This window comes from Ascidiimonas meishanensis (genome assembly GCF_037782385.1).
Classification (GTDB): domain Bacteria; phylum Bacteroidota; class Bacteroidia; order Flavobacteriales; family Flavobacteriaceae; genus Ascidiimonas; species Ascidiimonas meishanensis.
Genome location: NZ_JBBEXD010000003.1, coordinates 1 through 57,671 on the forward strand (window position 1 = coordinate 1; position 57,671 = coordinate 57,671).

The window sequence follows — 57,671 nt, forward strand, 5'->3', positions numbered from 1 at the left end:
AATTGAATCCACCTTTTTTGCCCCAAATCTTACCATGAACTTAACCTACTTATGCTATGGTGAGTTAAAAGTACACTATTACAATATATGTTTAATAATAAATCGGATGAAATGCACTTTTAAACGATGAAATACATAAAATTTAATAAGCCCTTTCTTTCTTGCCTTCATAAAAATTCATAAAAGCCCTATTTACTACCCTATTACCACCAGGGGTAGGATAGTCACCAGTAAAGTACCAATCGCCAAGATTCTTAGGACAGGCGATATGAAGATTTTTAACAGGTTGAAATATTACTTTTACAGCGGCTTTTAAATCTTCTGGACTCAATAGTTCAGCAATTTTATCAGAGAGCTGTTGATCTGTAAATGGATTGTATACTTCATTTACAAAATTTATAATTCTACTATCTTCAAGATTGGACTGACTTTTACATTTTTTATAAATTTCATCAATAACATCATAGGTGTTATTGTCTTTATGTAGTGCTAATGCAGCTCTAAATGCGACCAAATCTTCAAGTCTTGCCATATCAATTCCATAACAATCAGGAAAACGAATTTGAGGTGCAGAAGATACTACCACAATGGTTTTAGGATGAAGCCTATCCATCATTTTAAGAATACTCTTTTTTAGTGTGGTACCCCTAACAATACTATCGTCAATAATTACTAAATTATCACTTTCTTTAACAGATCCATAGGTCACATCATAAACATGTGCTACCAGATCATCACGGCTACTGTCTTCGGTAATAAAGGTTCTTAGTTTCGCATCTTTAATAGCTACTTTTTCAATTCTAGGACGAATATCTAAAATTTCATGCAACCTTTCTTTAGTAATATTGCTTCCTTCTCCTAGAATAAGTTCTTCTTTTTTCCGATTAAGGTAGTCTTGGGCCTCCTTTACCATCCCAAAGAAGCAGGTTTCAGCGGTATTAGGAATATATGAGAATACCGTGTTTTGTATGTCTGATGAAATAGCTTTCAGTATTTCAGGAAATAATAATCTCCCCAAATTTTTACGCTCTTTATAAATCTCCACATCACTACCCCTTGAAAAATAGATACGTTCAAATGAACATGCTTTTCTGGGTAAAGGTTTTAATATTTCTTTGAGTTTTAAACTTCCATCTTTTTTTATGATAATTGCTTTTCCAGGATCTAATTCTTTTATGTCGTTAAATTCTACATTAAAAACAGTTTGAATTGCGGGTCTTTCTGATGCAACTACCACTACTTCATCATCCTTATAGAAGTATGCAGGCCTTATGCCCGCGGGATCTCTTAATACAAATGCATCTCCATGACCTATCATTCCAGCCATAGCATATCCGCCATCCCAGTTTTTTGCAGCTTTTCTAAGAATTTTAGCAAGATTTAAACGTGCTGCAATTAATGGAGATGCTTCATGCTTACTATATCCTTCATGTTTAATTTCTTTGTAAAGCTTGGCCACTGCATCGTCCAGAAAATGTCCTATTTTTTCCATCACAGTAATAGTATCTGTTTTATCTTTTGGATGCTGACCCAATTGTATTAAGTTGTCAAATAGTTCATTAACATTGGTCATATTAAAGTTGCCTGCAACAATTAGATTTCTATGCATCCAATTATTTTGCCTTAGAAATGGATGTACACTTTCAATACTATTTTTACCAAAAGTACCATAACGAACATGACCCAAATATACTTCTCCCAAATAAGGAATATCTCTTTTTTGTTCGCTTACATTAGTGTGTAAATTTGAATTCGCTGTTAATTCTGTGTTGATTCGCTCGTTTATTTGAGCAAAGATATCCTGTATGGGTTGTGATTTATTTGATCTTACGCGACTAATATAACGTTCACCTGGCTTCATATTAAGTTTAATACTTGCAAACCCGGCACCGTCTTGCCCACGATTGTGCTGTTTTTCCATCATAAGATACATCTTATTGATGCCATAGAAAGCACTTCCGTACTTTTCTTTGTAATACTCTAATGGCTTTAGAAGCCTAATCATAGCAATACCACATTCGTGTTTAATAGCGTCGCTCATTGTTTTTTAAAATTAAAAATGCCCCGAAAAAACAGGGCATAATTTTTAAATTAATTCTATATCGAATTGTGTTAAATGCTTAAATTGTTGTAAGCGTTTGTTTACCTCTACTTTGGACAAATTTTCAAATCGTTCTGTACCAAATTTTTCTACACAAAATGAAGCGAGATTAGATCCATAAATAATAGCATTTTTCATATTTTCAAATGAAATATTCTTAGTTCCTGCTAAATAACCAGCAAAACCCCCGGCAAAAGTGTCGCCTGCTCCAGTAGGATCAAAGACCTCTTCTAAAGGAAGTGCAGGGGCAAAGAAAATTTCACCATTATGAAATAATAAGGCGCCGTGCTCTCCTTTTTTAATAACTACATAGGAAGGACCCATTTGATGTATTTTTTGTGCCGCTTTCACAAGTGAATATTCGTTGGTTAGCTGCCTAGCTTCTTCATCATTAATAGTAATCACGTCTACTTTCGTAATTACCTCCAATAACATATCCCAAGAATTGTCCATCCAGAAGTTCATAGTATCTAATACAATAAGCTTAGGTTCTTTCTCCATCTGATTGATGACATCTAATTGAATGCCTGGATGCAAATTACCTAACATAACTACATCTGCGTCTTTGTAATTTTCAGGAACAATAGGTTTAAAATCAGCAAGTACATTTAGTTGAGTTTCTAAGGTGTCTCTTGAGTTAAGATCGTTATGGTATTTGCCGCTCCAAAAGAATGTTTTCCCTCCTTTGACCACTTCAATTCCTGAAATATCTATATTCCTGTCCTTAAGTTTGTTTAGATATGCTTCGGGAAAATCTTCACCTACAACGGAAACAATGGCAGAATCTACCTCAAAATACGACGCAGAAAGCCCAATAAAAGTTCCTGCTCCTCCTAAAATTTTATCGGTTTTACCAAATGGAGTTTCTATCGCATCAAATGCAACCGTACCAATTATTAGTAATTTGCCCATTTATTTATTTTTTTTGCAAATATAAGGTTACTTTTCAAGAAGTTCCTTTAAGTCGCAAAAAGAATGAAAAGGAGCTGTTGTTAATATAGAATTCAGTAGCCAAGAAGGTAAAGAACCTTCTGGATCTCCATAAAGTTGTTGTGTAATTTGAACTTTTCTGCCTTTTTGAATAATAGACCAATAACCCTTAAAGTTGGTGACCCTTACAGTGCTATTCTCTTTGGGCACTAGGTCTGAAGCTGCTGGGAGTATCTCAATCCAATAACCATTGGAAATTTTTTGAACTTTCACATGAGATATGTTATCTCTGTTTTTGATTGGCCAAGGCAAATCATTTTTCATCCAAAAGATAAATTCTGTTTCCGATATTTGGCTTACAAGCTTACTTTCTGAAGTTTTGTGATTCCATTTCCAGAGATTGTTACCATCTGTAATTACTTTTAATGCTTTTTCTACCGTAGTATTAGTTAATACTACTGCCTTATATTCATTAATTTTTGTTGAATCAAGTGCTCTTGAATATACCTTGACACTATTTTTATCCTTTTTCAATTCCCATTTTTGGGCATATAATGATGAGTAAGCACTTAAAATAAAACAAACAAGCCAAAATATTCTCATAACTATAAGAGGGCCAAATTTTTTTGCTTGCAAAGCTACAAATTTTAAGATTATCTTTTTTTAATAAGGTTTCTTAAGAATTTTCAAACCCAGTGTCTTCTAGTAAATTTGATTTTTTGTAGGCGGCAACAGCCAATTGATCGCAGCGATCATTTTGTGGATGATTGTTATGACCTTTAATCCAATGCAAGCTTACAGAGTGCTTTCTATATTCTTTTAAAAAGGCCTGCCACAAATCTGCATTTTTCTTGCCGTTAAAATGAGTTCGCTCCCAACGAAAAACCCATCCCTTTTCAACGGCATCCACCACATATTTAGAATCAGTAAAGACTTTTACCTGAACCCCCTGTTTTTTTAATTTTTTTAACGCAACAATAACAGCCATTAATTCCATTCGATTGTTGGTGGTGCGCAAAAATCCTTGAGAAAATTCTTTTTTATATGGTTTTCCAACCCATTCCATCACAATCCCATATCCTCCTGGCCCAGGATTTCCGCTTGAGCCGCCATCTGTGTAAATGTGGACATCAAACTTCTCCATGTAGTATTTTTTCTATTATCTGAGGAAAATAAGTATATTCAAGAGAATGAACTTTTCTAGCAACATCATCTGGTGAATCACTAGGATCTATATTGACAGTCTTTTGAAATATTATGGCACCTTCATCGTAATGTTCATTTACATAGTGAATAGTAATTCCAGTTTCTTGCTCTTTATTTTTTACAATAGCGTTATGAACGTGCATCCCATACATTCCTTTTCCTCCATACTTAGGGAGTAATGCAGGATGTATGTTTATAATTTTATCTGGAAAAACCTTTATGATATGAGCTGGAAACTTCCATAAAAAACCAGCAAGTACAATGAGATCAGGATTTATGCTTTTGAGGATTCCCAAAATACAATCAGAATCTTCTAATGCTTTTTTATTAAAAGCAATTGTAGGGATTTTAAGGCGATTAGCCCTTGCTAAAACCATGGCATCATTTTTATTAGAAAATACAGCTGATACAGTAACATTCTGGTTGTCAGAAAAATAATTTATAATGTTTTCAGCATTGCTGCCATTGCCAGAAGCAAAAATTACGATTCGCATTTATGTGTATACATTTACTGAATTATGGTTACAAAAAAAAGAATAATTATTCACAAAGCAACTGCTAATTGTAAAACCTTGTTTTAAAATTTAGTAAATTAGGAGCACATTTTAAATGTAAATCGTTGTTTTCTATTAAAGTTTTTTATTTTTGCCAACAATTTAAATTTTAAAACTAAAAGATTATGTCAGACATTGCATCACGAGTAAAAGCGATTATCGTAGACAAATTAGGTGTTGATGAGAACGAGGTAGTGCCAGAAGCTAGCTTTACTAACGATTTAGGCGCAGACTCATTAGACACTGTGGAATTGATCATGGAATTCGAAAAAGAATTTGATATCCAGATTCCTGATGATCAAGCTGAAAACATTGCCACTGTTGGCCAAGCAATTCAGTATATAGAAGGAGCAAAATAAATATATATGAAATTAAGGCGAGTTGTTGTCACAGGTTTGGGGGCACTTACACCCATTGGTAACAATATAAATGAGTATTGGGAAGGTTTGAGCACTGGAAAAAGTGGCGCTGCTCCAATTACTCATTTTGATGTTTCCAAATTTAAAACACAATTTGCTTGTGAAGTCAAAAACTTTGAAGTAACTGATTATCTGGATCGTAAAGAAGCTAGAAAGATGGATAAATTCTGTCAGTATGCAATGGTGGCTTCGGCCGAAGCTATTGAGGATGCTGGAATGAATCTGGAAGCACTTGATCCTGATAGAATTGGAGTCATCTGGGGAGCAGGTATTGGAGGGATTCAAACATTTCAAGAAGAAGTAATTAATTTTGCTACAGGAGATGGAACCCCTCGTTTTAATCCTTTCTTTATTCCTAAAATGATTGCAGATATTGCCCCTGGGCTTATCTCTATTAAATATGGATTCAGAGGCCCTAATTTTGCAACTGTTTCAGCTTGCGCTTCTTCTGCAAATGCAATGATTGATGCCCTAAATTATATAAGATTAGGTTATGCAGATATTATTGTTTCTGGAGGATCTGAAGCAGCGGTAACTGCATCCGGGATGGGTGGATTTAACGCAATGCATGCATTATCTACTAGAAATGACAGTGCACAAACGGCTTCCAGACCATTTGATAAAACCCGTGATGGTTTTGTTTTAGGAGAAGGAGCAGGAGCACTTATACTGGAAGAATATGAACATGCGAAAGCAAGAGGCGCCAAAATTTATGCTGAGTTGGCAGGTGGCGGACTATCTGCGGATGCACATCATATGACAGCTCCACATCCAGAAGGATTAGGTGCAAAAAAGGTTATGCTCAACTGTCTTGAAGATGCAGGTCTCAAACCAGAACAGGTAGATGCAATTAATATGCATGGTACCTCAACCCCATTAGGAGACCTTGCAGAATCTAAGGCAATAAAAGAAGTTTTTGGTGAGCATGCTTACGAGCTTAATATTAATTCAACTAAGTCAATGACTGGGCATTTGCTCGGGGCAGCAGGAGCAATTGAAGCTATAGCTTCAATATTGGCAATTAAAAATTCCTTAGTTCCTCCTACCATTAATCATGAAACTCATGATGAAAATATTGACCCAAAATTGAATCTCACCCTAAACAAAGCTCAAAAACGCGAAGTAAGTGTAGCGATGAGTAATACTTTTGGATTTGGCGGACACAATGCATGTGTATTGTTTAAGAAATTAGATGATTAAATATATACATGAGCATTTTTAGCAAAATACTAAATTCCCGTTCCCAAGAGGACGGGAATTTTTTTATCATGCTAACAAGAATACTTGGCTTTAAGCCGCGTAATATTGCCATATACTTAAAAGCATTTACGCATAGATCTGCTAATAAAAAAGACCTAATAGGCAATCCTTTAAATTATGAGCGTCTAGAATTTTTAGGGGATGCGATGCTTGGTGCGGTTATTTCAAAACATCTTTATGACGAAGTACCTTCAGGAGATGAAGGATATCTTACTAAAATGAGATCTAAAGTGGTGAGTAGAGAACATCTTAACGAATTAGGCAGAGATCTTAACCTTATTCAATTTTTAGAAAGCAGAATATCTCGTAATCATTTTGGAGATAATATTCATGGCAATATGTTTGAAGCTTTGGTAGGGGCTATTTACATGGATAGAGGATTCGTATATTGCGAAAAATTTATTAATAAGAGAGTTATAGAACCTTACGTAGATATTGAGAAACTAGAGGGAAAGGTAATAAGCTATAAAAGCCTTTTGATTGAGTGGTGCCAAAAAGAAAAACATATTTTTAAGTTTGAGATTTATGAAGATAATGGGAACGATGCGGTCAAGCATTTTGCTGTCAAATTGTATATAGATAAGAAGATAATTGCGAAGGCAAGAGCCACCTCTAAAAAGAAAGCAGAAGAAAAAGCAGCAAAACGTGCCTATTTTGCATTACAAGAAATAATTAACAACAGTAAATAGCGAAAAATGCACTTTAACGTTTTCGTTTCTTAATTAGTGGGAAACAAGCATTTAAAAGTTGTACAGTCTTTATTAGAATTATATATTTACATTTCCATGTAAATGTATATATGGCTGTCTACAAAATACTAGATGATTTCTATGAACCCACCTTTGCAATTATTGCCATTCATAGTTATTTGGAAGATTATAAGTTAGCATATTTCCTAAACTTGCATCTAAGAAGCAAACTTAAAAGGTTATCCTTTAATATTGATTTTAAGGATACAACCTCATTTTCATTATATGAATGGGAAGATAAATACCAAGATACTGTTTGGAATTTGATTTCAAACAAATCTCATATGGATTATGAAATAAGTGAAGAGGTAATAAGTTTGTTTAATAGTAATTACAGAACGTTGACGCGATTTCTAATACCAGAACGAAGCAAAGTAGATTTTTTTTTAAAAATTGATAATGGATTAGAAGTTAACGGACTTAAAAAAATTGTAGATAAGATAAATCAGATCACCGCTGTAAGTACAGCATACAGCATAAATATAGAAGCACTAAAATCAAGAAATAACTTAATTTTTTAAGGAATGCCAAATAATAAAAAAACTAAAATTGTAGCTACTCTAGGACCTGCTACCAGTAAGAAAGAGATTTTGAAAGAAATGATGGAGGCAGGGGTTAATGTGTTTCGTATCAATTTTTCACATGCAGATTATGAGGATGTAAAGGAAAGAATTGATATGATTCGTTCACTCAACAAAGAGTTTGGATATACTACTGCCATTCTTGGAGACCTTCAAGGGCCTAAGCTACGAGTAGGTGTTATGGCGGAAGAGGTTGTTGTAAATAAAGGAGATGAGATTACATTTGTTACCGGAGATCCTTTTGAAGGAAATGCAGAACGTGTATACATGAACTATAAAGCGTTTCCAAAAGATGTTCAGCCGGGGGAGCGTGTTTTGTTAGATGATGGAAAACTTATTTTTGAGGTAGTTACTACAGATAAAAAGAAGCATGTAAAAGCCAGAGTAGTGCAAGGCGGGCCTCTTAAATCTAAAAAGGGTGTAAACCTTCCAAATACAAAGGTGTCATTACCAGCGCTTACAAAAAAAGATATTAAAGATGCTATTTTTGCAATCAAGCAAGAAGTAGATTGGATTGCGTTGTCTTTTGTTAGAAACAGCCAGGATCTTATAGATCTTCAAAATTTGATCAAAGAACATACAGACGAAAAAATACCCATAGTTGCTAAAATCGAAAAACCTGAAGCAGTAGAGAATATTGATAAGATTGTGGCTTATTGTGACGGACTTATGGTGGCAAGGGGCGACCTTGGCGTAGAAGTACCCGCACAAGAGGTTCCTTTAATTCAGAAGTTATTGGTACAACGTGCAAAAAGAGCGCGTATTCCTGTAATTATTGCAACGCAAATGATGGAAACTATGATCACTAGCCTTACTCCAACCAGAGCAGAGGTAAATGATGTAGCAAATTCTGTAATGGATGGGGCAGATGCAGTAATGCTATCTGGTGAAACTTCCGTAGGGAAATATCCAGTGCAGGTAATAGAAAAAATGGCCAGTATTATAAATACTGTAGAACATTCATCATTAATTAAAGTACCACAAGAACCACCACATATTCGCACCAAAAGATACATCACTAAATCTGTATGTTATCACGCAGCACTCATGGCAAATGAAATAAAAGCAAAAGCTATTTCTACGCTAACAAACAGTGGTTATACTGCTTTTCAAATTTCTGCATGGAGACCACAAGCGCATATTTTAGTATTTACTTCCAACAAGCGTATACTTACTCAATTAAGTTTACTTTGGGGAGTAAAAGCCTTTTACTATGATAAGTTTGTTAGTACAGATGAAACTATTGAAGACGTAAACCGTATTTCTTGTGAAAAAGGATTTCTTGAAGTAGGAGATATGTTGGTAAGTCTTGCAGCAATGCCTATTCAAGAAAAAGGAATGGTAAATACCTTACGAGTTACAGAGATTGATAGTTGTTATATCTAAGATAGATGGTATTGAAATGGAAGCCTGGAATTAAACTTTTTCAGGCTTTTTTTGGTGATAAATCTATTAAAAAGCAAACTTCAATTGCACTGATACTATCTTCTTTGCGGTAGTTTTAACCGAATCTGTATTTAGATTGGCAAGGGAAATTCCTAATAGGCGAACAGAATTTTCTAATTTTTCTTGGTATAAAAGCTCTTTAGCAGTTTGGAGAATGAGGCTTTTATCTGCTACATAATAATCTAGCGTTTTACTTCTGGTTTGCAAGCTAAAATCACTATATTTAATTTTAAGGGTTACTGTTTTTCCGGCAATCTTACTTTTTTTAAGTCGTTTGTCCAGCTCACCAGCAATATGTTCTAACTTTTCAAGCATAAAAATTTCACTGCTTAAGTTCTCATTAAAGGTTCTTTCTGCACCTACAGATTTAGGAATGCGATTGGGTTTCACTTCGCTATGGTGAATTCCACGAACTACATGGTAGTAGAAGCTTCCACTTTTACCAAAATGTTTTTCTAAAAAAGCCAAAGATTTAGTTTTTAAATCCAACCCAGTAAAAATACCCAGTTGATACATTTTTTCTGCGGTTACCTTTCCAACCCCATAAAACTTACGAATTTCTAATCCCTCTAGAAAAAGAATCACTTCTTCTGGATTCACTGTTTTTTGTCCGTTAGGTTTATTAATATCACTGGCAACCTTTGCGATAAATTTATTGATGGAAATACCTGCCGAAGCGGTGAGACCTGTTTCTTCAAATATTCGTTTTCTAATTTCTTGTGCAATTAATGTAGCGGATGGATTGCCTTTTTTGTTTTGCGTGACATCTAAATAAGCTTCATCAAGTGATAAAGGTTCTACTAAGTCTGTATAATCAAGAAAAATAGCCCGAATTTGTTTTGAGATTTCTTTATAGCGGTCAAAACGATGCTTTACAAAAATAAGATCTGGGCAACGTTTCACAGCGATGACACCACTCATCGCACTTCTAACTCCATATTTTCGTGCTTCGTAACTGGCTGCTGCGACCACACCTCTAGAACCTCCACCACCAACAGCAATAGGCCTACCCTTTAACGCTGGATTGTCTAATTGTTCTACCGAAGCATAAAATGCATCCATATCTACATGAATTATTTTCCGTAAGGGCACTTCTGTCTCCATAACGTAAAATTAGTATATTTAATCTACGGAAATTAATTATGGGTAAAACAGCCATTATTTTAGGCGCTACAGGACTTACTGGGGGTATTTTATTAAATAAATTGCTCTTAGATGAACGATATACGAGTATAAAAGTGTTTGGCAGGAGTTCCACAGGTAAAAAACATAAAAAACTAAGCGAATTTATTTGCGATCTTTTAGACCCAGAGACTTATCAAAATGATTTTATGGGAGATGAAGTGTATTGTTGTATTGGTACAACTGCCTCTAAAACGCCCAATAAAGAGCTTTATAGAAAGATAGATTATGGGATACCTGTGAGTGTAGCAAAACTTTGCCATAAAAAAGGAATAGACACTTTGCTAGTTGTTTCTGCTATGGGAGCCAATAAAAACAGTACTGTTTTTTACAACCGTATTAAAGGAGAAATGGAGCAGGATGTTTTAAAGCAAAAAGTGAAAAGAACGTACCTTATTCAACCTGCATTGATTGGAGGTGAACGAGATGAAAAGCGAATTTTAGAATGGATTTTTAAAAAGTTGTTTACCGTCTTAAATTTTATATTAGTAGGCTCTCTAAAAAAGTACCGATCTATAGAGCCCACAGTAATTGCAAATGCAATGATCAAACTAGCCAATAGTGATAAAAAGACCAGAAGAATCCCATCAGATTTATTAGCAGAAATAGGAAAATAATGAATCTGAATCAGGTAACGGTAGCTAGCATAAATGTAGAAAGGTCTGTTGATTTTTACAAAAAATTGGGCTTGTTACTTATTGTAGAAGCGTTACGATATTATGCACGTTTTGAATGCCAGGAAGGCAATAGCACTTTTTCCGTGCACTTGGTAGATAAATTGAAAGAAGGCGAAGGGGTCTATGTATATTTTGAAGCAAAAGACCTAGATGAAAAAGTGAAAGTTTTACAAGAAGCCGGAATCGTATTTGATGAAATGCCTAAAGATCGTAAATGGCTTTGGCGTGAAGCGCGTTTAAAAGATCTGGATGGAAACCAACTCATTTTGTATTTTGCAGGTGATAATCGAAAAAATCCGCCTTGGCGAATTAATTAGTAATGATAGAAACAGAACGTAAATTCTTGGTGAATTCAAGCGATTATAGAAAAGAGGCCACCTCAAAAAAAAGAATCGTACAGGGTTTTTTAAATACAGATCCTAAACGAACTGTGCGGGTGCGAATAAAAGGAAATAAAGGATATCTTACTATTAAAGGAATTTCAAATGCTTCTGGTACAACCCGATTTGAGTGGGAAAAAGAAATCCCGATAAATGAAGCAGAGGCATTAATGAAACTCTGTGAGGGTACAGTAATAGACAAAGTACGTTTTGAAGTTCCAATAGCCAATCATTTATTTGAGATTGATGAGTTTGATGGGGATAATAAAGGATTAGTTATAGCCGAGGTAGAGCTAAGTACAGAGGATGAAGCTTTTGAAAAGCCAATTTGGTTAGGTAAAGAAGTAACTGGGGATAAACGCTATTACAATTCTCAATTAAGTATCAAACCATTTATAAAATGGAAAACAGCATTTTAAAAATGAAGAAATATATTCTAATTATGCTAGCAAGCTTAGGATTGATTTCCTGTAATACAGAACTTTCTGATGAAAAAACAGCTGAGAAAAAAGAAATTCTTCCAAAGAATTCATCAGATACGGATTCTTTGACCATTGATCACGAAACTTTTTCTTATAAAGAAGGTGATACCACCTATGTAATGCAGAAGTATTTTATGGTTTTTCTCAAAAAAGGTGCTATTCGTAATCAAGATTCTATAGCAAGAATTAAACTACAGACGGCTCATCAGGCACATTTGGAAAAATTGCATTTAATGGGTAAAATATGTATTGCAGGACCTTTTGATGATGAAAGCACTGTCTCAGGAGTTGTAATTTATAATACTCCTACCTTTAAAGAAGCAGATAGCCTCGCAAAGAGTGATCCTGCTGTAAAGGCAGGAATGTTAACTGTAGAAACACATCCTTGGTGGGCTGCTAAAGGCAGTGTTTTAAAATAGGTTATTTTACAATGGTTATTTTGTAGTTAAAAGGAATTTCTTCTAAAGATTGATTTACTGCATTGTAGCTTACTTCATCTACCCTAAAAACAGCAAAGAAACAAGGGCTTCCAGTAGTGGTTCTGGTAAGAGCTACTTTTAAAATATCTGTTTCTACAGAACTTAGTATTACTTGTGCTTCTTTATTATCTAAAGCATCAGATAATAATACATTTAATACAGTCCCATCTTCTTGTTCAACAATCCTTGAAACCTTCGTATCGTTAATAATGACTTTTATTTCATCTTTATCATAAGTTCCATTATCAATGAGGTTGATGCCATTGGAGTCTATAAATTCTATAATTAACCCTGGAATTGCATAATCTATAGCAGCACATTGCACTAGCAGATCATCATTATTTGAGCAGGAAAAATTTCCTAAAACTAACAAAAAACAGCAGCAATATTTAAGTATTTTCATGTTTGGATTTATTTTACAACTATAATTTTTTGAATTTGAACTTCATTATCTAGGGTAATATTTTGCTGAAACCCGTTATAGATAGCTTCAGTAACAGTTAGAATGGTAAATCCACAATCTCCGGGTTCCCCTTCAAGAACACTAAGGGTAAGCTTATCAGTTTCAGTAACACTAAGCATCACATCGGCAATAACCTTATCTCCTCCCAATAGCAGTTCTAAAACAATATAGTTGGTTGGAAGCGCGGTATCTGGAACCCCTCCAATTATATTCCCATTAAGTAACACTTGAATATCAGATCTATTGTAAATGTTGTTTTCAATAAGATTATTTCCATCAGCGTCCACTAATTCAATACTAAAAAATTGAGTATTTGGTTCTACGTTTGCACATGGGTCATTGTCATTAGTATTGCAGCTATTTATAAAAAGAAGGATACACATACTAGAACATAGCCATTGAAGTTTATGTGTCATTTGGTAAGGTTTGTTTTAATTGAGATGTCAAAAACTTGTTAAGGTTGCGTTAGCGTATTTCAATTTGGCGTTTAAGCTCGTTTCCCAATTCATCAACTACGGTGATTAGGTGTGTACCTTTTTGAGGTTTTAGCGCAATTTCATGAAAGGTACTGGTTTGTCCAATAAATTCATTATCCAGATACCAAAACACGACTGTTTTAGGTTTGCTGTGAGCCAGTTTTAAAATAAGGGATGTTGTTTCTCCGTTAAAATCAACTGGAAGCGTGACAATTCCATGTTGTTTTGGATAGATAAAATCCATAACAGGTTGATTTGTTACTTTGCAATCTTCTCTAAACTTGGGTAATGGTTGGTAGGTTGTATTAGTGGCTTTAAAGTAATATTCCATAAGAGGGGGTAATACAAACCAGGGAATGGTGACAATTTCTGATACTGATTCACAAGAGGAATTTACTTGGTAGGTCTTAGATTTGTTTAAATGAATTAATGGGTGATAGAAACAGGCAGCAGACTTGGTGCCACTTGTTGGAATCCAAGTTTTACTTGATGGGCAGTAATCCCCAGCAATAAACCCGCTATGTACACAAATAGTTGCTTCTGTTAGTGCATCATATGGTTTTTCAAACCAAGTGGCTTGGGGTAAAATATCAAATGCGTCAAACATAATAGGAGCTGCTGCCGTTAAACCGGTCATATTGGGGCGCCCTTCTCCGTCTGCATTGCCTACCCAAACCCCTACTACATAATTTTTGGTAACTCCAATGGCCCATGCATCTCTATTTCCAAAACTGGTTCCGGTTTTCCAAGCTACTTCTTTAGACGAATCAAAAAATTCCCAGGATTCTTCTCCCTCAGGTCTATTTACCTCTTTCATAGCTTCAAAAGTGAGGTAGATGCTTCCTGCATCAAAAATGGGTTTTTCAAAGCTTAGTGTACCATGTTTTAAAGAATCTTTGGATTTAATTATAGGTTCGCTAAATTCCTTATCAAAGTATCTGGACGAATTTTTTGTATAGTTTTTTAAGGTTGCCGCCATGGATGCGTATGATTTACATAGATCCCAAAGATTGCTTTCTGCTCCTCCAAGAATTAAAGTGAGTCCATAATGATCTGCCGATTTATTGATGTCTTTTAGTTTTAAGTTTTCAATCTGGTCACGAAAGCGTTGTAATCCATATTCCTGTAATAACCTAACTGCTGGAACATTGAGCGAGCGTGAGAGCGCTCTTTTTGCCCGCACTGCACCATCGTATTGTTCATCAAAATTCTCTGGTTGATAGTCTGCAATTTGTGTAGGAATATCGGCTACCAGTTGTTCTGGTAGCAGCTCACCCGCATCTAGCATGGCTGCATATAAAAAAGGCTTTAAAATGCTTCCGGTACTTCTTGGAGCATGAATAAGGTCAACGTCTTTTTGATGTTTTACTTGGGTAGGAGTATTACCTACATAAGCAACTATTTTTCTAGTATCTACGTCCATGATTAACATTGCGGCATTATGAACTCCGTTTTGACGTAGTACCTCATAATGTTGTTTAATAATAGTGTTAGCTTGTCGCTGCACTACAGGATCTATAGTTGTTTGAATTCTGTTTCCTTTTTCTGTGCGTGCTAAAAAGTCAAGTAAATGAGGTGCTTCTCTAGGTAGCGCAAATGGTTTTTTAGGTAATGGTTCTACAATTGCCAATTTATAAGTAAGAGAATCAAGAATGGAAGCATCCCGTAATTTTTTCAACAATCTATTTCGCTTTGCCCTTAATTGCTCTTGATTCTTTCCGGGATAAATAAGAGAAGGCGCATTAGGCAATACAGCAAGAGTAGCACTTTCTGCCCAGCTTAGTTGTTGTGATTTTACTCCAAAATAACGCCAAGAAGCCATATCAATGCCCACTACATTACCTCCAAAAGGTGCATGAGAAGCATACAATTGTAAAATTTTGTCTTTAGAGTATCGCAGTTCAAGTCTGGTGGCAAGTATGAGTTCTATAAGTTTTTCTGAATAGGTACGTTTTTTACCTTTTCTTGATAAGCGTATCACTTGTTGGGTAAGTGTGCTACCCCCTCTAATTGTTTTGCCGGCTTTTATATTTTGTATCAGTGATTTTACAATAGAAATGGGGTTAAAGCCTAGATGTTGATAAAAATATTGATCTTCAAATTGTAATATACACTTCTTAAATTTTAGGGGGACTTCTGTTGTTTCAGGAAAACGCCATTGCCCATCTGTAGCTATTTTAGCTCCAAGTAATTCATGATTCTTGGCCTCGATTACTGTAGACGTAGGATCTGTAAAAATAGGAGTAGGAAGACAAAAATAGTAGGCTACTAAAAGAATTAGAAGTATTCCGTAGCGAATTTTTCGTTGTTGAATATGTTTAAGAAGCCTTTTCAATACCAGCGATTTACTAATGGAAAAGTATCGCTTTTTATTGTAACTGAAAAACTATTCTTAGATGAGAATACCTTCTATGTTCATCACCGGAAGCATAATGGTATTTTCTTCTTTGATGGAGTGTTTTTCAAATACAAACTTCTTTTCGTAAAGTTTGTTGTCTGCAAAAAAGCTAAGATAAAATTCATTATTTAGCACTAGGATTTCTTCCTGTAACAATTCAATTTTTACGAATTCTTTAGCCCCTAGAGTACCCAATCCATGCCTCATTGTGGAGGTTTTTATATCTCCATCATATCCTTTACTAACTACAATAGCCATCTCAATGGCATCAGCACGGTTATTAATTAGGTATGAATTCCAGTCTTGTGAAAGAAACTCTTCATTCCATTCTCTCACAATGGCAACGTGAACATCTTTTACGATAGGTATTTCAATATCTTTTTTCAAAATGATATAGAATTAAAAAGACACTTAGATGCTTGATTTGAATTGTTCTAGAAAGCGTACATCATTTTCACTTAATAAGCGAATGTCTGGTATTTGATAAAGCAGCAAGGCAATACGATCTATACCCATTCCAAATGCGAATCCGGAATATTCTTTTGAATCAATTCCACAGTTTTCTAAGACATTTGGATCTACCATTCCGCATCCCATAATTTCTAACCATCCGGTTCCTTTGGTCATTTTGTAATCGGTTTCCGTTTCCAGACCCCAGTAGACATCTACCTCTGCACTAGGCTCGGTAAATGGAAAGTACGAAGGGCGTAATCTTATTTTGGATTTTCCAAACAGCTCTGTGGTAAAGTATTGAAGTGTTTGTTTCAGGTCTGCAAAAGAAACTCCTTTATCTATATATAAACCTTCTACCTGATGAAAAAAACAATGTGATCTTGCTGAAATAGCTTCGTTTCTATACACCCTACCCGGAGAAATGGTACGAATAGGAGGTTTGTTATTTTCCATATACCTTACTTGTACAGATGAGGTATGTGTGCGTAAAAGAATATCAGGATTGGTTTGCACGAAGAAGGTATCTTGCATATCTCTTGCAGGATGATACTCTGGTAAATTTAATGCAGAGAAGTTATGCCAATCGTCTTCAATTTCAGGACCTTCCGAAACATTAAAACCAATACGCGAAAAGATGTCAATAATTTGATTTTTAACAATAGAGATAGGATGTCTGGCACCTAATGGCATTGGTTCACCGGGACGCGTAAGATCACCGTATTTTCCTTTATCTTCTATTTTGCTTTCTAGTTCTTCTCGTAATTGATTTACCTTTTCTGTGGCGGTATCTCTTAATTGATTAATAGTTTGTCCGAATTCTTTTTTGAGCTCGTTGGGCACATTTTTAAACTCGGCAAAAAAACCATTGAGAAGTCCTTTTTTACCAAGGTATTTAATACGAAATTCTTCTACAGCTTCCTTAGTGTCAGCTTTAAATTTCGATACTTCTTCAATATGTTCTTTAATTTTATCAATCATTGTATAAAATTTTGAACGGCAAATTTAAACAATTATACCCGTATGCCCTTCCTATGAAGGTTTAATTATAGCTGTTTTTGTTTCAGTGAAGAAAACAAACGCAATTAGAAAATGAGCGGTTATGCCTCCAAATAAATGCCATAACCAATGCGTACCCATATAAAATAGTTCTGTGTTTACCTCTAAATCGATACTTCTAAAAGTAATAGCAATGAGAAAGAAAAGTATCGCAGACATCGCATAATACCGCTGTTCAAAGGCATGTTTTCTCATAAATTGTAAAATAGGATACATAATAACGGTGGCAATGGTAATATAGCCAATTAAACTTCTAAGGTGTGGGTCTATAGGCACTTTTTGAAGTGTAAAGGCAGAAATAAACGGGAGAATGCTCACTAAGGTAATCATAACTTTGCCCGCCTGTAGTTTTATGAAAAAATGAATAGAGGCAGCTAAGCAAAGTAACATGATAGGCACCCAATCCATTAACAACCATATTTCATGACTTCGTGTACCATGAAATAGCGTACCACCAATATATCCAACTAATAAAAGAGGCAAAGCAAATTTTAGAAAAGTATGTTTATGAGGGCTTTTATAAATGCGAAAAGACCAATAGATTAAAATAATTAGAAATATAAGATTACTTGCTGTGTTCCATGGTTCTGCTGGAAAACCTCTTTCAATAGTTTCGCGGTATATGGGTCCGCTGTCGTTAGGAAATCTCATGCTTCAATAAGTTCTTTTTCTATAAAATACATTACAATTGCTTCTTTCATTAAAACGGACTGTTCTCCTGCTTTAAGCGATGGGAGGGCTTCTTTTATAGTGTAATGAGGCCAACCATCATCGTCAAAGTAATCAAACTCATAGTAGCCATAGGGCTCTAGCAAACGGCAAATAGCTATATGCATGAGGTTTATTTTCTCATCTTTTTTATAAGTACGGTGTAATTGCCCTAGTTCCTGTACTCCAATGAGATAAATAATGGCATCTAAATCCAGTACATCACCCTCTGCAAATTGTTGAGAGAGTTTTGTCACTACAATATCCCATTGTTCTTTAAGTTTTTTATCTCTTGCCATGACTTCAATATTCGCGCAAAGATACAAACCTAAAGAATTGTGAAACTTATATTTGCAAAGTTTTATATTTGCCTAAAATATTTTGAATGAGTTTTTTTGATATGATACTTGGAGGTATCTTATTATTTGGGATAATTAGAGGATTGTTAAGAGGGCTATTTGTAGAAATAGCAGCCTTGTTTGCCGTTACCTTTGGGATATATGGGGCTATTCATTTTTCGTATTTTTTAGGAGATTATCTTGCAGATATAGTTGATTGGAAAGAGAAGTATATAAACCTTACTGCTTTCTCTGTCACCTTCACTATCATTGTTTTTGCAGTAGCCTACTCTGGAAAGCTACTCACTAAAGTGGCAGATTTTGCATCATTAGGTTTTTTAAATAAGCTTTTGGGAGCTTTATTTGGAGGGCTCAAGTTGGCTGTTATTGCAGGAGCGGTATTAGTATTTTTTGATAAAACCAATAATACTATTGAATTCGTAGACAAAGAAACCACCGATAAATCTATATTGTATGAGCCAGTTAAAGAGTTGGGCTCATTTGTGTTTTCTTGGGTACTCAAAGAAAAGAGGAAAGAAGAGGATAGGAAAGATGAGAATCTCAATATGGATGCCCCCATCGCTGATTAGGTTTTTTAATCGTTGGGAAATACAAAAAATAAAAGAGTATCAAAATGCTTTCTATAGACCTCTTCTGTTTTGCTGATGCAATACGCGGGTGAAATTGGCTGTTTTCTTCATAGATATCAAGATAGAAATAAAAAGTCTAATTTCTCGACCAAATTTTAAAAAACACTCAATAAAGTCTGTAAAAATCCAACTAGTAAAAAAACCTAGAAAGGGGAGGCCTCATTCAGGATTTCTTTTTTAGAAGCAATAATAGCGGTAATAAAAGCAGCGCTAACAACGGTCATAGGGGCGGTGGGAAGGTTAATTAGTGTGGGTGTGCCACCAAATAGCGCCAAAATTCCATTAAACATGGCTCCGTAAATTCTCGCTCCGGTTCCAAGACCAGATTGTATAGCAGATGCATTTTCTTTAGTATGGGAAAACAATGTTTTCACCAACCCATAATTTAATTAAAGACATCTAATCAAAGATTATAGTAATTTATTTCTCTGGAAATTTAAAAGCTTAGTAACCTCTTTTAGGTGTTTTGTACAATTGAGAAGTAGATAGGCATTCCTACAGTGATATTAAATGGAAATGTTACAGCCAAGGCCATAGGTAAAAAAAGCCCTGGATTGGCTTTGGGAACTGTTATTTTCATAGCGGCAGGAACGGCAATGTAAGATGCGCTTGCAGCTAAAATAGAAAATATGAATCTATTGGAAACATCGGGTGTTATCCAACCGCTTATTACGGCAACTATGCAACCATTAATTAAAGGAATAAGAATGGCAAAGGCAAAAGGAAACCAACCCTTAGCCACAAGAGCGTTTAATTTGCGACCACTAATAATCCCCATATCTAAAAGAAAAATAGCTAGAAATCCTTTAAAAATATCATTGGTAAAAGGTTTTATGCCTTCTGCCTGCTCCGCACTTGCCATAAATCCAATCACCAGACTTCCCATAATTAAAAGTACACTACCATTTACTAAAGAATGCTTAAATGCCGTACGTTTTTTTATACTGGTTTCGGCATCTTTGTTGTAAATGGAAATTAGAATAAGCCCACCAATAATAGCCGGTGATTCCATTAGTGCCATAATGGCTACCATATGGCCGTGAAGTTCTAGGTTTTGTACTTCAAGATACGAAACTGCTGTTACAAAGGTTACAGCACTAACGGAACCATAGGCAGCTGCAATGGCACCCGCATCAAATATATTTAGCTTTTTTCTTAGTATAAAAAAAGAATACAGAGGTATTAAAAGGGCAATAAAAATACCAAAAAGCATAGACCAAACAATTTCAGCTGTAAAGCCTCCGTGAGATAATTCCTGACCTCCTTTGAAACCAATGGAAAATAAAAGATAAAGAGAAATAAACTTTGAAGAATTAGGAGGAATTTCTAGATCGCTTTTAACTAAAACTGCAATAATTCCAAGGATAAAAAAGAGTAGAGCAGGGTTTGTTAGATTATCAATTAATAAATCTAAATTCATAATACTTTTTGGACTAAGTTATAGGCATCCAAACTGAATAAGAAGTGAATAGTTTCAATGCCATAAGGGCGGGCTATCTATTCTGATGCCCGCCCTTTGGATAAGTAGACCTCTAAAAAGAATGAAGGTTCTTATGAAGCCAGACCAACTATAATAATTTTAACACTTAATCTTTAGTTTCAATTTTGATGACTGAATTAATAACTAATTTTTTATTTTCTTTTTCAGAGTTTTTAATGAGGTCAATCAAGTCATCGCGCATTGCGTTTAGTTGTTTTACCTTCATTGCAGAATGTTTATCCTTTTTACCTGAAATCTCTTCGTTGGCAAAACATTTCAGGTTATGAAATTGTATTTTATGACCAAAAAGATTCAAAAGTATTTCTTTAGCTTCTGCTGGAGAAAACTCCCCTTCTATTAATTGAAAATTATCCATTTATAGTTTGTATTTTTTTAATAAATAGTACGCAAAGAACAATGGTGAGTGCAATTAACAATCTTTGTGTAATTAGGTTATCCGTATGCATGAATAAATAAACTAAAGTGGGTAGAGTCATAGCTGAAATAGTAACAATTCCTTTCTGAATAAAAGAAGAGATAAAATCTTGCTTTTTACTATTTTCTTTATTTAATCTCATTTCCGGACTATTATTTTGAATTCTTTCCATAACACTTTTTTTATTTACATTTCTTTTACAAAGATCAGAAATATAATTCATAAATTTTTATTTATGTTTGTAATGAAATGCATTAATAATATTTATGAATTATACCTTAAACCAATTACGAGTCTTTTTAAAGATAACTCAGGAAAAGAGTGTTACCAAGGCTGCAGAGGAGCTGCATCTTACACAACCGGCAGTATCTATTCAGTTGAAGAACTTTCAGGATCAATTTGAAATTCCTTTAACAGAAGTAGTAGGAAGAAAGATTTACATAACAGATTTTGGGATGGAAATTGCTCAGGCTGCTGAAGCTATCTTAGACCAAGTTAATGCCATTAATTATAAAACAATGGCGTATAAAGGTCAGTTAACAGGTAAATTAAAGCTATCTGTGGTCTCCACAGGAAAATATGTGATGCCCTATTTTCTTACTGATTTTATGAAAAAACATCCTGGAATAGAATTGGTAATGGACGTAACTAATAAAAATCGTGTGATTAAAAGTTTAGAAAAAAATGAGGTAGATTTTTCTTTGGTTTCTATTTTACCGCAAACACCCAAAGTAGAGAAGTTAGATTTGTTGCAAAACAAATTATATCTCATAGGTAATAAGCCTTATGGGTTAAAAAAAGCAATGAAAGCGAAAGTTAAATTTAAGGAGCTTCCGTTCATCTTCAGGGAAGAAGGATCTGGTACGCGTCAAACAATGGAAAATTTTATAACACTTAATAAGATAGCGGTGTTAAAAAAAATGGAGCTAACCTCTAATGAAGCAGTTAAACAGGCTGTACTTGCGGGGCTAGGCTATTCTATTATGCCTCTTATTGGGATAAAAAACGAATTACTTAATAAATCCTTACATATTATACCAGTAGAAGGATTACCAATTACTACTACATGGAGTTTAATTTGGCTGAAGGAAAAAAAACATGCGCCCGCTGCCAGCTCATTTCTAGAATTTCTTAATGAAGAGAAAATGAATATTTCTAAACATCATTTTAGTTGGTATGAGGAATGATGAGTTTTAAACAAGTAGAAGGTACTTCATGTTTTACATAAAGTACCCTTTGTATGTGACTTTTTACTAGAAATCAAATTTAAAGACTTTGTCCAAGCTATCTGCATTAGACATAGATACATTTAAATCTTTAACAAGTCCATTATGAAGTTCGTATACCCAACCGTGAAGCTGCAAGTCTTGTCCGTTTTTCCATGCTCTCTGAATAATAGAAGTCTTTGCAAGATCATGTACTTGCTCTTTCACATTTAGTTCAACCATTCTATCAAAACGTGCTTTTTCGTCACTTATAGCATTCAATTCTTCCTGATTCATTTTATACACATCTTTAATATGACGTACCCAATTATTAATGAGTCCTAAAGATTTATTGCTCATAGCAGCTTGTACGCCCCCACATCCATAGTGTCCGCAAATAATAATATGCTTTACTTGTAATGCGCCCACAGCATAATCTAAGACACTCAACATATTCATATCTGTATGTATTACCATATTGGCAATATTTCTATGTACAAAAACTTCTCCGGGTTTTGTTCCTGTAATTTGATTTGCAGGAACGCGGCTATCTGCACAACCAATCCATAATAGTGGTGGATTTTGCCCTTTTGCTAAGTTGGTGAAGAATTCTGGATCTTGAGCGGTTTGTTTTGCAACCCATTCTTTGTTATTGTCAATTAGTTTTCTGTAAAATTCTTTAGACATTTCTTTTCAATTAATCGTTAATGGTTTGTTTAGTTAGCAGGGCGAAGCCTGAAAAATTCAATGTAACTTGGCGGATTTTCTACGACACCTAGTTCTGAAATAAGCTTAATATTAATGTTTCTATTCTTGGCTTTTTCAGAGAAATCTTCAAGAATTTCAACAATATCATGATCTAGATAACGAGTGCTTCTTACATCTAATTCAAGATACGTATTTTCAGGAAGATTATCCAACACCTTCAAAATTGTTGCTTTATTAAAAAAGGTAACTTCTTCTGCTAGGCGCATTTTTATTTTATGTACACCATTACTCACATCTTCAATGTGCAAAAAATGAGTGTTTTGATAGCTTTTGATAAGAATGACAACAATAGCAACACCTAACCCTAAACCAATTCCCACTAAAAGATCGGTAAAAACAATGCCCGTTACAGTTACGGTAAATGGAATAAATTGTTTCCACCCTAATTGATACATCTTTTTGAATAATGCCGGTTTTGCTAGTTTATACCCAACAATGAATAAAATGGCTGCCAAAACCGAAAGAGGAATCATATTAAGCAAGCGCGGAATCAAAATAACTGAGATAAGCAGTAGAAACCCGTGAATAATTGCTGAAAGCTTGGTTTTTCCTCCCGATTGTATGTTAGCCGAACTACGAACAATTACTTGAGTTATGGGTAAGCCACCTATCATACCTGAAATAATGTTACCTGTGCCTTGTGCTAGCAGTTCCTTATTAGTGGGAGTCACTCTTTTTTCCGGATCTAATTTATCTGTAGCTTCTACACACAATAAGGTTTCTAAACTGGCTACCAAAGCAATCGTAAAAGCTGTAATCCAGATTTCTGGATTTGTAATAGCACTAAAATTTGGAAAACTAAATTGCCCTAAAAAGGAATCAATACCTTCAGGAATAGGAACACTCACTAAATGGTCTTGAGAAATACCAAGCGTCTCTGAATCTTTCGTTACAAAAAAGTAGATGATCCCTACAACAACTGCTACCAATGGTCCCTGAATAAGTCTAAATATTTTCGATTTTTTAGTCAGTACTTTGTCCCACAAAATTAAAATTGCGAGCCCTATAACCGCAATAATTGTTGCACCAGGGCTTATATAATTTATAGAGTTGAATATTTCAGAGAATGTATTTTCACCATCTACTTGAAAAAAAGCAAAATCGCCTTCAGGATCTACATCATAGCCAAAAAAGTGTGGTATTTGTTTAAGAATGATGATGATACCTATTCCTGTGAGCATTCCTTTAATAACGGAAGAAGGGAAGTAGTAACCAATAACACCTGCTTTTAGAAAACCAAAAATTATTTGAATTATACCACCTAAAACAACAGCTAGTAAGAAGTTTTGATAACCTCCTAAAGTACCTATAGCCACTAAAACAATAGCAGCAAGTCCGGCTGCTGGACCGCTTACACCTATTTGAGAACCACTAAGTGATCCCACAATAATTCCACCAACAATACCAGCAATAAGGCCTGAAAATAAGGGTGCTCCACTGGCTAAAGCGATACCAAGGCATAAAGGTAGTGCCACAAAAAACACCACTATACTCGCCGGAAAATCGGCTTTAATACTTTTAAACATAATAGAATGAAATTAAGGATCGTTTGTGTAAACGATCGAGTTGAAATTGAGAATTTTCTTAGATTAAAAGATTAACTCAATAATTCTGGAGGAGGTAAATAAATCTCTGGAAACAAGTATGCATATTTTTCAGGAGCATCTATCCATATGGATGTTAGTAAATATGAAGAACTAGTAATAACACTCAGCACAGTATCAAAAACAATCTTTTCTTTCTCCAATTCTTTTTCTTGTTTCTCTTGCTTTTCTTCTTCAGAAAGATCAAAAACTAAAACAGCATCTTGATCTACCAAATTGATAATAGATGGTAATAGCATTGCTGTCATTAGCGTAAAAGAAAATAATATGGTGAAATAAGAACGCATCATTTCACTAATATACAAAAATAAAAGAGTTACTATTAATTAATGAAATAAGAATTACTAAAAGTCTTTAATTTCTTTAATAACCGAAGATTTTAACCAGCCAATCTTTCCATCAGCAAGGCGGATTTTTTTCCATCCCTCATAAGATTCCTCTACTTGTACTTTGGTGCCTTCATGCAAGGTAAAAACAGATGCGCTACCTTCATTGGGTTCAGCCTTTACAATAGTTTCTTCTGCAAATACAATTGCGGGGCGTTTATTTTGAATAGCGTTGTATTCGTAAAAGGCCATGCTTATAGCAAAAATACCAAGCCCCAAAAATAAAAAACTGGCTATAAAAGCAATCCGTTTTAAACGCTGCCGATAAAGAAAGTAGTAAGTTAGAAAAAGTCCTGTGAATAAGAATACACTCACGATAGCTAGAATAGCCCAATTATGATAGGATAATTTACCAATACTACGTTCTATGAGTTTAGAAAATCCGGTGGGTGGTAGAGGTTCAATAACATCAATTGCCATATTTCTAGCAAATGAAATGTTGTTTAAAACATCTTCATCAGTAGGACTAAGTAGTAATGCCTTTTCATAGTAGAAAATACTTGGAGCAATATGATTAAGTTTGTAATGCGCATTTCCAAGATTATAATATAATGCTGCAGAATGCTTTTTATCTGCAAGAATAGCTTCATAAGCTACAATAGCTTCTTCAAATTTCCCATCATTATAGAGAGCTGTTGCCTTGTTAAAGGTTTCATTATTCTGGCCAAAAGAAAAAAGAGGCAGCAATAGGACAATAAGAAATATTTTTTTCATAATGGCCTAAATTTGTTTATCAATTTGTGAGATCACATCTACAGCACGTTCATAATCTTGTTGCATGGTAACCTCTGATGCAGGTGAGTAACGGGCGAATTCACAACTTTTAAGCAGATTAATAAAACTGGCTACATCATCCTCATTTACCCTTTTGGAGATAAGCAATTCCTTTATTTTATCCTTACTGAATTCTGAGGTTTCTATGTGTAATTTTGCTTTTAAATAATTATGAAGTGCACGTTCAAGGGATTCATAAAAGATCTCTTTGGCACCCAAATTCTTTTTAGCTTCGGAAAGATATTTTCTTGCTAGTTTATTTGCCTTTCTAATTTTGTTTCCTTTCACATCACTGTCAAGAGCTTTTTTCTTTTTGCCAATACTAATTGCTAAAGGAATTAACAAAAGCGGACTAAGTAACAATGAATAAAATAGGGTTGATTTGAAAAATTGAGGTTCAGACATTAGGTGTAAGTTAGGTTTTAGTTTTAAAAACCTAAACTGGTTCCCTACCTCAACAACGGGCTGCTTATAGCTGTTAATAGAACTCACTTTGGAGTTCTTGTTACCCGAATTTACAGGACCTTCATAGACATTGATAGAAAATTCTTGAGAAGAGAGCGTTTTATAGGTCTGTTTCTCTGGGTCAAAATAGGAAAAGTTAATACCTGGAATTGGATATTTACCCCTAAATTGGGGAACGATGGTATAATTATCAGATACTTTACCTTTATTACCATTCATGGAAGTACTAACATTTTCTTCAAATTCTGGATCATAAACTTCTAACGCGCCAGGAAGTTTTAATTTTGGCAGGTCAAATAGTTTGAGGTTTCCTTTACCCGTAACTTCTACTTTTGCTTGCAATGATTCTGTAGCTTTAAGATCGGTCTTACTGGGAATTACGTTAAAATCAAAAGAACCTACAGCACCAGTAAAACTTTCAGGTTTTCCTTTTTCTGGCAGTGCTTTTACATTAATGGTTCTGTTACCTGCAGCAACCGTTTTGTGAGTTTGGGTATAGATTCTACCCCCAAAAAAATCTCTCCGGTTGGTAGGAACATCTACGGTAACATCTAAGGAAAGTGGCTCTAATGTAAGTTTTCCTGACTTTTGAGCATAAAGAACAACACGTTTAAGAATAACATATCTGTAACTTTTACCTTTGTAAGTGCCATTTTGAACTTTCCAGTCTTTCACCGGAATATCTTGACTCCAAAAATTATTGTACTTGGGGTTGTCTAAAGGTTTAAAATCGCGAACATTAATATTTGGACTTACATACAATTTATAAACAACACTTACTGCTTCATTTAAATAGGGACTTGTTTTGGAGACTTCTGCTACTAGATGTAAATTTTCGCTGGCAACATCTTGTGCGCTTGGCGGAGCATTAGGGTTATCTACAGCAGCAGTGATTTGAACTCTTATAGGTACCGTTTTATAGGTTTTACCTTCAATCTCTACAGATGCCTGTTTGATGGTAAAAATCCCTCTGGATAGGGGTCTAAGAATGTAGGAATACGTTTTTGTATAAGATTTCTTGCCATTTACCCAAGAATTACTAATGGATTGACTCGGGCCATTTACCTGAAAACCGTTAAAATTTGGTGGAACAAAATTATCACCATCTCTATTCATAACAAAATCAACCCGTAGCCGCTCATTAATGCCTAACTTTTCTTTGCTAACCTTTGCCTCAAAGCTTATCTCATCCTGAGAAGAGACTGCCAGACTGCTTAAGAATACCACAAGTATGATTAAATATTTTATTTTCATGTGTTGCAAAGATATTTATTATTTAAAACCTGCAAATAATGTTATTTACCAGTCTTTTTCTGTTCTACGAGGCTTTCCTTTTATTTTATTAGCATTTAGTTTTTCCTGTACCTTTTTCTCTTCGTTTGCCATGGCTTCCAAAATATTTTTCACCTGTTGAGGAGATAATTGGTTGGGTCTTGGTTTAGGTTTACCCTTTTCATCTTTAGGTTCACCTTGCTTTTTCTTTTGATCTTTTTTGTTATTTTCTTCCCCATTTTTATTTGGATCTGGCTCTTTTTTGTCTTCCTTATCTCCTTCTTTTTTCTTTTCTTCTTCTCCCTTGTCTTTATTTTCGTCTTTTTTATCTTCCTTCTTCTGCTCTTCTTTCTTTTTATCCTTCTCGTCTTTCTTCTCGTCTTTCTTGTCTTCGTTCTTGTTTTTGTCTTTATTTTGATTTTGCTGTTTTTTCAGCATTTCTTTTGCAAGTGCCAGATTGTATCTTGTTTCATCATCAGTAGGATTGTTTCTCAAGGCTTCTTTATAGGCTGCTACCGCTTTTTCATAAGCTTTTTCATTCATAAAGACATTTCCCATATTATGATAGGCTTTATGTTTTTGCGCTTTGGTTTCTGCCACTTCTCCTGCTTGCTTATATCTTGTAAAAGCTTCGCTGTAACTTTCATTTTCGTAATAAGCATTCCCAAGATTGTATTTGGCATGTGCATTCTCACCGCTTTTGGCAATTGCCTTTCTGTAAGTGGTCTCTGCTTCTATAAATTTATTTTCATTAAGTTCTTCATTGGCTTCTGCCACAAGATTGTCAGATGCTTTAAGTTCTTTTTGTTTCTTTACTTCTTGTTCACTTTTTTGTGAAAAAGTAAAAAAGAAACTTAGCAACATCAAACTAAATAATATGAGCTTTTTCATAATTCCTTTTCATTGAATAAGTTTAACTTTTCTAGCCATGCGGTTTTCCTTTCCAATAAGAAAATATCTAAGAATAGGAGTAATATTGCAGCACCTAAGAACCATTGAAACTGATCTTTAAAATCAGCATATTGTTTGGCTTCAAACTGTTTCTTATCCATTTGTGCGAGCATATCAACTACAAATGAAACGGTTTCCTCTGTATCTTTACCGTTGATATAAGCTCCATTGCCTTCTTTTGCAATCTCCTGTAAAATACTTTCATTTAATTTAGTGATTACCACTTCACCGCTCATGGTTTTTTTGTAACTATTAACAATACCATTTATTTTTTCGGGTATTACTCCTCCTTTAGGAGTTCCTACCCCAATAGTAAATATTTTGATACCTTCATTGACTGCATCTTCTACGGCATTTACGGCCCCATCTGAATGATCTTCTCCATCTGAAATAATAAACAGCACTCTGTTGGTTTGTTCCTCATCATTATAATAGGTTTTGGCAAGGTCTATGGCTTCATCTATAGCAGTACCTTGTGAAGAAAGCATATCTGTATTTAAACTTTGCAAAAACATTTTAGCTGCAGCGTAATCAGTCGTAATTGGTAGTTGTGGCACTGCTTGGGCAGCATACGCAATAATACCTATGCGGTCACTTCCCAACTTCCCAATAATTTCTGAAACTAGTCTTTTTGATTTTTCAAGACGATTAGGTGCAATATCTTCGGCAAGCATACTTTTAGAAACATCTACCGCAAATACAACATCAACCCCTTCACGTTTTATAGTTTCAAGTTTGGTACCTATTCTTGGATTAACTAATGCAATGGAAATGAAAGCAATACTAAGACAAATAATAACAATTTTTAATACCGATTTAAAAACCGAATAAGAAGGGGTTAATTTTCGAAGTAATTTAGCACTGGCAAAATGCCTTTGCGTTTTGCGTTTCCAGATTTGTAGCATTATAAATGCCACTATTATTATAGGAATAACAAACAGTAGATTAAAAAATATTTTTTCTTCTAATTGCATAGTACTAAATAAAACTTCTAAATATTGTAAAGCGTAATAATAACTCTATAGTGATTAACAATAAAGCTATAATCAGATAAATTCTAAATTTTTCTTCGTAATTGGTATATTTAAATTCTTCTATTTCTGTTTTTTCTAATTTGTTAATTTCATCATAGATGTCTGCAAGATCTTCATTATTCGCGGCTCTATAATATTTGCCTCCAGTAGCTTTTGCGACGCTTCTAAGCAATTTTTCGTCAATTTCTACTTTCTGATAACCAAACCTAAAGGTTCCATCCAGTTTGTAAGCAACAGGTGTAAGTGCCATACCATTGCTACCTATACCTATGGTATACGTTTTAATGCCAAATTCAACTGCCAAATCTGCCGCAGTTTGTGGTTCAATAAAGCCTGTATTATTAACCCCGTCTGTTAATAATATAATTACTTTACTTAGGGCTTTGCTATCTTTTAAACGATTCACAGCAGTGGTAAGTCCCATTCCAATAGCTGTACCATCTTTTAATTGGCCAAATACAATATCATCAAGTGCGCGAAGTACTATGGACTTATCGCTGGTTATAGGTGTTTTTGTAAAACTCTCACCAGAATAGACTACCAGACCTATACGGTCATTAGGGCGGTCTTTAATAAAATCTTTTGCCACTTTTTTAAGTGCTGTAAGTCGGTCTGGTTTCAGATCTTTTGCAAGCATACTAGAAGAGACATCTATAGCCATGACAATATCAATTCCTTTTGTAGTTTTTATTTTAGAAGATACTTCTTTAGTTTGTGGTCTTGCCATAGCAGTTATTAAAGCAGCTAGCGCAAGGAGTCTTAAGACAAAAAGAAGTGGTTTTAACTTTGGCAACATAGAATCTCCAGCTTTAAACCCTTTAATACTTGAGATTTTAACACTGGCATTCATTCTATTTCGTTTGAAAAAATACCACACCGCAGCTACTGGCAGCAATACTAGCAGCCAGAAAAATAATGGGTTGGCAAATTCAATTCCTTCAAACATAATTATTCTGTTTTTACTTCAACAGAACGAAGTACTCGTTCTACAATTTCATCTGCATAAGAATCATCTTCTTTCCATGTAATGATTACATTTTGTTGAAAATTTTTCCCTCCAAATACCAATAATACATATTTTCCTTTCAGCATTTCTCCGGTTTCAGGGACCTTAAATTTTCCACTACCAAAGGTCTTAATACCTTTAATACCGTTTGCTGTTACAAATTCTTCTTGTTTGGTTACTAGGTTAGTAGCTCCCCCTTTTTCCATATTTTGCAGTGCTCCATCAATGGCTCCTTGCATATTTAATTCTACACCATCATTATAAGTAGTAGAACCTACCGCTATAGAAAAGAGACCAATTCTACTCTGATATGCAAAAAACTGCATTTCTTTAAGCATGGCTTTAGCTTCAGGAGGTATAGGAATGGACTGTCTTACCAAAACCTTTGGAGTATTTACAGATACAATTGGAAAACCATAATCGCTAGCAATCCATTCACCCTCTAATAATTCTTTTGTAGGATGTCCAAGAACAGTATCTTTTACATAGGCAAATCCATAATAGGCTGAAAAAATTCCAGCCGAAATAAAAATAAGACATGCACCTAAAATGGAAACAATTAAAATCTTTTTACGTTTTTTCTTTCGTTCTAATTCTTCTTGGTATTCCTGCGTTTGTTGCAACTCTTCTTCTGTAGGCTCGGGAATAGCTTCCTTTGTTTTTATAACAATTTCTTCAATCGCTTTTCTATCTGCATCAGCAGTTTTCATCTCCGGTTTTGATCGTGCAAATTTTACTAAATCAGCCGTTTGTAGAATTCTTTTAAATGAGTTGATAGTATCATCTTCAATTTTAAGATTTCCAGAGTCTTTGAGGAGTTCTATTTTGGTAATAAGTTCATCAGTGGTGCTTTCCAGTGCAGAAATATGAACATCTTCCTCTAGATATGCCCTTACAATCTCAGTAAGCTCAGAATAATATTGTTTATATTCTGATTGAATAAGATATTTAGATTCTTCCAGTTTTTTAAGTTCCATCATAGCCCTATCAAAAGGAGGTAACAGGGCAACTTTCTCCTCTTCAGACATGGGTTTTTTTCTAAAAACAAACCAGTAAATAAGTGCACCCACTATACCTAAAAAAGCTAAAATCCCCAACACGTACTTCCACCAATCGCTATAGCTTTTTGTTACTTTTACGATGGGTTTTATATCATACATCTTTTGTTGGGTAGTATCAACGGCAATATCATTTACCCTTACCGTTAAGGAGTCAGTGAGATAGGTTTTATTGTTGATGAGTACTTTTAATTTTGGAATGGTGTAATTACCAGAATCAAACTGAGTAAGACCGTATTTTTTTATCAATCGGTATTTATCTAACCCAGGAATTGTATCTGTTTCAAAAGATTCAATAACTTCTAAAGCACCAAAGAGTTTTGTTTCTGGGAAAACTACTTGTGCAGTGGTATCTATCTCAACATTAATTTGATAGTTTATTTGTTCTCCTATTTTAATAGTAGTAGAATCAATACTTGTTTTAATGCGTGGCGTTATTTGGGCAATACTGATGCTGCCGATCAGAAAAAAGAACATGAAAAAAGTTACTTTTTTGCAAGCATTCATTACAAGTGTATATTTTTCTAAATATCTATCCACGTCTTTTAAAATAACCTAGTAACTTTTTAACATAGCTTTCATCTACTCTAGAATGAATAGCGCCCGCTCCGCTTCGCGAAAAAGTATCCTTAAAATATTCTGTACGCTCTTGGTAATATTGCGCATACTTTTTTCTCACGTTTGGGGACTGAGTGTTTACCAATTTAACTTCTCCCGTTTCTGCATCTTCCATTTGAACCATACCAAGATTAGGAATTTTTTCTTCTCTTTTATCGTATATACGAATACCGGTTAGGTCATGTTTTTTTCCGGCAATTTTTAGTGTATGCTCATATGCATCATCTGCCATAAAATCAGAAAGCATAAAAACAATCGCTTTCTTTTTCATTACATTGGAAAGAAACCTCAATGCTTCAGAAATATTAGTATTTCTGTTTTTCGGTTCAAATTCAATAAGTTCCCTAATAATTCTCAATACATGTGATCTTCCTTTTTTGGGAGGAATATAAAGCTCTACGATATCAGTAAATAAAATGAGCCCAATCTTATCATTATTTTGAGTGGCAGAAAAGGCCAAGGTAGCAGAGATTTCTGTAATCACTTCTTTTTTGAATTGGTCACTTGTACCAAACATTTCTGAACCACTCACATCTACCATAAGCATCATGGTAAGTTCCCGCTCTTCTTCAAAAACTTTTACATAAGGTTCACTATACTTTGCAGTAACGTTCCAGTCAATACTTCTCACATCGTCTCCGTATTGATACTGCCGTACTTCACTAAAGGTCATACCTCTCCCTTTAAATGTAGAGTGGTATTCTCCACCAAAAATATGGTCGCTAAGGCGACGCGTTTTGATTTCGATCTTTCGAACCTTCTTGAGTAATTCCTTTGTATTCATTGTTTCGGTAAACAGTTACTGTTTGAGTATTCAACTATTTTGAAACTACTAAGGCACTTCAATTTCGTTTACAATTTTGCTAATAATATCTTCGGTAGTAACATTTTCGGCTTCTGCTTCGTAGGTAATTCCTATACGATGGCGAAGAACGTCGTAAACAACAGCTCTAACATCTTCTGGAATCACATAACCTCTGCGCTTTATAAAAGCATAGCACTTTGCCGCAGTTGCCAGATTGATACTACCCCTAGGGGAAGCACCAAAGTTTATTAATGGCTTTAAGTCTGCCAGTTTATATTTTTCTGGATAACGAGTTGCAAAAACAATATCCAGAATATATTTTTCTATTTTCTCATCCATATAGACTTCCTTCACAGCCTCTTGTGCTCTCAAAATCTGTTCTACGCTAACTACTGGATTTACCTTTTCAAAACTACCTTTAAGATTGGCTCTAATAATCAATTGCTCTTCATCCATCTTTGGGTAATCAATCACCGTTTTTAACATAAAACGGTCAACCTGTGCTTCCGGAAGCGGATACGTACCTTCCTGTTCTACTGGGTTTTGAGTTGCCATGACCAGGAAAGGTTTGTCAAGAATAAAAGTCTCGTCACCAATGGTAACTTGCTTTTCCTGCATAGCTTCCAGTAAGGCAGATTGTACTTTTGCAGGTGCTCTGTTAATCTCATCTGCTAATACAAAATTGGCAAAAATAGGTCCTTTTTTTATGGAAAAGTCATTCAGTTTCATATTGTAAATAAGTGTACCTACCACATCTGCAGGCAACAAATCTGGAGTAAACTGAATTCGGCTAAAAGAACCATGAACTGCCTTTGCCAACGTATTTATAGCAAGCGTCTTTGCGAGACCAGGAACACCTTCCAATAAAATATGTCCTCTACCAAGCAATCCTATAAGCAATCTTTCTATCATGTGTTTTTGACCCACAATAACTTTGTTCATTTCTAAAGTAAGCAAGTCTACGAATGCACTTTCTTTTGCAATTTTCTCATTGATTAAGCCAATGTCTATCGTACTATTTTCTTCCATAAATATTTATTTTCCGCCGGTGAATTTAACAATCCTTATCCTATCATGCAAATTGATAAAAATTCTATAATGATCGCTGTTAATAATAGGTTAAAAGTTCAAAAGCAGCGCTATAATGCACTGCTTTTAATAAAAATTTATGATTATGAAGGCTTAATCCAATGTTATAAGGCCAACATCTGTAGTTTCTCCGTTGGTTATTTCAATACCATCAATCACTTTTGGAAGAAGCTGCGAAGCTTCTTCAGGCGTTAGAGTTAACGTATAAGTTCCTTCAGGTATGCCAAAAAGCACAAAATTACCTTCGTTATCGGCATAAGCGCTAATAGTTTCTTCTCCTACACTTACGGAAGCCACAACCTGAAAATCGGTTATATTTACGCTTCCCATTAAAATACCCGTGGTAGTTTTGGTAGTTACCCGCAGTACGGGTTTTAAATTTATATTACCTGAATTTCCGGCAACCACAATTGATTTGTCTACATCAAAATCAATTAAAAAGTCATAAGAGAACCCGGGTTCTAAAGTTTCATTTACCTGTAATTTCAATCCGGCTTGCTGTCCGCTAGGAGTTTTTAATGCATATTCTGTACCCTCCATCAGCACGGTATTATTCTCGCCCAGCAAAAGCCTTATTTGCTTTATAGCTCCTGCAGGTACTTCATTATCTGCCAGAACTACATTAATACCTCCGGTAAGTTCCAGAAGATCATACACTCCCGCATTAATATTGCCAATACTTTCCCAGGTGGTTTTATCATTTGCTTCATCGGTTCTTTGAATCAGAACATCCTGAATATCGATATTGACTGCTTCAAAATCGCCGGGAGCATCGGTTAAGCGTACGCTTATATTAGCTGTAGAACCGGTAACTCCGGAGTCTTCATCACTACAGCTTTGAATTAAGAATATACATAAAACAAATGCACAAAAGATACTTAAAGATTTAACTTGTTTTTTCATAGTGGCGTGGTCTTAATGTTTGGAATTGTTATATATACGATTTAAAACCGTATTTTGGATTATAAAATTTCTTTAAATGAGTTATTCTAAAATTATTGCAGGCACCATGACCTGGGGACTATGGGGCAGGAAACTGGATCAAACTGGAATGCAGCATTTAATGCATCACTGCCTCGAAAATAACATCACCACCTTTGATCATGCTGATATTTACGGAGGGTATACCACCGAGGCGGAATTTGGGATTGCTTTTGCGGAGAGCGGTATTCGCCGGGAGGACATACAGCTAATTTCAAAGTGTGGTATTCAGCTAATATGCGAGAATCACCCAGATAATATGGTAAAACATTACAATTATGATGCTTCGTACATCGTCTGGTCTGCAGAACAATCGCTGAAAAACCTGCAAACCGATTATCTTGACCTCTTGCTGCTGCACCGCCCTAGTGCTTTAATGCAACCTGTTGAGGTAGCGAAAGCATTTGAACAGCTTAAAAGCCAGGGTAAGGTAAAAGCTTTTGGGGTTTCTAATTTTACCCCATCGCAGGCAGAACTAATTGCAAGTGCCGCTGAGGTAACCGTAAACCAGATAGAATTTTCACTTACCCAACACGAGGCCATGCACAATGGCAGTCTGGACCAGATGCTGTTAAAAAATATCACTCCTATGGCCTGGAGTCCGTTAGGCAGTGTTTTCAGAGAGCAAAACGAGCAGACAAAACGGGTTCAGCAACAATTGTTTGACCTTATTGCCAAATACAATGCTACGGCAGACCAGCTGTTACTGGCATGGATCTTAAAACATCCGGCAGGCATTCATCCTGTAATTGGTACCACCTCACCCCAGCGCATAACCAATTCTGTAAAAGCGATGGATATTGAACTGGAGCTGCAAGACTGGTTTTTAATGCTTACTACTTCTACTGGGCATGAAGTGCCCTAGCTTCTCTACGTATAAATGTCGCTATTTTTTAACACATCTTTAAATTCATACTACGCAGAAGGGAAAGCGTACTAGGAAGCATTTTGGAAACTGAAATAAAGAGATCCTATAATGTAAGATAGAAAGTACCTCCTTCTCGGCAGTGTAGAGAACACTTGCCATTAAGAAGCACTGAATTTTGAGAGAGATTTAGAGAATTATCTGGATTTTTTGTTTGTTTTTGCTTGTCCCAAAACAAACGGAAAAAAGACACCTTCTACTATGTATTTCCAATATGCAGTGGCTATTGGAATCAATTTAGAGAAGCTAAAATAGCTCCAAGGTTTCGCTATTTTTTGACGCATCTTTAAATTTATACTACGCAGAAGGGAAAGCGTACTAGGAAGCTTTTTGGAAACTGAAATAAAGAGATCCTATAATGTAAGATAGAAAGTACCTCCTTCTCGGCAGTGTAGAGAATACTTGCCGTTAAGAAGCACTGAATTTTGAGAGAGATTTAGAGAATTATCTTTATTTCTTGTTTGTTTTTGCTTGTCCAAAAACAAACGGAAAAAGGACACCTTCTGCTATGTATTTCCAATATGCAGTGGCTATTGGAATCAATTTAAAGAAGCTAAAATAGCTCCAAGGTTTCGCTATTTTTTAACGCATCTTTAAATTTATACTACGCAGAAGGGAAAGCGTACTAGGAAGCATTTTGGAAACTGAAATAAAGAGATCCTATAATGTAAGATAGAAAGTACCTCCTTCTCGGCAGTGTCTTTTTTGTGCAACTTTTTGGGCAAGCAAAAAGATGCGAAGCGCAAGCAATTGTAAAATTACATTTGGTTTAGATTCAACGATAAACTCAAAATTACACCCCTAGTTTTCATTCGTAAATAAGTATATTTGAGAGACCTTATTTCACTAGCAAACACAAATTCACCGTAAAATGACCGATATAGAAATTGCCCAAAGCGTTAAAGAAATCCATATTCGTGAAATCGCCAAAAAGTTTCATATAGATGAGGTGAATTTGGAATATTACGGCGCTAATAAGGCGAAACTTCCTCTTCATCTTATTGATGAACAAAAGATAAATAAGAGCAATTTAATTTTGGTAACTGCTATCACACCCACACCAGCCGGAGAGGGAAAAACCACTACTTCTATTGGCTTGGGAGATGCGCTGAATAGTATTGGTAAGAAAACTGCGGTAGTGCTTAGAGAGCCTAGTTTGGGGCCAGTATTTGGTATAAAAGGAGGTGCTGCAGGAGGTGGTTGGAGTCAGGTAATTCCAATGGTAGACATCAATTTACATTTTACGGGAGATTTTCACGCTATTGAAAAGGCAAATAATTTATTGGCAGCTCTTATTGATAATAACATTCAGAGCAAAACGGGAAATTTGGGAATTGACCCCAGAACGGTACTCTGGAAACGCTGTATGGATATGAATGACCGCGGACTCCGAAATATTATCGCTGGGCTAGGTGGGAAAGCAGGCGGAATTGCAAGAGAAACCGGATTCAATATTACAGCAGCCTCTGAAATCATGGCGATTTTATGTCTGAGCAATAGTTTTGAGGACTTGCAGGAGAAATGTGGAAATATCTATGTAGGGAATACCTGGAATGGAACCCCCATTTATGCCCGAGATCTCAAAGCCCAAGGAGCAATGGCGGTTTTGTTAAAAGATGCTGTCAAACCTAATTTAGTGCAAACACTAGAGGGAAATCCAGCCATTATTCACGGAGGGCCTTTTGCAAATATCGCGCAGGGGACTAATTCTATACTCGCTACTAAAACCGGATTGAGTCTGGCAGATTATGTAGTTACGGAGGCTGGTTTTGGAGCAGATTTAGGCGCAGAAAAATTTCTCAATATTAAATGCCGACAAGCAGGACTGTCTCCCAAAGCTATTGTGCTGGTAGCCACTATCCGAGCTTTAAAGTACCACGGGGGAAAAGCCTTAAACGAATTAACACAAGAAGATGTAACAGCGCTAAAAGCCGGATTCCCCAATTTAGAAAGACATCTTCACAGCCTTCGCAGTTTTGGGATTCCTGTGGTAGTCTCTGTAAATGCTTTTAGTAGTGATACTGAAGCGGAAAAACAAGCCTTGCTAACACATTGTGAAAAAATGGGAATTCCGGTGGCGTTGAGTTACGGTTGGGCAGAAGGTGGTAAAGGCTGTATAGACCTTGCAAAGAAAGTGGCAGAGGCTTCTGATAGCTGTACCCAGAAATTCACGCCCACCTATCAGTTAGAAGATTCCATCAGAACCAAAATAGAAAAGATCTGCCGTACCATTTACGGTGCCGAAAATGTCATACTTTCTAACAAAGCCAAAGCCCAGTTACGCCGATTTGAAAAAATGGGGTATACACATCTTCCTGTATGCATTGCCAAAACACAAAAGAGCCTAAGTGACGATGAAAAACAGCTGGGCAGACCAGAGAATTTTGACATTCACATCCGCGAATTTGAGATTGCAACTGGTGCCGGATTCATCATACCTATTGCTGGAAACATGCTTCGTATGCCCGGTCTCCCCGCTAAACCCGCCTCCGAAAATATAAGTATTGATAAAGACGGTAATATTAAAGGTTTGTTTTAATAAAGTGTGCTATTATACTATTAAAGCTAAGAAATACAGTCATTTCGAAGAAGCAAAGCGACTGAGAAATCTGCCTGATGATTGGTAAAATCCTTCCTAGGAAACCTCAAACAAATGGCTAGCAAAAAAGCTTTTATCTCATTTTACAACCCAGTGACAACCTTTACGGATTTCCCTAAATTTTTTTAGGTAACTCTTTCTTATCTTACTCATGAATAAGAAATCGTTGTATTTTGCATTAATTTCTTGCGAATAAATAGGTGTTTGAACCGGTATTATAAGAAAAATCATGGATTTATACTAAGTTTGATTGGTTGAAATCAATAAAATACATTTAAAATTTCCGACTAATATTGTTGATTATATCAGATCTTTTGATAATATTTTCACAACGAATTACGACAGGAATATTGAACTAGCAACCGGTAAAAACGTGTTATACTTACACGGGGCATTTCATGTACTTGCACCAGTTTATGATCCTAATAGTTTAAGAAATCGATTATCTGATAAACCTGCCGAAAAAATGCCTGTAATTAAAGGATATGAACATGCATTTTCAAATGCGATAACTGGTAGTTCTGGTGCATTTAAACTATTCGCTGCAAATCAACCAGAATTAGCAAATTCATTCATAGACAAATTTGCTAAAGTAATACTAGAAAAGCCAGAGATTAAATCTCAAATGAAGGAATCAGACAATGAAATAGTAAAAAACCTATATGAAGCGGTTACATTAAAAACACAAGAACCCGATTTAGAATTTTCAATTGATTACTCAGTGAATAAACTAAAAGCAGTAGAAGGGAAAATAACTTTTATTGGTTTATCCCCAAACAATGATTCGCATATTATGAAAATTATTCTAGAAAATACAAAAGTGGATACTATTGAATTCTACTATTTTAATGAACAAGAGTCTGTAGATATCAAATTGTTTTTTAATAACAAAAAAGTAATGACCGAAAGTATTATTGAATTCTGGAATAGAAAAGCCAGCCTATAACATGGCAAATGTTGGATAAGCCACTAATTTCTGGAAAAACAAACTTATTTAAACCAGATTAAGGGGTTTTACCTACTTAGGCAATGATTTTATATTTTAAATCAAGGCTTTTAAAAATAGAATAATAGGCATCTTGAAAGATTCTTTTCAGATTAAAAATTAAAATAGGCTTTGGTATCAATTAGCCGTCTTGCTTCATCACTTTTTACCTTTATTGCGTTTCAGAAATTTTTTTTGACTTGCCCTAAATAGATGGTAAAAAGATAGGCAATTACAAACTTGCAAACATTTATTAGCTTGCCTTATATTATACTTATGGTCTTGATTTTTGCTAGCGCCATAAACAGATTCACCATACTTTTACTTTAGATTTTTATCTATGGGGCAGGGTAAAGAAGCGTCTTATATAAAGCTAAAGAATCATAGGATATTTTTCTAGATTAATAGAACAATAAAATCAAATTTTATTCTTTTTTAATATTTTATTATTGTTTAACAATAATTTATTATAGATTTGCAATAATAAAATTGGATTAAAATGAAAAATCAAACAAAAAAAACAGACAAAGGAATTAAAGCGTTTAATTTCATTTACATTATTGGAATAGCTTTCGCAATTGGAAAACTCATAGATTATTTACAATGGACTTTTCAGCTTATAAAAAAATGGAGTATCCCAGATGAACCATTCTTCTCAAAAGTTAATTTAATGAATAGTGATGCAGAAATCTCTGTAGTAGCCTATTTGTTATTTGCAATAGCCTATTGTTTAGTATTTGGATTTATTATTCTAGGTTTATACCAGTTAAACCAAACCACAAAACTATTTGCTCAAAAAAAGATTTTTCAAACGGAGGTAGGTTTGGCTTTTAGAAAAGCGGGTAAATCATTTCTTGCTTTCGCTTATGGAACTTTTAGTATTGATGTTGCTTTTCTTGCTTGGGCGAAAACTTCAAATAGAATTATTGATCTTTTGTCTACAGAATTATTAGTGTTTTTTATTTTAGGATATTTAATGTTTTTTTTATCGGATATCTTTAAAGAGGGCATTGCTATGAAAGAAGAAAACGAACTAACTATTTAAAGATGGCTATAATAGTTAATTTAGATGTAATGCTGGCAAAAAGAAAAATGCAATCTAAAGAATTGGTTGAAATTCTAGGAATTACTCCAGCTAATCTATCAATCTTAAAAACAGGAAAAGCAAAGGCAATTAGATTTACAACATTAGAAGCCATTTGTGAAGCATTAGAATGTCAACCAGGTGATATTTTAGAATATAAAAAGGAATAAAATCAAACTTCTACCATTTCACAACGGCTAGCAATTTCAACTGGATATATCAATCCTTAAACCCAAGCATATCTATTTATAAAAGAGCAGCATCCATTTAAAATTTCACCTACAGCTAAATAATTCTCTTTACAAGATAAAAAAGTACTAGTCCTGTTTCATTTATTTAAACGGGAGCTATGCAATTGAAAAAGACACTATTATTCACAAATTGCCGCTACCAAAGCGGCTACTATCTTAGCTTACTAATAATATTGTCAATGAGTTAAATTAAATTAGAAAGGCTAAAAAAGGCTTTAGATTGGGTTCTGCAAATAAAACGGTATGCTATTCTAATTGTTTAGTCCCAGATGTTATGTGCTTAGATTTGATTATATTCTAATTTAAACCTATACTGTTGATAATTTCCCACTGGCTACTAATTTTTAGAACAAAAAAACCTCCATTTGGAGGTTTTTAATTTCTTAAACACTTTATTTTTAATTGTTTGGCCAATTACCCCAATTACTGCAGTGCCCTGCTTTATCAGTTTTCTCAACCACTCTGTTTACACCAGAATATCCTGCATTCATTAACGCTCTAGGAGAAAAATGAATCTTTCCATTGCTTGGTGTTATAGATACCGTTCCAAAGTGTGCCTGACTTAAGGCATGCCCTGTTTCATGTAGGGCTACTGTCTCAAAATCAAATCCAGTACCAGTGGCAACTCTGTCTTGCCAGTTAAAAGCATCGTTATAATATATTTCTTTAATGGCTACATCACGAACTCCATCTTCATTAATATCTTCTGTCCATACAAGTGTAAAGGTAACCCCTAAGATAGAATTACCGCCACCCAAAAGATCAAAGAAACCTTGTGGTAAAACACCAGCCTGAACGATCACACCAGGGAAAAATCCAGCAGAGCCACCGTAACCAAAAAATACATTTGAAACAAAGCCAAGGTCAAAATTAGAAATACCAGCATTAGGGATTGTTAATCCATCAGAGCAAGTAACTGCATCCCAAGAATTTCTTACGGTTTCAAGAGATGGTAAAATGTTTAATCCTGAAGCGGTTATTGCCTGTGTGCCATCAACAATATAAGGTACGGTTTCTCCACCCAGATTTCGCGGATCATTAGGGACATAGTCTGAACTTAATTGCTTGTTCCCTCTGTCATCAAAGAAAACGGTTCTACCAACGCTATCAGCAGAGAAATACTCCATTTTTTCCAATTCAATTCCATAAGGTTCGAGTAATACGTTTAATTCAGAAGCCATGCTCTGCAAATCTTCATCACTTCTACTTGTCATGTCAGATAATTTGATCTTTGAAAAGTTGCTCATGTCTACTTTTGTCATAGAAAGGGTAACTTCATTTTGAGTTTGAACTGCCTGAACATCTTCTGTTTCCTGAGTATCACAACTGGCGAATAGCCCTAAAATTGCAAGGGATGCTAAAAATTTGTTTTTCATTTTGAAAAATGTTTTTGGTTTTAATAAAATTTTGGATAAATCAATTGAATGTAAATAATTATTGTGAATTTAACAAGTATTAACTTAAATTATTATAATTATTTCATTTATTATAGTTAATTCTTTTCTTTCTATCAATAGATGACTAATAGAAATTCTAAGAGCAAATTACAAACATCTCTTTTTCATAGTTGAGAAGATGTATATACGTAGTTTGTCTGGAGACTAAGCAAGTAATTTTTGTTCGCAAAAAGCTTTCTACACTTTGGAAAAAGATAAAATCCTATATAAATACGCGCTCTTTTTATATTGAAGGCAGGTTTTATAAAAACAAACCAACTTCTGTATCTTTGAAAGTAAAAAGTGTGTTCCTATATTTTGGTAATATTCCCTAAGAGTAAGAGCGTCCACCAAGAGAAAAAATGAATTCTGATGGAGATCAGGATACAAAAGAAAACATAACAAATGACAAAAACAGCATTTATTACCGGAGCTACCAGTGGTATTGGGAGAGCAACGGCCAGAGAATTTGCCAAACAAGGAATTCATTTAATTCTTTGCGGACGAAGAAAAGACCGACTGGAAAACTTGCAAATAGAACTAGGCCTACAAACCAAAGTGCATACCTTACAATTTGATGTTCGGGACAAGGAGGCGGTAGCCAATGCAGTAGCTAATTTGCCAGAAGCATTTTCGCAAATAGATATTCTGGTCAATAATGCAGGAAACGCACACGGGCTGGACCCTGTACAAACAGGTTCTACAGAAGATTGGGATGCCATGATAGACATCAATGTAAAAGGACTTTTGTATGTGTCTAAAGCCATTATTCCACAAATGGTAGCAAGGCAATCTGGGCATATCATCAATATTGGTTCGCTGGCTGGGAAAGAAGCCTACCCAAATGGCACTGTATATTGCGGGAGTAAGCATGCGGTAGATGCTATTAATAAAGGAATGCGTATGGATTTAAATGCCTACGGAATTAAAGTCGGTGCCGTTAATCCGGGTTTGGTAGAAACCGAATTTAGCAATGTTAGATTTAAAGGAGATCAAGATAGGGCAGATGGTGTTTATAAAGGATTTGATCCGTTAACTCCAGAAGATGTAGCAGAAGTAATTTGGTTTATGGTATCGCGCCCAAAACATGTAAATATTGCAGATTTGCTATTGTTACCCAACGCACAGGCTTCCAGCACACAGGTAAAAAAAGAACTTTAGTTTTATGTATTTTTAAGCTCTTTAAAAACGAATAATTATGAGCGTAACCAACAGACCTAATGGGAGTTTGTATACTGAAATTTCTAATGGCGTAGCTTCCTTAGAATTTGGGCACCCAGCTAGTAATTCTTTTCCATCAGAACTGCTGGAACGGCTCACGAATGAACTTTATAAGCTTTCAGAAAATAAAACAGTTTCAGTGATTGTTTTGAAGTCTGAAGGAGAACGTGCTTTTTGTGCAGGAGCTTCTTTTGATGAATTAGTAGCCGTTACAAACCTAGAAGAAGGCAAGGCATTTTTTAGCGGATTTGCTAATGTGATTAATGCCATGCGGAGCTGTTCTAAGCTTATTATAGGAAGAATACAAGGAAAAGCCGTTGGCGGGGGTGTAGGCCTTGCTGCTGCTTGTGATTATGTATTGGCAACAGAGGCAGCTGCTATTAAATTATCTGAGTTTACTATTGGTATTGGTCCTTTTGTAATTGCCCCAGTGGTAGAACGAAAAATGGGAAAAGCTGCGCTAGCAGAACTTACCTTGGCGGCAGATGAATGGAAAAGTGCCTATTGGGCAAAGGAAAAAGGCCTGTATGCAAAAGTATTTGAGAAAATAGGGGAGCTAGATGAAGAGGTAGCAGTACTGGCTAGAAAATTAGCATCCTATAACCCCGAAGCTTTGCATCAAATGAAAAAGGCATTGTGGGAAGGAACAGTACATTGGCATGAATTGCTTTCTGAAAGAGCAAAAATTTCTGGAGAATTGGTTTTATCTCCTTTCACCAAAAGGGCCTTGAGCAAGTTTAAAAAATAGTTATTTTTAAGACCAAACAAGCTGTATTAAAAGTTTGATCAGGCAATTTCATTCCGGAGAATTATACATTTTTATATTCTGAAGTTTTGGATTTTTATTCTTTACAAATCTTACCTTCTTGGGTAATCACCTCCCCATCTAGTTTGGTGAGGGTGGCTTTATAAATCATACACCTTCCTTCAATCTTTATTTTTTCTACTACAATACCGTTATTATCATTGATAAATCGTTTTTGTTCATCGGTTTCCGCATCAGCTTCTTCATACGTCATTCTATACGTGCAGTCATCTATCCACTCCAGATTTACAAATTGAGGTTCGCTTTCCTCTATACCACCTTTAAATTCCATTTGTGTATTTGATTCTCTGATAACTTCCAAGGCATTAGGTTCTCCTTTTTCACCAGGGATACTAAAAGTACCTTCTTTAAAATCGGTACATTGAAGCTTTTGAGAAAAACCGTGTAAAGAACACATAAAAAAAATGAGAAGATAAAGAAAGTGGTTTTTAAAGATCATAATTATCAGAATTTGCTGCTATTTATAATAGCTAACTTTAAATGTAGGCTTTTATTTTGTTCTGCTAAAAATATCAATTCCATAACACATATTAAGACGTATAGCTTTTATTTAACCACTATTTCTAAATTCTTTTTGTATTTTTAAAAAAATCCTTTGCAATGCCTTCTACTGACCAATGCAAAAACTGTGAGAAAACTTTTGACGCAGCTTTTGATTATTGTCCGTATTGCGGACAGGAGACTGCCGATAACCTAACTTTTGGGGTACTTTTTAGCAATACCATTAGTAATTACTTTTCTATAGACGCCCGATTTTTTAGAAGTTTTGTACCCTTGCTAACAAAACCAGGCGTTCTGGCAAGACGTTTTGTAGACGGTAAAAGGCTCACCTATTTGCATCCGGCACAATTTTATTTATTTATTTCTGTAATTTTCTTTTTTGTGTTTTCATTTTCCGTAAGAAAAGCAGATACAGCTATGTCTGAAGCTTTAAAAAAAGGATTTGACAGGGAAATTACCATAGATACCCTCAGTATAGAAAAAGATTCCATTGCCATAGAACAAGCAAAAAAGGTACTAAGAGATAATCAGAAGTATACCGGAATGTCTGAGGAAGAATTAAAAACAATAGATTCTGTGATGGAAGCAGACGAAGTACCTGTAAACCTATCTTTTACATTTAAACGAAAAGTTTTAGACTCCCTTATAAAATCAAAAGCACCAAAAGAGGAGCAGTTGGCAGCTATGGGAATGGCTGAAGATGCAGGTGTTTTTACAAGAAAAATGTATGGACAAATACTTAAGTTTTATAAACAAAAGGGAGGCGGTATTTTGAAAACGCTTTATGACACAGTCCCTATTGCGATGTTTTTCATGCTTCCGTTATTTGCTTTTTTACTTAAAATCTTTTATTGGAAAAGGGCCACTTTTGCACATCATATGGTCTTTGGTTTTTACTTTTTCACCTTTATTTTTTCCTCATTTTGTGTGTTATTACTAGCAAAAGAATTTCTGGAAATACCTATTTGGATTCAGGTACTCTTCTATTTATCCTTTATTCTTTACCTCTTGTTGGCACTTCGTAACTTTTATAAAAGCAGTTGGTTAGGAGCCATCATAAAAGCCAATCTCATTTCTTTTATTTACATGCTTTTTGTGGTGCCTGTGGCAGTATTTGGAATTATGTTTGTTACTATCCTGTTGTACTAATTAGTTTTAGTAACCTATGCCTTCTGCAGTCTAATCGCCTTGAAGAGAGTTCTTGTTTATGCATGCCAAAGTTATATCTGCCTTTGCTATATATGGAAGCGTATTAAGGGCATCAAGTATTGTTATCAATGCCCCCAACCTATTCATATAAAGGGTTTCCGCTTGATATGAAAATCTTAATTTGCAAGGATCATTTATTCCTACATCTTAAAACATTCTTTTTTATAATAGTTTCAAAAAATCATACTTCCTGAGAACTCAATGTACAACGATTACTAAAGTTTAAAATTAGGACCACCTGGCTTTCTTTTGATACTATTTTTAGTGGGAGTACCCATTTTCTGTTTGCTTTTTTGAGCTAAATTTTTTGGTGTAAAAAATTTGGCTAAATTTAAATCATTTTGATTTTTATTACTAACATCGGATAAAATAATACCAATTCCTCTCTCTAATTCTTTAAGAAAAAGTTCAGCATGAGCGCTAAGCTTCTCTTTAAAAATTTCATTAGACTCGTCTTTAAATTTTGAGATAATTTCTAGTTCATGTGCCAAGATAGATACTTGTTTTTGGGAATCAAAAAGTGGAGATTCTAATGCTAGCGTTGGAATAGCAGCCCTACTAATAAGTGCATCTATTTTTGATTTGGACTCATGTAAGATTTCAGCATAGGGGGTATCTAAACATACATCCTCTCCCATTCTATCTTCTTTTTTAGAAGCAATTCCTTTTGCGGCGTCCATTTCCTCTGGGAAAGTAGCTAGTGGATTTCCATCTACTTCAAGAACTTCTAAAGTATCAATTTTAGCTATTGATTCGGGAAGTGTGCTAATTCTGTTATCGTCTAGTACAAGTTTTTGTAAACGCTTCAATTTTCCAATCTCAGGTGTAACATTCTCTATTAAATTTCCCCATAGGTTAAGTTGTTCTAAACTCTTCAAATTGGAGAATTCATCAGGAATAGCGTTCAATAGATTTCTTTCGGCTCTAAGCGCTACGAGCTGTCTTAATTGAGCTATTTCTTCTGGAAAAGACCTTAGCTGGTTATAGCTGATCATTAGGGAATTCAATTTTTTCAACTTACCAATACTTGCAGGAAGTTCTCTGATCTGATTTCCCCATAATTTTAGTGTTTTAAGGCTTTTTAAATCTCCAATTTCTTCTGGGAGGGTTTTCAACTGGTTTCTGTCTGCTTCCAGAACTTGTAAACTTGGTAGGCTTCCAATACTTATAGGTAATTCCTCAAATGAATTTTGTCCTAAGAGAAGTTCTTCTAAGCTAACGAGGCCATCCATTTTTTCAAGCAATGCTATCAACCTATTGTTTTCTAAGTTAAGACTTTCTAAAGATGATAATTGATTGAACTCTTCTGGGACTCTTGTAAAATCGTTATCGCTTAAGTCTAGGTGCCTCAGGCTCTCTAAAGATAAGAGATGTGGTGTAAGCTCTTCCAGATCGCTATTTTGCAAGCCAAATCCTGATAATTTTAATGAATCAATTTTAGGTTCATGGATAAATTCATCAACTCTAAATTTGTTTTCACTCATATAATTTACATTTCGCTGCAATGACTCAATGACAGACATTGCGCGTAAAAGCGGGGGGACAATTCTCATTAGATTTTAATATTATTTAGGAGGGTTAAATTTTTTGGAAATATTCCAAAGTCAATTGTGAATAAAATATATAAATACCCCCAACAGCAAGCTCAAAGATTTTTATGCTAAAAACATATTGTTTTCTATATCAGACTACTGAAGAAAAAATAAAATGTTTTGTGAAATGATAGAATTCTATTTCCATGTTTTTTTGGAGTATCGTTAAATAGACTTTTACAAAACCAGAGTAATAGTATTTTAAATGAGGACGTTCATGGTTCATCAAAATCGGGAAAGCCAGATAGCCTTTCTGGAAATAGAAGGATGTAAAAAGTATATTACTTCAAGTGAAGTAACCTGCAAAAGGCCATTGATTTTATGCTATAGACAAACTATACAGCCTTAGATAATTCCTTGCAATGAGAAGGGCGAAAACCTAGAATTAATAAATAGAGGATAAAACAAAGTACAAAAATACCGTTTTGTAGAAATAGCAGAAAGGATACACTTTGTGCTGCCAATTGTAAAGCCCCTCCTGCAAAAACAATGAGAGAAGCAATTATTCCCCAAATAGCAAGCCATTGATGAACTAGTTTTGTTTTGAAAAAGAAAAAATATAGAACCATTCCTCCAACAGCATAGAGTATTAGCATTATAAAATGAATCCAGTAATACGCTTCGTAAAGCATGCTGGAAAGAATTGTATAGTCTTCTGGGTTACTACCGCCGCCCATTTCAAACTCTGAAGCTACAGTGAGTAAAGAAATATGAATCACGTTGCTAAGGGTAATAATAGTAAAGTTTATGAAAGCAATTCCGGTATAAGCTAGTGCCATACGAGTACTGAATTTTTTAATAAACGGATACAAAAAGATAGCTATGGCAACACCCAATGCACTCCCAAACATATCCAAATAAATAGCTTGTTTCATTTGAGAACTACTCTTAATAAGCTCTAAAAGAAAATCTACTGTATTGGCATCAATGCCACTTAAACCTCTTAGTGCTGTTCCGGCACCTCCGGTTATTACGCTAACTAAAAAGAGCAAGCCAAGAAGCCTCCCTGAATTTTTGGTGAGTTTCATATAAATTGGTTTTTTGATTGATGATGCTTGATTAGTAACAATTTAAGCGTATTTGTTACATTAAATTACCATAAAGTAGGTAAAACTTGATGTTTTTTTCAAGTTATTTTATGTTGAGCAGAACTAAGTATTTGATGGATGTTTTTTTCAAATATATATTTGCGTAACCAAATGATTACATATATATTTGTAATCAATTAGTTACACATTTTATGAGAAGAGATGTTTTTCAGGCAATTGCAGACCCTATTAGACGAGAAATTATACAGCTTCTAGCTACGGAAACTTTAAGCGTGAATGAGGTGGCAGAAAAATTTGATATCAGTAGACCTGCCATCTCAAAACATCTAAAAATATTAAACGAATGCGGGATCATTCATTTTAACCAAATAGGAAGAGAACGTTTATGTTTAATTCAACCACAAGAATTGATTCCGGCTTTTCTATGGATACGACAATACCATAAACTATGGGAAGATAGAATAGATTCTTTTGAAAATTATGTTAATCAAATTCAAATCCAAAACAATAAAGATGAGTGATTTAGCAAACAGAACAATAACAATTAAAAAAACCTTAAATGCCCCGTTAAAATTAGTTTGGGATGCATGGACACAAGAAGCACAAATCCTCAAATGGTGGGCACCCAATGGAATGGATATGAAAGTTACTGAACATAACTTTAAAGTAGGTGGAAAGTGGAAATATTCCATGCCTATGCCAAATGGAAAAGAATTTATATCAGAAGGAACTTATAAAGAGATTGTTGATCTACAAAAAATTATCACCTCCGCCGATTTTAAACCAATGACAGAAGGAGTAGAGTTACAAATCTATTTTGAAGCAGATGGTGCGCAAACAAAATTTACTTTTAGTGTAATTCACACTACCTCCGAATACTGTAAACAACAAGAAGAAATGGGAATTTATAATGGTTGGGGTGCTGCTTTTGAACGATTAAGAACTGTTTTGGAAACAGGCTCAAGCAATTAAATTAGTACTAAAACTAAAAAAACTGCTAGCGAATACCCGTTTGAAATTAGAAGGAGTTATTTCCCTTTTAACATAATTAAATGAAAAATTCTTATTTTTAGTACGTATCTTGATATGTTGAAATACAGCTGTTTACAGGTTTATTAAAACAAACAAGCATAAAAATCTTTGGAAAATGAAAAAACTACCGCTCTTTCTCTTCTTACTTCTTTTGTATGCTCATAACGTATCTGGTCAATCTGTATTTGAATTGAGCCCATCACAAAGTATGTCAATTACGGGTAAAGGGTCTGGTAAAGATGCTGCCCTAAATCCATATTCTAATGATGATAGGAGTATTGCAATTATTGAAAACATTGGTGAAAATGATGTTGTTATAAGAATTCAAGAAAAAGGAAAAGTGATAGAAAGGAGCATTCTAAAACCAGCAGAGATCAAAAAAATGGACTTATTAAAAGAACAAGAACTCTATTTAGACAGCGAATTAAAATCAAAGGCTAGCGTTGATTTTCAGGCAAAAGCTGAATAAAAAGCTTATCGGTAAGATGCTTCGCTAATGGGTGTTTTGTTTTTGTAACTTCATTTTCTGGTATGCAAAAAATCACAAGTATCTATTTCTATTACTGGTATTGCGATAAAGGTATCTGTGACTTATGTTGAGACTTTTATTTTTTGTCTCAGAATTAAAACGTACTAGCATATCAGACAATGTTTGTTTTTCAACGCAATCGATTTCATTAAAAAACAGTCTCATTCTTCTGTAAGGATAAAGTTTTGTATTTTTAGCATCACCACAAGCACATTTACTAGTACATTATAAATGCATCACTCCCTGAAAATTAAAAATATTGTTCTTCAACAGAACAAATGGTGCCATACTGCAAATTTCTTTTCTGTTTACCATTCATATAACTAACTAGCCACTAATTAGAACTACAAATGACATCTTACACTGTAACCCAAATCAACGACCTTATAAAAGGTGAATTAATAGGAGATACCACTCATAAAATTGAAAGTCCTGAAGAAATAAAAAAAGCGAATGAAACTCAAATTACGTTTATTGGAAGCAGTAAGTATGTAAAGTTTTGGGCAGACTCTAAAGCATCTGTTGCTTTTGTAAATGAACATGTAAAGATAGCACCTGGTGACAATCGCGCGTTTATTAAGGTAAAAAATGTAGATTTAGCCATGGCTCAAATATTAGAGCTTTTTAATCCGGCTCCCCCTGTTTTTGATATAGACATTCACCCCACTGCGGTAATACATGAAACCGCAAAAATTGGGAGTGGCTGTAAAATTGGTGCCAACTGCTATATAGGTAAAGATGTGGAGTTAGGGAACAGTGTAACTTTATACCCCAATGTTTGTGTCTTTGATGAAACCATGATAGGCGATCATACGACCGTTTGGTCTGGAACCGTAATTCGGGAGCGCTGTATTATTGGCAGTCATTGTATTTTTCATACCAATGTAAGTATTGGAGCAGATGGTTTTGGCTATAGACCTAGTGAAGATGGCAGGCAACTCGTAAAAATACCACAGATAGGAAATGTTATTATAGGGCATTATGTAGAAATTGGTGCCAATTCTTGTGTTGATAGAGCAAAATTCAGCTCTACTATTGTAGGCGATGGCTGTAAAATTGATAACCTGGTACAAGTAGCACATAACAGTATTATGGGACGCTCTTGTATTATGGCAGGGCACAGCGGACTTGCAGGTTCGGTTACCTTAGGTGATGGCGTCATTATTGGGGGAAGTGCTTCTATTAAAGACCACACAACCATACATTCTGGTGCCACTGTAGGTGCGGGATCTGGAGTTATGAATGATGTAGAAGCTGGAAAAACCGTGTTAGGATATCCGGCACAAGACGCTAGAGATATGCTAAAACAGTGGGTAGCGATAAAACGTTTTATGAAAAATCAATAGTGTTTTCTATTGTTGACGAGGATAGCAGTGAATGAATAGCCAGTAAAATTAACGAACTATCTATTCCAGTTTTGGTTTTGTTCTAGGATAAAAATTTAAGTGTAAGGGGGTGCATTGAGCGGGAGTGGAACTGGAAGGCAATCCCAACCACTTCATTTATAAAAAAACGGTCATTTTGAAGAAGCATAGCGACTGAGAAATCTGCTTGATGGTTAGCACAATGCTTTATAGCAAACCAAAAACAAACTGTTAGCAAAAAAAAGAGCTGCCACTATTCTTAAACCAACTCCAAGCCCTACGGATTCCCGTAAGTTTATTAAACACCGCTGTTTTATCTTGCCTTTAAATAAGAAATCTTTGTGTTCAGCATTATTTTCTTACGAATAAATACGTGTTTCGAGCTATTTTATAAGAAAAACCATTAGTTTTTGGTAAGTTTGGTTGGTACTCTAAGGTATCTCTAATCGTTTTTTACACATCACTGTTAGGCTGAACATAGATAAAACTTTGTTATATGGATATTCAAATTGTTTCACTAATATTAGGGTCTTCATTAGTCTCTGGCATTGTAGTCACTCTTATTAATCATGTTTTGATAAAAATAAGACTCATGCAGAAACAAAGCTTTTACTTGCTCAGGCACAAAAATCTGAAAACGAAGCAGAAAAGCTTCGAACCGAGTTAAGTATTCAATCAAAAACACTTCAAGAACAAATTGAAAAACTTTATTACCCTGGAAAATACTACGATGATTATCGATTAGCATTTCCTGCTCTAGAAAAATGCGTTGAAGAATATATATATGACCATTCGAAATCATATCAGAGTAATGTAGAAGTACCATTAAAATTATTAGCGGTTGCAATGACTTTTTCTTGGAAAAACTTTATTTGTCATTCAATTCCAATATTGTTAAGAAAATATCCAAGCATTAAAATTCAATTACAAGTTTTATTCGTTTCTCCTGAATATTTGGAAAAATTATCTCTTTCAAAACATGAGACAAATTGGATTAAGGAATCAAATGATAGAATACTTGACATTGATGACTATTGCAAAACTACGGTAAAAGATTTTAAAGAAAGATTTGAGTTTATTGCGAGAACTTATGAGAACTTACCACATTGGCATGGATGGATGGTTGGAGAAGATCATTTATTTCTTGGTAGAACTAAATGGTATTTTGATAATGAATTGCCTAGACTTAGTGTTGGTCAAAATGAGTATAGATACTTTAATTCAAGTGAAAAACAGGGCAGAGAACGAATTGAACTTTATAATTCTTGGTACCAATTTTACCAAGATCATTTTTCTAAGAATATTTCATGCGGCGAATGATAAAACTACTACCGTCAATACACAATCGTCCATACCCCACCAGTTTGCAACTGCTGACATCGCAATGGTAAAGTCTCCCTCAGCCCCTCTTTTCAAGATCATTCTTATGATAATTTCGTAGGTGTAAACCTAAAGCATCATTCTGGATTCTTTTGTTTCGTTATTTGAATCCTGAGCAAACATTATAAGATAAAATCAACACTTTATATACCATAGCGATGCCCATTAATAGAGGCAACCAAAACGGTTGCAAAATTACTAACGCAACGTTTTGCGTTTTATAGCATCTTTAAAAAAAGACTTCATGAAAAAACTTAACGTATTTATAAGAATTTTTATCGGACTACTTATTTTTTCTTGCGTTTCAGACGACGATAATTCACAACCAATTTCTGAAGCGAATAAAAAAAGGCTCATTAAACTAACTAAAGAAAGTGATTACCAAAACAATGAACGATATTTTTTTTACGATTCGGATAATAATGTTACCAATATTAAGACTTTTAGTCCATTAGATCAATCCACCCCAGATGTATTTAATATTATTTTTAACTATGAAAATAATTTAATTATATCTTCTTCCGTTTACAAAAATCAAGCACTAATCAGAACTATTGAATATAATTATTTGAATGATAATTTAACCGAAATGGTATTTTATGATGCTAACGGGATAAAAGATGATAAATTAGATTTCCTCTATAATTCTGAGAATAGAGTTGATAGCATTTATAGCCATAGTAGTTATATTGAAAACGATTCACAACGGGCTGATAATTTCACTTATAACACTAATGGTAACATTGTAATAGCAGAAGGTTATTTTCATCGCCAATTTCAATACGACACAAACCCAACCCCAAGTAATAACTTTACGAATGCAAATAAAATTATTTTTGCAGCTGATTCTTTTACTAATACTTTTTGTGAAAACAATCAAATAAAATGTACATTAACCACTTATCGTGAAGGGCATGATCCATATATAAGACATATCAACACTTCTATAATTTATGATGCTGATGATTACCCAATACACAAAACTATCTTTCAAACCAAAGATGATGGAACTGTTATGAGCACTGAAACAATGACATTTGAATACGAATAAAAACAGTTGGTAGCTTTAGTCAAATAATCCTATGCTCACACCAGTTTCCAACTTGGTCGTATTTCCCATAGTAAACCCCAACCCTATTTATTTCCAAAATAAAAGCAGTTTTTTTAAAGTTTTGCTAGTGCTATTTCATAAATTTTAAAAATAATAGTATTTACAGCGGGGAGCCATTTTTTTAAGAAGCTCAAAAACACTTACAATTCTAGGAAAAAAGCGTAGAAAAGTAATTCTAGGCTTTATATATAGACTATGTTTAAATATTGATTTTTTCTCACATTCATAAACGATATATATTTATAGCAAATTTTGATAGGTTTTAGACAAACTGCCGTTGGTAGTAATTAAAACAAACAAACTTGCGAATTCAAAATCCAAATACTTCCTATCGATATAGACAACTAGGAAATTCGTGGGTGAATACTTTGATCGAACTTAGTATGTTATGGTTTTCCAAATAAGAAGGATTAAGTGGTTTTTTCGATGGCTTAGGCTATTCTTTTCAATACGATAAAGTATTAAAACACGATGAACAAATTCTTCGATTACAAAATATTTGGAGTGTTGCTTGTTTTACGATTAAATGGGATAATCCTACAATGTGATCACATTGCGCTAATGATTATTCAGGAATATTTTTGGGCTATTATAAGGTAGAGCAAGACAATGACATAAATAAAAATAATTCAGAATATAAATCATCCGGCTTATTCAATCCAGGGTGATTTTTGGAAACCAATTAATTATGACATCGATATACCTCAAATATTTAGGACAGAGGAAGAACCTTTAACAATTAAAAACAGTCATTGACAATATGAAGATGAATGGAGACTTGGATTATTAGAATCTTATGATAAAATAAATTACAAATGTTGTAGGCACTACTTCAAAAATGCATTATCTGAAATAATTTATATTGAGAAATTGAAAATGAATGAATTTCATACAATTATAAAAAATAATGAAAGAATCTAATCTCGATATAAAGTTTTGTAAAGTTAAGATTGGGAAAAGAATACGAATTACGAAAATAGAAGTAGTAAAGTAATATTAACTACAACCAGCAAATTACGAGTATAATCAATGCGCTTCTATATATTTATTCCTAGGGAACAAATCCATAAGCACATTGATTAACTTTTCTTAATTGGTATATACATAACATCAATAAAACTAAAGATAAACGAAGTATTAGCTCCAGTTAGAAAGGATAATGTTTGGATACATAATTTAAGAGCAGCTTGCTATTGATGGCAAGTCTTTATTTTATCTTTCCGTAGCCGTTGGTTGGGCAAAAATCTATTGCAGATCACCAACAAAAAAATAATTAGTCGCACCACCATGATCTCGACACCAACGATCGCCTCCTTGAATCACTGAATCCATTGATTCTGCTGAAGCACTAAATGTAGCTCCATCTGCACAAGTGACTGTACCTGAACCAGATCCTTGAATTTTTGATAATGATTTCCTGTCGATTCTGTATTCTGAAAAAATTTTTGAAAACATAAAATGTAAGTTTAAGTTGTTATTATTGTAGGAATATACAAATAATTTTTTATTTCTAGCTAGATAGGGATAAAAGATTGTTAATTGTTGAATATTGGTGTGTATAGTTACTTTGAGTATCCCCTCCCGCCAGTTTTCAAATACTAGCATTACCAATAGTAAAACCCAACCCTATTTATTTTCAAAATAACAGCATCCTTCCTAAAGTTTTGTCTGCTGTGAAACAACAATTTCAAACAATTTATTTAAAAAAAGTATGTGAAAAGTAAAATCTTCACATGGTAAACTATACTCTACATGCTTTTGTTGTCTTAGTTTCCAAATATCTTTTAAAGTCGTTATAGCTCAAATCTTTTTTAAAGTATCGCAGCTTTTACCCAAAACCCCCGCAGGTTTGCCTTCAATGTTGCGGAGGTTTGGGTCTAAACATGCGGAGGTTTTCACTCTTTCCTCCGCATGTTTCACTTAAAAGACTTAAAAAAAGGTTTTTGAGGTGCTTTTGTGGGGGTAGTTTGCTTTGCGTGTAAAGTATAGTTTACATTAATAGGTGTGGTTTATGGGTAAATAAGATATTTAGAAGTGAATTCTTTTTTTTCCTTAAGAATAAATTTAAAGAAACCATATAGAGACTATGCAAATAAGAAAGATTCCTGAAACGGTTGGTGCTTATCTATCTCTTTGGTCTTTTTTGCTTCTCCAAAAAAGAAACAAAAAAAGAGGCCCACCAACTCTATACAACATAATCATAAAGACGTATCAAAAAGTACGTAGAGAAGCATGAGCTGAGGTGCTCGAAGCCCCGTTTTAAAATAGCGAGATCTCATGAACCATTTAGAACACTTCGCAGTGCATCGCAACGTAAGATTGCAAAAAAGCTGGCACTAAAAGTATAAACTCTTAATGCCAGTAGTTATTATTTCAATAGTATGCGCTACCGCACTACCTCAACCCATTGCCCTTTGGTGCGCACCAAATAATCATTATCATACATGGCTTCGCATTGTACACCGGGTAAATAATAGGTGCCTAAATAAGACGCATTGAGCAATACTTTTACGGTTTTACTTTCATAGCCTTTTAAGTCAAAGTAGAAATTGGCACGGTCATCTCTTAAGTCGGTATACGTAACTTTATTAGCTGCAAAGTTTCCAAAGTCTGTAAAGCGTGTGTTTACAATTTCCCAACCGCTAGGGAAGATCTCCGCCAGCGCAATATCTCTTACCTTTTCTCCTTTTTTATTGGTAATGGTTACTTCGGCTACAAAATCTGTACCCTGTGAGAGTTTGGAAATATCTATGGTTTGTCCGTCACGGTTTTTAAACTTCATCAAAGCCGTCAAATTACGTTGCTCCACTTGCTCTTCGCCTACTGGAAGGATGCCAGAATTGACAACTCTTATAAATAAGGTGCTTTCGCGGTTATTGGTAAAGCTGAGTTCATTTGTGCCTTTTTTAACCGTTAGGGTTCTTCCGGCCAATGCTTTTTTACTACTCAAGGTTTCCGTTTTCCCATTTATGGTATAGCTCACATTCAATTCTTTTCCGCCTACCAGCTTTGCAAATTTTGCGATGGCCAATAAACTATAAGAGGTACTTTGGGTACTCATCCATTGGTTACTGCTCAAGGTATTGGCTACGGATTTTGCTAACTCCTGTGCCTTGGTTTTATCTTCTAAAATAGTATAGGTCTCTAATGCCATGGCACGGTTTCTTTCTGGGGAACCATAGGTTAAATAGCTATAGCGTACTGGTTGAAAATCAATATTAGTATTGGCTAAGATCTCTTTGGCAGCACCTTTTTGCCCTATTAAAGCATAGGCAGCGGCAAGGCGATGCTTTCCTTCATTAGAGATTCCCGGGGTTTCTCGCAGTCGGTTCATAGAAGACACATCTGGGTTTCCGGCAAGTGCCAGCGTGTATAATCTATACGCTTGCATTAAGTCGGAATTATTATTGGTTTTACGCCATTGTTTAGCGGCTTGCTGCTGATAGTTCACCCAGCTATTTTTAAAGCCAATAGGCACTACATAGCCTCTTTTTTTGGCTTCTAATAAGAAATGACCTGCGTAGCTGCTTCCCCAGTCGTTGGCATAATTTTGCCCGTTCCAATAAGAGAATCCGCCGTTAGGCAATTGATAACTGCCCAGACGTTTAATTGCGGAGCTCACATTTGCCTGTATTTTCTTTTTCTTATCTAGGGTAA

60 protein-coding genes (1 of these 60 running past the window's edge) are annotated in these 57,671 nt (G+C 34.8%); 25 read left to right on the forward strand and 35 right to left on the reverse strand.

Annotated elements, in window-relative coordinates; all coding sequences use genetic code 11:
• Positions 1 to 142: 142 nt before the first annotated feature.
• The 5 genes from WBG07_RS05055 to purN all read right to left on the reverse strand — a co-directional run bounded on the left by WBG07_RS05055 (position 143) and on the right by purN (position 4,731).
• On the reverse strand, positions 143 to 2,041 hold the full coding sequence (locus tag WBG07_RS05055) for an amidophosphoribosyltransferase (protein ID WP_340199429.1): 1,899 nt from the start codon (positions 2,039 to 2,041) through the stop codon (positions 143 to 145).
• Between the two features lie 45 nt (positions 2,042 to 2,086).
• A complete protein-coding gene (locus tag WBG07_RS05060) occupies positions 2,087 to 3,013 on the reverse strand; it encodes a PfkB family carbohydrate kinase (RefSeq protein WP_340199430.1) in 927 nt (308 codons plus the stop codon).
• A 27-nt stretch (positions 3,014 to 3,040) separates the two neighbouring features.
• Complete coding sequence (locus WBG07_RS05065) at positions 3,041 to 3,565, reverse strand: START domain-containing protein (RefSeq protein ID WP_340199431.1); 525 nt, start codon at positions 3,563 to 3,565, stop codon at positions 3,041 to 3,043.
• Positions 3,566 to 3,707: 142 nt separating this feature from the next.
• Positions 3,708 to 4,175: a ribonuclease HI gene (rnhA, locus tag WBG07_RS05070; RefSeq protein ID WP_340199432.1), complete on the reverse strand. Its 468-nt coding sequence runs from the start codon at positions 4,173 to 4,175 to the stop codon at positions 3,708 to 3,710.
• A complete protein-coding gene (gene purN, locus WBG07_RS05075; protein WP_340199433.1) occupies positions 4,162 to 4,731 on the reverse strand; it encodes a phosphoribosylglycinamide formyltransferase in 570 nt (189 codons plus the stop codon). Before purN ends, rnhA begins: the two co-directional genes overlap by 14 nt.
• 185 nt (positions 4,732 to 4,916) lie before the next feature.
• Between purN and WBG07_RS05080 the strand changes: the two genes are divergently transcribed.
• From WBG07_RS05080 to pyk, 5 genes are all read left to right on the forward strand, one after another.
• Positions 4,917 to 5,150 carry an acyl carrier protein gene (locus tag WBG07_RS05080; protein WP_340067058.1) on the forward strand — a complete coding sequence of 78 codons (234 nt, stop codon included), beginning with the start codon at positions 4,917 to 4,919 and terminating at the stop codon, positions 5,148 to 5,150.
• Positions 5,151 to 5,156: 6 nt separating this feature from the next.
• Complete coding sequence (gene fabF / locus WBG07_RS05085; RefSeq protein WP_340199434.1) at positions 5,157 to 6,410, forward strand: beta-ketoacyl-ACP synthase II; 1,254 nt, start codon at positions 5,157 to 5,159, stop codon at positions 6,408 to 6,410.
• 8 nt (positions 6,411 to 6,418) lie between these two features.
• On the forward strand, positions 6,419 to 7,159 hold the full coding sequence (rnc, locus tag WBG07_RS05090) for a ribonuclease III (protein WP_340199435.1): 741 nt from the start codon (positions 6,419 to 6,421) through the stop codon (positions 7,157 to 7,159).
• 110 nt (positions 7,160 to 7,269) lie between these two features.
• The gene (locus WBG07_RS05095) at positions 7,270 to 7,740 is read left to right on the forward strand and encodes an IPExxxVDY family protein (protein WP_340199436.1); all 471 of its coding nucleotides are present in this window, start codon (positions 7,270 to 7,272) and stop codon (positions 7,738 to 7,740) included.
• 3 nt (positions 7,741 to 7,743) lie between these two features.
• The gene (pyk, locus tag WBG07_RS05100) at positions 7,744 to 9,186 is read left to right on the forward strand and encodes a pyruvate kinase (protein ID WP_340199437.1); all 1,443 of its coding nucleotides are present in this window, start codon (positions 7,744 to 7,746) and stop codon (positions 9,184 to 9,186) included.
• 66 nt (positions 9,187 to 9,252) lie between these two features.
• Here the strand turns inward: pyk and dinB are convergent, their stop codons facing one another.
• On the reverse strand, positions 9,253 to 10,350 hold the full coding sequence (gene dinB / locus WBG07_RS05105; RefSeq protein ID WP_340199438.1) for a DNA polymerase IV: 1,098 nt from the start codon (positions 10,348 to 10,350) through the stop codon (positions 9,253 to 9,255).
• 38 nt (positions 10,351 to 10,388) lie between these two features.
• On the opposite strand from dinB, the gene WBG07_RS05110 reads away from it, so the two are divergent.
• Genes WBG07_RS05110 through WBG07_RS05125 form a run of 4 tightly spaced genes read left to right on the forward strand, consistent with a single transcriptional unit; the run spans position 10,389 to position 12,386 of the window.
• Complete coding sequence (locus WBG07_RS05110; protein ID WP_340199439.1) at positions 10,389 to 11,045, forward strand: NAD(P)H-binding protein; 657 nt, start codon at positions 10,389 to 10,391, stop codon at positions 11,043 to 11,045.
• The gene (locus WBG07_RS05115; protein WP_340199440.1) at positions 11,045 to 11,422 is read left to right on the forward strand and encodes a VOC family protein; all 378 of its coding nucleotides are present in this window, start codon (positions 11,045 to 11,047) and stop codon (positions 11,420 to 11,422) included. Before WBG07_RS05110 ends, WBG07_RS05115 begins: the two co-directional genes overlap by 1 nt.
• A 2-nt stretch (positions 11,423 to 11,424) precedes the next feature.
• On the forward strand, positions 11,425 to 11,904 hold the full coding sequence (locus WBG07_RS05120) for a CYTH domain-containing protein (RefSeq protein ID WP_340199441.1): 480 nt from the start codon (positions 11,425 to 11,427) through the stop codon (positions 11,902 to 11,904).
• Positions 11,886 to 12,386, forward strand: coding sequence for a YciI family protein (locus tag WBG07_RS05125; RefSeq protein ID WP_340199442.1), 501 nt, complete (start codon positions 11,886 to 11,888; stop codon positions 12,384 to 12,386). Before WBG07_RS05120 ends, WBG07_RS05125 begins: the two co-directional genes overlap by 19 nt.
• Position 12,387: 1 nt before the next feature.
• Here WBG07_RS05125 and WBG07_RS05130 read toward each other — a convergent pair whose 3' ends face one another.
• From WBG07_RS05130 to WBG07_RS05160, 7 genes are read right to left on the reverse strand one after another with little or no spacing between them, the layout of a single operon-like run.
• Positions 12,388 to 12,849 carry a hypothetical protein gene (locus tag WBG07_RS05130; RefSeq protein WP_340199443.1) on the reverse strand — a complete coding sequence of 154 codons (462 nt, stop codon included), beginning with the start codon at positions 12,847 to 12,849 and terminating at the stop codon, positions 12,388 to 12,390.
• An 8-nt stretch (positions 12,850 to 12,857) separates the two neighbouring features.
• Positions 12,858 to 13,325, reverse strand: coding sequence for a hypothetical protein (locus tag WBG07_RS05135; RefSeq protein WP_340199444.1), 468 nt, complete (start codon positions 13,323 to 13,325; stop codon positions 12,858 to 12,860).
• A 49-nt stretch (positions 13,326 to 13,374) separates the two neighbouring features.
• Entirely contained in the window at positions 13,375 to 15,720 is a 2,346-nt protein-coding gene (pbpC, locus tag WBG07_RS05140; protein WP_340199445.1) for a penicillin-binding protein 1C, read from the reverse strand.
• A gap of 57 nt (positions 15,721 to 15,777) precedes the next feature.
• Positions 15,778 to 16,170, reverse strand: coding sequence for a hypothetical protein (locus WBG07_RS05145; RefSeq protein ID WP_340199446.1), 393 nt, complete (start codon positions 16,168 to 16,170; stop codon positions 15,778 to 15,780).
• 24 nt (positions 16,171 to 16,194) lie between these two features.
• Positions 16,195 to 17,214 carry a phenylalanine--tRNA ligase subunit alpha gene (pheS, locus tag WBG07_RS05150; protein ID WP_340199447.1) on the reverse strand — a complete coding sequence of 340 codons (1,020 nt, stop codon included), beginning with the start codon at positions 17,212 to 17,214 and terminating at the stop codon, positions 16,195 to 16,197.
• Between the two features lie 51 nt (positions 17,215 to 17,265).
• Complete coding sequence (locus WBG07_RS05155; protein WP_340199448.1) at positions 17,266 to 17,943, reverse strand: ceramidase domain-containing protein; 678 nt, start codon at positions 17,941 to 17,943, stop codon at positions 17,266 to 17,268.
• A complete protein-coding gene (locus WBG07_RS05160) occupies positions 17,940 to 18,299 on the reverse strand; it encodes a hypothetical protein (RefSeq protein ID WP_340199449.1) in 360 nt (119 codons plus the stop codon). Before WBG07_RS05160 ends, WBG07_RS05155 begins: the two co-directional genes overlap by 4 nt.
• 86 nt (positions 18,300 to 18,385) lie before the next feature.
• Between WBG07_RS05160 and WBG07_RS05165 the strand changes: the two genes are divergently transcribed.
• Positions 18,386 to 18,928, forward strand: a complete 543-nt coding sequence (locus WBG07_RS05165) for a CvpA family protein (protein ID WP_340199450.1) — start codon at positions 18,386 to 18,388, stop codon at positions 18,926 to 18,928.
• Between the two features lie 203 nt (positions 18,929 to 19,131).
• Here WBG07_RS05165 and WBG07_RS05170 read toward each other — a convergent pair whose 3' ends face one another.
• From WBG07_RS05170 to WBG07_RS05185, 4 genes are all read right to left on the reverse strand, one after another.
• Positions 19,132 to 19,362: a hypothetical protein gene (locus WBG07_RS05170; RefSeq protein ID WP_340199451.1), complete on the reverse strand. Its 231-nt coding sequence runs from the start codon at positions 19,360 to 19,362 to the stop codon at positions 19,132 to 19,134.
• A gap of 83 nt (positions 19,363 to 19,445) precedes the next feature.
• Positions 19,446 to 20,408 (reverse strand): sodium-dependent bicarbonate transport family permease, encoded by a 963-nt coding sequence (locus tag WBG07_RS05175; protein ID WP_340199452.1) that lies wholly within the window; start codon positions 20,406 to 20,408, stop codon positions 19,446 to 19,448.
• Between the two features lie 166 nt (positions 20,409 to 20,574).
• Positions 20,575 to 20,844 carry a hypothetical protein gene (locus WBG07_RS05180; RefSeq protein ID WP_340199453.1) on the reverse strand — a complete coding sequence of 90 codons (270 nt, stop codon included), beginning with the start codon at positions 20,842 to 20,844 and terminating at the stop codon, positions 20,575 to 20,577.
• The gene (locus WBG07_RS05185) at positions 20,837 to 21,076 is read right to left on the reverse strand and encodes a hypothetical protein (protein WP_340199454.1); all 240 of its coding nucleotides are present in this window, start codon (positions 21,074 to 21,076) and stop codon (positions 20,837 to 20,839) included. Before WBG07_RS05185 ends, WBG07_RS05180 begins: the two co-directional genes overlap by 8 nt.
• Before the next feature lie 94 nt (positions 21,077 to 21,170).
• On the opposite strand from WBG07_RS05185, the gene WBG07_RS05190 reads away from it, so the two are divergent.
• A complete protein-coding gene (locus WBG07_RS05190; protein ID WP_340199455.1) occupies positions 21,171 to 22,091 on the forward strand; it encodes a LysR family transcriptional regulator in 921 nt (306 codons plus the stop codon).
• Between the two features lie 66 nt (positions 22,092 to 22,157).
• Here WBG07_RS05190 and can read toward each other — a convergent pair whose 3' ends face one another.
• The 12 genes from can to WBG07_RS05250 all read right to left on the reverse strand — a co-directional run bounded on the left by can (position 22,158) and on the right by WBG07_RS05250 (position 34,842).
• Positions 22,158 to 22,796 (reverse strand): carbonate dehydratase, encoded by a 639-nt coding sequence (gene can, locus WBG07_RS05195; RefSeq protein WP_340199456.1) that lies wholly within the window; start codon positions 22,794 to 22,796, stop codon positions 22,158 to 22,160.
• Between the two features lie 29 nt (positions 22,797 to 22,825).
• Complete coding sequence (locus WBG07_RS05200; RefSeq protein ID WP_340199457.1) at positions 22,826 to 24,403, reverse strand: SulP family inorganic anion transporter; 1,578 nt, start codon at positions 24,401 to 24,403, stop codon at positions 22,826 to 22,828.
• A gap of 71 nt (positions 24,404 to 24,474) precedes the next feature.
• Complete coding sequence (locus WBG07_RS05205) at positions 24,475 to 24,771, reverse strand: hypothetical protein (RefSeq protein ID WP_340199458.1); 297 nt, start codon at positions 24,769 to 24,771, stop codon at positions 24,475 to 24,477.
• A gap of 54 nt (positions 24,772 to 24,825) precedes the next feature.
• Positions 24,826 to 25,581, reverse strand: a complete 756-nt coding sequence (locus WBG07_RS05210) for an SH3 domain-containing protein (protein WP_340199459.1) — start codon at positions 25,579 to 25,581, stop codon at positions 24,826 to 24,828.
• A gap of 6 nt (positions 25,582 to 25,587) precedes the next feature.
• Positions 25,588 to 27,360, reverse strand: a complete 1,773-nt coding sequence (locus WBG07_RS05215; RefSeq protein WP_340199460.1) for a BatD family protein — start codon at positions 27,358 to 27,360, stop codon at positions 25,588 to 25,590.
• A 45-nt stretch (positions 27,361 to 27,405) separates the two neighbouring features.
• Positions 27,406 to 28,269 (reverse strand): tetratricopeptide repeat protein, encoded by an 864-nt coding sequence (locus WBG07_RS05220; RefSeq protein WP_340199461.1) that lies wholly within the window; start codon positions 28,267 to 28,269, stop codon positions 27,406 to 27,408.
• The gene (locus WBG07_RS05225; RefSeq protein ID WP_340199462.1) at positions 28,266 to 29,303 is read right to left on the reverse strand and encodes a VWA domain-containing protein; all 1,038 of its coding nucleotides are present in this window, start codon (positions 29,301 to 29,303) and stop codon (positions 28,266 to 28,268) included. Before WBG07_RS05225 ends, WBG07_RS05220 begins: the two co-directional genes overlap by 4 nt.
• A 4-nt stretch (positions 29,304 to 29,307) precedes the next feature.
• Positions 29,308 to 30,309, reverse strand: coding sequence for a vWA domain-containing protein (locus tag WBG07_RS05230; protein ID WP_340199463.1), 1,002 nt, complete (start codon positions 30,307 to 30,309; stop codon positions 29,308 to 29,310).
• A 2-nt stretch (positions 30,310 to 30,311) separates the two neighbouring features.
• Positions 30,312 to 31,904, reverse strand: a complete 1,593-nt coding sequence (locus tag WBG07_RS05235) for a BatD family protein (RefSeq protein WP_340199464.1) — start codon at positions 31,902 to 31,904, stop codon at positions 30,312 to 30,314.
• Positions 31,905 to 31,959: 55 nt separating this feature from the next.
• A complete protein-coding gene (locus WBG07_RS05240; RefSeq protein WP_340199465.1) occupies positions 31,960 to 32,829 on the reverse strand; it encodes a DUF58 domain-containing protein in 870 nt (289 codons plus the stop codon).
• 48 nt (positions 32,830 to 32,877) lie between these two features.
• Positions 32,878 to 33,879: an AAA family ATPase gene (locus WBG07_RS05245; protein WP_340199466.1), complete on the reverse strand. Its 1,002-nt coding sequence runs from the start codon at positions 33,877 to 33,879 to the stop codon at positions 32,878 to 32,880.
• 153 nt (positions 33,880 to 34,032) lie between these two features.
• A complete protein-coding gene (locus WBG07_RS05250; protein WP_340199467.1) occupies positions 34,033 to 34,842 on the reverse strand; it encodes a DUF4382 domain-containing protein in 810 nt (269 codons plus the stop codon).
• Between the two features lie 76 nt (positions 34,843 to 34,918).
• On the opposite strand from WBG07_RS05250, the gene WBG07_RS05255 reads away from it, so the two are divergent.
• From WBG07_RS05255 to WBG07_RS05275, 5 genes are all read left to right on the forward strand, one after another.
• Positions 34,919 to 35,785, forward strand: a complete 867-nt coding sequence (locus WBG07_RS05255) for an aldo/keto reductase (protein ID WP_340199468.1) — start codon at positions 34,919 to 34,921, stop codon at positions 35,783 to 35,785.
• Positions 35,786 to 36,716: 931 nt separating this feature from the next.
• Positions 36,717 to 38,384 (forward strand): formate--tetrahydrofolate ligase, encoded by a 1,668-nt coding sequence (locus WBG07_RS05260; protein ID WP_340199469.1) that lies wholly within the window; start codon positions 36,717 to 36,719, stop codon positions 38,382 to 38,384.
• A 433-nt stretch (positions 38,385 to 38,817) separates the two neighbouring features.
• Positions 38,818 to 39,390, forward strand: a complete 573-nt coding sequence (locus tag WBG07_RS05265; RefSeq protein ID WP_340199470.1) for a hypothetical protein — start codon at positions 38,818 to 38,820, stop codon at positions 39,388 to 39,390.
• 538 nt (positions 39,391 to 39,928) lie between these two features.
• Positions 39,929 to 40,474, forward strand: coding sequence for a DUF2975 domain-containing protein (locus tag WBG07_RS05270; protein ID WP_340199471.1), 546 nt, complete (start codon positions 39,929 to 39,931; stop codon positions 40,472 to 40,474).
• 2 nt (positions 40,475 to 40,476) lie between these two features.
• Positions 40,477 to 40,683 carry a helix-turn-helix domain-containing protein gene (locus tag WBG07_RS05275; RefSeq protein WP_340199472.1) on the forward strand — a complete coding sequence of 69 codons (207 nt, stop codon included), beginning with the start codon at positions 40,477 to 40,479 and terminating at the stop codon, positions 40,681 to 40,683.
• 479 nt (positions 40,684 to 41,162) lie between these two features.
• Here WBG07_RS05275 and WBG07_RS05280 read toward each other — a convergent pair whose 3' ends face one another.
• On the reverse strand, positions 41,163 to 42,140 hold the full coding sequence (locus WBG07_RS05280; protein ID WP_340199473.1) for a M10 family metallopeptidase domain-containing protein: 978 nt from the start codon (positions 42,138 to 42,140) through the stop codon (positions 41,163 to 41,165).
• A 465-nt stretch (positions 42,141 to 42,605) separates the two neighbouring features.
• On the opposite strand from WBG07_RS05280, the gene WBG07_RS05285 reads away from it, so the two are divergent.
• Positions 42,606 to 43,361 carry an SDR family oxidoreductase gene (locus WBG07_RS05285; RefSeq protein WP_340199474.1) on the forward strand — a complete coding sequence of 252 codons (756 nt, stop codon included), beginning with the start codon at positions 42,606 to 42,608 and terminating at the stop codon, positions 43,359 to 43,361.
• Between the two features lie 37 nt (positions 43,362 to 43,398).
• Positions 43,399 to 44,169 carry an enoyl-CoA hydratase/isomerase family protein gene (locus WBG07_RS05290; RefSeq protein ID WP_340199475.1) on the forward strand — a complete coding sequence of 257 codons (771 nt, stop codon included), beginning with the start codon at positions 43,399 to 43,401 and terminating at the stop codon, positions 44,167 to 44,169.
• Between the two features lie 94 nt (positions 44,170 to 44,263).
• Here WBG07_RS05290 and WBG07_RS05295 read toward each other — a convergent pair whose 3' ends face one another.
• On the reverse strand, positions 44,264 to 44,686 hold the full coding sequence (locus tag WBG07_RS05295) for a hypothetical protein (RefSeq protein ID WP_340199476.1): 423 nt from the start codon (positions 44,684 to 44,686) through the stop codon (positions 44,264 to 44,266).
• Positions 44,687 to 44,847: 161 nt separating this feature from the next.
• On the opposite strand from WBG07_RS05295, the gene WBG07_RS05300 reads away from it, so the two are divergent.
• A complete protein-coding gene (locus WBG07_RS05300; RefSeq protein ID WP_340199477.1) occupies positions 44,848 to 45,897 on the forward strand; it encodes a DUF3667 domain-containing protein in 1,050 nt (349 codons plus the stop codon).
• A gap of 275 nt (positions 45,898 to 46,172) precedes the next feature.
• Here the strand turns inward: WBG07_RS05300 and WBG07_RS05305 are convergent, their stop codons facing one another.
• Together WBG07_RS05305 and WBG07_RS05310 are read right to left on the reverse strand one after the other, a co-directional pair.
• A complete protein-coding gene (locus tag WBG07_RS05305) occupies positions 46,173 to 47,441 on the reverse strand; it encodes a leucine-rich repeat domain-containing protein (protein WP_340199478.1) in 1,269 nt (422 codons plus the stop codon).
• A gap of 443 nt (positions 47,442 to 47,884) precedes the next feature.
• A complete protein-coding gene (locus tag WBG07_RS05310; protein ID WP_340199479.1) occupies positions 47,885 to 48,577 on the reverse strand; it encodes a DUF4386 domain-containing protein in 693 nt (230 codons plus the stop codon).
• Positions 48,578 to 48,789: 212 nt separating this feature from the next.
• Here WBG07_RS05310 and WBG07_RS05315 point away from each other — a divergent pair, with 212 nt between their 5' ends.
• The 6 genes from WBG07_RS05315 (at position 48,790) to WBG07_RS05340 (ending at position 53,954) form a co-directional block, all read left to right on the forward strand.
• Positions 48,790 to 49,119: an ArsR/SmtB family transcription factor gene (locus WBG07_RS05315; RefSeq protein WP_340199480.1), complete on the forward strand. Its 330-nt coding sequence runs from the start codon at positions 48,790 to 48,792 to the stop codon at positions 49,117 to 49,119.
• Positions 49,112 to 49,570 carry an SRPBCC family protein gene (locus WBG07_RS05320; protein ID WP_340199481.1) on the forward strand — a complete coding sequence of 153 codons (459 nt, stop codon included), beginning with the start codon at positions 49,112 to 49,114 and terminating at the stop codon, positions 49,568 to 49,570. Before WBG07_RS05315 ends, WBG07_RS05320 begins: the two co-directional genes overlap by 8 nt.
• A 175-nt stretch (positions 49,571 to 49,745) precedes the next feature.
• Positions 49,746 to 50,099, forward strand: coding sequence for a hypothetical protein (locus WBG07_RS05325; protein ID WP_340199482.1), 354 nt, complete (start codon positions 49,746 to 49,748; stop codon positions 50,097 to 50,099).
• A 410-nt stretch (positions 50,100 to 50,509) separates the two neighbouring features.
• A complete protein-coding gene (gene lpxD / locus WBG07_RS05330; RefSeq protein ID WP_340199483.1) occupies positions 50,510 to 51,505 on the forward strand; it encodes a UDP-3-O-(3-hydroxymyristoyl)glucosamine N-acyltransferase in 996 nt (331 codons plus the stop codon).
• A gap of 864 nt (positions 51,506 to 52,369) precedes the next feature.
• Positions 52,370 to 52,843 carry a hypothetical protein gene (locus tag WBG07_RS05335; protein ID WP_340199484.1) on the forward strand — a complete coding sequence of 158 codons (474 nt, stop codon included), beginning with the start codon at positions 52,370 to 52,372 and terminating at the stop codon, positions 52,841 to 52,843.
• A gap of 304 nt (positions 52,844 to 53,147) precedes the next feature.
• The gene (locus tag WBG07_RS05340) at positions 53,148 to 53,954 is read left to right on the forward strand and encodes a hypothetical protein (protein ID WP_340199485.1); all 807 of its coding nucleotides are present in this window, start codon (positions 53,148 to 53,150) and stop codon (positions 53,952 to 53,954) included.
• Positions 53,955 to 55,259: 1,305 nt separating this feature from the next.
• Here the strand turns inward: WBG07_RS05340 and WBG07_RS05345 are convergent.
• Together WBG07_RS05345 and WBG07_RS05350 are read right to left on the reverse strand one after the other, a co-directional pair.
• Positions 55,260 to 55,619, reverse strand: coding sequence for a hypothetical protein (locus WBG07_RS05345; protein WP_340199486.1), 360 nt, complete (start codon positions 55,617 to 55,619; stop codon positions 55,260 to 55,262).
• A 781-nt stretch (positions 55,620 to 56,400) separates the two neighbouring features.
• Positions 56,401 to 57,671: the 3' end of an alpha-2-macroglobulin family protein gene (locus WBG07_RS05350; protein ID WP_340199487.1), read on the reverse strand. 4,255 nt of this gene lie beyond the right edge of the window; only the last 1,271 of its 5,526 coding nucleotides appear in the window; its start codon lies beyond the right edge, outside the window; the stop codon is at positions 56,401 to 56,403.

Coding starts and splice junctions, on each gene's coding strand:
- WBG07_RS05185 (WP_340199454.1), bottom strand. CDS start 21,076: ATGGAAAGAATTCAAAATAATAGTCCGGAAATGAGATTAAATAAAGAA.
- fabF (WP_340199434.1), top strand. CDS start 5,157: ATGAAATTAAGGCGAGTTGTTGTCACAGGTTTGGGGGCACTTACACCC.
- WBG07_RS05220 (WP_340199461.1), bottom strand. CDS start 28,269: ATGAAAAAGCTCATATTATTTAGTTTGATGTTGCTAAGTTTCTTTTTT.
- lpxD (WP_340199483.1), top strand. CDS start 50,510: ATGACATCTTACACTGTAACCCAAATCAACGACCTTATAAAAGGTGAA.
- WBG07_RS05260 (WP_340199469.1), top strand. CDS start 36,717: ATGACCGATATAGAAATTGCCCAAAGCGTTAAAGAAATCCATATTCGT.
- WBG07_RS05115 (WP_340199440.1), top strand. CDS start 11,045: ATGAATCTGAATCAGGTAACGGTAGCTAGCATAAATGTAGAAAGGTCT.
- pyk (WP_340199437.1), top strand. CDS start 7,744: ATGCCAAATAATAAAAAAACTAAAATTGTAGCTACTCTAGGACCTGCT.
- WBG07_RS05190 (WP_340199455.1), top strand. CDS start 21,171: ATGAATTATACCTTAAACCAATTACGAGTCTTTTTAAAGATAACTCAG.
- WBG07_RS05095 (WP_340199436.1), top strand. CDS start 7,270: ATGGCTGTCTACAAAATACTAGATGATTTCTATGAACCCACCTTTGCA.
- WBG07_RS05310 (WP_340199479.1), bottom strand. CDS start 48,577: ATGAAACTCACCAAAAATTCAGGGAGGCTTCTTGGCTTGCTCTTTTTA.
- WBG07_RS05290 (WP_340199475.1), top strand. CDS start 43,399: ATGAGCGTAACCAACAGACCTAATGGGAGTTTGTATACTGAAATTTCT.
- WBG07_RS05280 (WP_340199473.1), bottom strand. CDS start 42,140: ATGAAAAACAAATTTTTAGCATCCCTTGCAATTTTAGGGCTATTCGCC.
- WBG07_RS05200 (WP_340199457.1), bottom strand. CDS start 24,403: ATGTTTAAAAGTATTAAAGCCGATTTTCCGGCGAGTATAGTGGTGTTT.
- WBG07_RS05335 (WP_340199484.1), top strand. CDS start 52,370: ATGACTTTTTCTTGGAAAAACTTTATTTGTCATTCAATTCCAATATTG.
- WBG07_RS05175 (WP_340199452.1), bottom strand. CDS start 20,408: ATGAATTTAGATTTATTAATTGATAATCTAACAAACCCTGCTCTACTC.
- WBG07_RS05060 (WP_340199430.1), bottom strand. CDS start 3,013: ATGGGCAAATTACTAATAATTGGTACGGTTGCATTTGATGCGATAGAA.
- can (WP_340199456.1), bottom strand. CDS start 22,796: ATGTCTAAAGAATTTTACAGAAAACTAATTGACAATAACAAAGAATGG.
- purN (WP_340199433.1), bottom strand. CDS start 4,731: ATGCGAATCGTAATTTTTGCTTCTGGCAATGGCAGCAATGCTGAAAAC.
- WBG07_RS05125 (WP_340199442.1), top strand. CDS start 11,886: ATGGAAAACAGCATTTTAAAAATGAAGAAATATATTCTAATTATGCTA.
- WBG07_RS05165 (WP_340199450.1), top strand. CDS start 18,386: ATGAGTTTTTTTGATATGATACTTGGAGGTATCTTATTATTTGGGATA.
- WBG07_RS05180 (WP_340199453.1), bottom strand. CDS start 20,844: ATGGATAATTTTCAATTAATAGAAGGGGAGTTTTCTCCAGCAGAAGCT.
- dinB (WP_340199438.1), bottom strand. CDS start 10,350: ATGGAGACAGAAGTGCCCTTACGGAAAATAATTCATGTAGATATGGAT.
- WBG07_RS05130 (WP_340199443.1), bottom strand. CDS start 12,849: ATGAAAATACTTAAATATTGCTGCTGTTTTTTGTTAGTTTTAGGAAAT.
- WBG07_RS05155 (WP_340199448.1), bottom strand. CDS start 17,943: ATGAGATTTCCTAACGACAGCGGACCCATATACCGCGAAACTATTGAA.
- WBG07_RS05160 (WP_340199449.1), bottom strand. CDS start 18,299: ATGGCAAGAGATAAAAAACTTAAAGAACAATGGGATATTGTAGTGACA.
- WBG07_RS05325 (WP_340199482.1), top strand. CDS start 49,746: ATGAAAAAACTACCGCTCTTTCTCTTCTTACTTCTTTTGTATGCTCAT.
- WBG07_RS05345 (WP_340199486.1), bottom strand. CDS start 55,619: ATGCTAGTATTTGAAAACTGGCGGGAGGGGATACTCAAAGTAACTATA.
- WBG07_RS05300 (WP_340199477.1), top strand. CDS start 44,848: ATGCCTTCTACTGACCAATGCAAAAACTGTGAGAAAACTTTTGACGCA.
- WBG07_RS05240 (WP_340199465.1), bottom strand. CDS start 32,829: ATGAATACAAAGGAATTACTCAAGAAGGTTCGAAAGATCGAAATCAAA.
- WBG07_RS05080 (WP_340067058.1), top strand. CDS start 4,917: ATGTCAGACATTGCATCACGAGTAAAAGCGATTATCGTAGACAAATTA.
- WBG07_RS05135 (WP_340199444.1), bottom strand. CDS start 13,325: ATGACACATAAACTTCAATGGCTATGTTCTAGTATGTGTATCCTTCTT.
- WBG07_RS05205 (WP_340199458.1), bottom strand. CDS start 24,771: ATGATGCGTTCTTATTTCACCATATTATTTTCTTTTACGCTAATGACA.
- WBG07_RS05285 (WP_340199474.1), top strand. CDS start 42,606: ATGACAAAAACAGCATTTATTACCGGAGCTACCAGTGGTATTGGGAGA.
- WBG07_RS05250 (WP_340199467.1), bottom strand. CDS start 34,842: ATGAAAAAACAAGTTAAATCTTTAAGTATCTTTTGTGCATTTGTTTTA.
- WBG07_RS05275 (WP_340199472.1), top strand. CDS start 40,477: ATGGCTATAATAGTTAATTTAGATGTAATGCTGGCAAAAAGAAAAATG.
- rnhA (WP_340199432.1), bottom strand. CDS start 4,175: ATGGAGAAGTTTGATGTCCACATTTACACAGATGGCGGCTCAAGCGGA.
- WBG07_RS05255 (WP_340199468.1), top strand. CDS start 34,919: ATGAGTTATTCTAAAATTATTGCAGGCACCATGACCTGGGGACTATGG.
- WBG07_RS05225 (WP_340199462.1), bottom strand. CDS start 29,303: ATGCAATTAGAAGAAAAAATATTTTTTAATCTACTGTTTGTTATTCCT.
- WBG07_RS05215 (WP_340199460.1), bottom strand. CDS start 27,360: ATGAAAATAAAATATTTAATCATACTTGTGGTATTCTTAAGCAGTCTG.
- WBG07_RS05110 (WP_340199439.1), top strand. CDS start 10,389: ATGGGTAAAACAGCCATTATTTTAGGCGCTACAGGACTTACTGGGGGT.
- WBG07_RS05295 (WP_340199476.1), bottom strand. CDS start 44,686: ATGATCTTTAAAAACCACTTTCTTTATCTTCTCATTTTTTTTATGTGT.
- WBG07_RS05270 (WP_340199471.1), top strand. CDS start 39,929: ATGAAAAATCAAACAAAAAAAACAGACAAAGGAATTAAAGCGTTTAAT.
- WBG07_RS05235 (WP_340199464.1), bottom strand. CDS start 31,904: ATGTTCTTTTTTCTGATCGGCAGCATCAGTATTGCCCAAATAACGCCA.
- rnc (WP_340199435.1), top strand. CDS start 6,419: ATGAGCATTTTTAGCAAAATACTAAATTCCCGTTCCCAAGAGGACGGG.
- WBG07_RS05210 (WP_340199459.1), bottom strand. CDS start 25,581: ATGAAAAAAATATTTCTTATTGTCCTATTGCTGCCTCTTTTTTCTTTT.
- WBG07_RS05320 (WP_340199481.1), top strand. CDS start 49,112: ATGAGTGATTTAGCAAACAGAACAATAACAATTAAAAAAACCTTAAAT.
- WBG07_RS05315 (WP_340199480.1), top strand. CDS start 48,790: ATGAGAAGAGATGTTTTTCAGGCAATTGCAGACCCTATTAGACGAGAA.
- WBG07_RS05340 (WP_340199485.1), top strand. CDS start 53,148: ATGAAAAAACTTAACGTATTTATAAGAATTTTTATCGGACTACTTATT.
- WBG07_RS05120 (WP_340199441.1), top strand. CDS start 11,425: ATGATAGAAACAGAACGTAAATTCTTGGTGAATTCAAGCGATTATAGA.
- WBG07_RS05305 (WP_340199478.1), bottom strand. CDS start 47,441: ATGAGTGAAAACAAATTTAGAGTTGATGAATTTATCCATGAACCTAAA.
- pheS (WP_340199447.1), bottom strand. CDS start 17,214: ATGATTGATAAAATTAAAGAACATATTGAAGAAGTATCGAAATTTAAA.
- WBG07_RS05245 (WP_340199466.1), bottom strand. CDS start 33,879: ATGGAAGAAAATAGTACGATAGACATTGGCTTAATCAATGAGAAAATT.
- WBG07_RS05055 (WP_340199429.1), bottom strand. CDS start 2,041: ATGAGCGACGCTATTAAACACGAATGTGGTATTGCTATGATTAGGCTT.
- WBG07_RS05230 (WP_340199463.1), bottom strand. CDS start 30,309: ATGTTTGAAGGAATTGAATTTGCCAACCCATTATTTTTCTGGCTGCTA.